General features: G+C 70.5%; 39 protein-coding genes, 1 tRNA gene and 10 pseudogenes (2 of these 50 only partly in view). 29 read left to right on the plus strand and 21 right to left on the minus strand.

The window, feature by feature from the left end; all coding sequences use genetic code 11:
- Both BIV23_RS34725 and BIV23_RS34730 read left to right on the plus strand, forming a co-directional pair.
- Nucleotides 1-721 carry the end of a 2-oxo acid dehydrogenase subunit E2 gene (locus BIV23_RS34725; RefSeq protein WP_071384967.1) on the plus strand. Its footprint begins 767 nt before the window's first position, so the window shows 721 of its 1,488 coding nt (coding positions 768-1,488); its start codon lies off the left edge, out of view; the stop codon is at nucleotides 719-721.
- A 5-nt stretch (nucleotides 722-726) separates the two neighbouring features.
- Nucleotides 727-990, plus strand: coding sequence for an acyl carrier protein (locus BIV23_RS34730; protein ID WP_071384968.1), 264 nt, complete (start codon nucleotides 727-729; stop codon nucleotides 988-990).
- Here the strand turns inward: BIV23_RS34730 and BIV23_RS34735 are convergent.
- The 3 genes from BIV23_RS34735 to BIV23_RS34745 form a co-directional block, all read right to left on the minus strand.
- Entirely contained in the window at nucleotides 985-2,019 is a 1,035-nt protein-coding gene (locus BIV23_RS34735; RefSeq protein WP_071384969.1) for an alcohol dehydrogenase catalytic domain-containing protein, read from the minus strand. The genes BIV23_RS34730 and BIV23_RS34735 overlap by 6 nt on opposite strands.
- Before the next feature lie 77 nt (nucleotides 2,020-2,096).
- Nucleotides 2,097-3,665 carry a bifunctional aminoglycoside phosphotransferase/ATP-binding protein gene (locus BIV23_RS34740; protein WP_079173597.1) on the minus strand — a complete coding sequence of 523 codons (1,569 nt, stop codon included), beginning with the start codon at nucleotides 3,663-3,665 and terminating at the stop codon, nucleotides 2,097-2,099.
- Nucleotides 3,658-4,527, minus strand: a complete 870-nt coding sequence (locus tag BIV23_RS34745) for a universal stress protein (RefSeq protein WP_071384970.1) — start codon at nucleotides 4,525-4,527, stop codon at nucleotides 3,658-3,660. Before BIV23_RS34745 ends, BIV23_RS34740 begins: the two co-directional genes overlap by 8 nt.
- Nucleotides 4,528-4,728: 201 nt before the next feature.
- Here BIV23_RS34745 and BIV23_RS34750 point away from each other — a divergent pair, with 201 nt between their 5' ends.
- Together BIV23_RS34750 and BIV23_RS34755 are read left to right on the plus strand one after the other, a co-directional pair.
- The gene (locus BIV23_RS34750; RefSeq protein ID WP_071384971.1) at nucleotides 4,729-5,547 is read left to right on the plus strand and encodes a universal stress protein; all 819 of its coding nucleotides are present in this window, start codon (nucleotides 4,729-4,731) and stop codon (nucleotides 5,545-5,547) included.
- Between the two features lie 111 nt (nucleotides 5,548-5,658).
- Nucleotides 5,659-5,946: a DUF1876 domain-containing protein gene (locus tag BIV23_RS34755; RefSeq protein WP_071384972.1), complete on the plus strand. Its 288-nt coding sequence runs from the start codon at nucleotides 5,659-5,661 to the stop codon at nucleotides 5,944-5,946.
- Between the two features lie 12 nt (nucleotides 5,947-5,958).
- On the opposite strand, the gene BIV23_RS34760 is transcribed toward BIV23_RS34755, so the two are convergent.
- Nucleotides 5,959-6,630: a CBS domain-containing protein gene (locus BIV23_RS34760; protein ID WP_071384973.1), complete on the minus strand. Its 672-nt coding sequence runs from the start codon at nucleotides 6,628-6,630 to the stop codon at nucleotides 5,959-5,961.
- A 116-nt stretch (nucleotides 6,631-6,746) separates the two neighbouring features.
- On the opposite strand from BIV23_RS34760, the gene BIV23_RS34765 reads away from it, so the two are divergent.
- A complete protein-coding gene (locus tag BIV23_RS34765) occupies nucleotides 6,747-7,667 on the plus strand; it encodes a pyridoxamine 5'-phosphate oxidase family protein (RefSeq protein ID WP_071384974.1) in 921 nt (306 codons plus the stop codon).
- A gap of 4 nt (nucleotides 7,668-7,671) precedes the next feature.
- On the opposite strand, the gene BIV23_RS34770 is transcribed toward BIV23_RS34765, so the two are convergent.
- Entirely contained in the window at nucleotides 7,672-8,352 is a 681-nt protein-coding gene (locus tag BIV23_RS34770; RefSeq protein WP_245790795.1) for a CBS domain-containing protein, read from the minus strand.
- Between the two features lie 194 nt (nucleotides 8,353-8,546).
- Here BIV23_RS34770 and BIV23_RS34775 point away from each other — a divergent pair, with 194 nt between their 5' ends.
- Together BIV23_RS34775 and BIV23_RS34780 are read left to right on the plus strand one after the other, a co-directional pair.
- A complete protein-coding gene (locus BIV23_RS34775) occupies nucleotides 8,547-9,422 on the plus strand; it encodes a universal stress protein (protein ID WP_071384975.1) in 876 nt (291 codons plus the stop codon).
- Between the two features lie 57 nt (nucleotides 9,423-9,479).
- Nucleotides 9,480-11,882, plus strand: coding sequence for a glycoside hydrolase family 65 protein (locus tag BIV23_RS34780; protein ID WP_071384976.1), 2,403 nt, complete (start codon nucleotides 9,480-9,482; stop codon nucleotides 11,880-11,882).
- Nucleotides 11,883-11,945: 63 nt separating this feature from the next.
- Here BIV23_RS34780 and BIV23_RS34785 read toward each other — a convergent pair whose 3' ends face one another.
- Nucleotides 11,946-12,947, minus strand: a complete 1,002-nt coding sequence (locus BIV23_RS34785; RefSeq protein ID WP_071384977.1) for a lysylphosphatidylglycerol synthase transmembrane domain-containing protein — start codon at nucleotides 12,945-12,947, stop codon at nucleotides 11,946-11,948.
- A gap of 1,108 nt (nucleotides 12,948-14,055) precedes the next feature.
- Between BIV23_RS34785 and BIV23_RS34790 the strand changes: the two genes are divergently transcribed.
- The gene (locus BIV23_RS34790) at nucleotides 14,056-15,072 is read left to right on the plus strand and encodes an FAD-dependent oxidoreductase (RefSeq protein ID WP_079173599.1); all 1,017 of its coding nucleotides are present in this window, start codon (nucleotides 14,056-14,058) and stop codon (nucleotides 15,070-15,072) included.
- A gap of 84 nt (nucleotides 15,073-15,156) precedes the next feature.
- On the opposite strand, the gene BIV23_RS34795 is transcribed toward BIV23_RS34790, so the two are convergent.
- Nucleotides 15,157-16,446, minus strand: a complete 1,290-nt coding sequence (locus BIV23_RS34795; RefSeq protein WP_071384978.1) for an APC family permease — start codon at nucleotides 16,444-16,446, stop codon at nucleotides 15,157-15,159.
- A 685-nt stretch (nucleotides 16,447-17,131) separates the two neighbouring features.
- Between BIV23_RS34795 and BIV23_RS34800 the strand changes: the two genes are divergently transcribed.
- On the plus strand, nucleotides 17,132-18,409 hold the full coding sequence (locus tag BIV23_RS34800; RefSeq protein WP_079173600.1) for a vanadium-dependent haloperoxidase: 1,278 nt from the start codon (nucleotides 17,132-17,134) through the stop codon (nucleotides 18,407-18,409).
- Nucleotides 18,410-18,564: 155 nt separating this feature from the next.
- Entirely contained in the window at nucleotides 18,565-20,046 is a 1,482-nt protein-coding gene (locus tag BIV23_RS34805; RefSeq protein WP_071384980.1) for a multicopper oxidase family protein, read from the plus strand.
- A gap of 396 nt (nucleotides 20,047-20,442) precedes the next feature.
- Here BIV23_RS34805 and BIV23_RS34810 read toward each other — a convergent pair whose 3' ends face one another.
- Both BIV23_RS34810 and BIV23_RS34815 read right to left on the minus strand, forming a co-directional pair.
- Nucleotides 20,443-21,054 carry a sulfocyanin-like copper-binding protein gene (locus BIV23_RS34810; RefSeq protein ID WP_071384981.1) on the minus strand — a complete coding sequence of 204 codons (612 nt, stop codon included), beginning with the start codon at nucleotides 21,052-21,054 and terminating at the stop codon, nucleotides 20,443-20,445.
- The gene (locus BIV23_RS34815) at nucleotides 21,051-21,326 is read right to left on the minus strand and encodes an SHOCT domain-containing protein (protein ID WP_071385013.1); all 276 of its coding nucleotides are present in this window, start codon (nucleotides 21,324-21,326) and stop codon (nucleotides 21,051-21,053) included. The genes BIV23_RS34810 and BIV23_RS34815 overlap by 4 nt, the downstream gene beginning before the upstream one ends.
- 869 nt (nucleotides 21,327-22,195) lie before the next feature.
- Here BIV23_RS34815 and BIV23_RS49855 point away from each other — a divergent pair.
- The 10 genes and pseudogenes from BIV23_RS49855 (at nucleotide 22,196) to BIV23_RS34855 (ending at nucleotide 41,575) form a co-directional block, all read left to right on the plus strand.
- Nucleotides 22,196-22,618: a hypothetical protein gene (locus tag BIV23_RS49855; RefSeq protein WP_143079170.1), complete on the plus strand. Its 423-nt coding sequence runs from the start codon at nucleotides 22,196-22,198 to the stop codon at nucleotides 22,616-22,618.
- A gap of 97 nt (nucleotides 22,619-22,715) precedes the next feature.
- Nucleotides 22,716-22,807, plus strand: a tRNA-OTHER gene (locus BIV23_RS50750).
- Nucleotides 22,808-23,285: 478 nt separating this feature from the next.
- Nucleotides 23,286-23,423 (plus strand): annotated as a pseudogene (locus BIV23_RS52540) (3-oxoacyl-ACP synthase); the annotation flags it as partial.
- Nucleotides 23,424-23,650: 227 nt separating this feature from the next.
- On the plus strand, nucleotides 23,651-23,932 hold the full coding sequence (locus tag BIV23_RS52545) for a 3-oxoacyl-[acyl-carrier-protein] synthase III C-terminal domain-containing protein (protein ID WP_245790800.1): 282 nt from the start codon (nucleotides 23,651-23,653) through the stop codon (nucleotides 23,930-23,932).
- Between the two features lie 58 nt (nucleotides 23,933-23,990).
- A complete protein-coding gene (locus BIV23_RS34835) occupies nucleotides 23,991-24,269 on the plus strand; it encodes an acyl carrier protein (protein WP_177240141.1) in 279 nt (92 codons plus the stop codon).
- A 112-nt stretch (nucleotides 24,270-24,381) separates the two neighbouring features.
- Nucleotides 24,382-32,919 (plus strand): annotated as a pseudogene (locus BIV23_RS52550) (SDR family NAD(P)-dependent oxidoreductase); the annotation flags it as partial.
- Between the two features lie 50 nt (nucleotides 32,920-32,969).
- A pseudogene (locus BIV23_RS34845) lies at nucleotides 32,970-39,089 on the plus strand (type I polyketide synthase); the annotation flags it as partial.
- Nucleotides 39,090-39,376: 287 nt separating this feature from the next.
- Nucleotides 39,377-39,523, plus strand: coding sequence for a hypothetical protein (locus tag BIV23_RS49155; protein WP_245790796.1), 147 nt, complete (start codon nucleotides 39,377-39,379; stop codon nucleotides 39,521-39,523).
- 140 nt (nucleotides 39,524-39,663) lie between these two features.
- The gene (locus BIV23_RS34850; RefSeq protein WP_245790797.1) at nucleotides 39,664-40,179 is read left to right on the plus strand and encodes an acyl-CoA dehydrogenase family protein; all 516 of its coding nucleotides are present in this window, start codon (nucleotides 39,664-39,666) and stop codon (nucleotides 40,177-40,179) included.
- A gap of 388 nt (nucleotides 40,180-40,567) precedes the next feature.
- Complete coding sequence (locus BIV23_RS34855; RefSeq protein ID WP_071384986.1) at nucleotides 40,568-41,575, plus strand: glycosyltransferase family 2 protein; 1,008 nt, start codon at nucleotides 40,568-40,570, stop codon at nucleotides 41,573-41,575.
- 62 nt (nucleotides 41,576-41,637) lie between these two features.
- On the opposite strand, the pseudogene BIV23_RS53655 reads toward BIV23_RS34855, so the two are convergent.
- A pseudogene (locus tag BIV23_RS53655) lies at nucleotides 41,638-41,751 on the minus strand (transposase); the annotation flags it as partial.
- Nucleotides 41,752-42,083: 332 nt separating this feature from the next.
- Between BIV23_RS53655 and BIV23_RS34860 the strand changes: the two are divergent.
- Nucleotides 42,084-42,850 (plus strand): annotated as a pseudogene (locus BIV23_RS34860) (SAM-dependent methyltransferase); the annotation flags it as partial.
- Nucleotides 42,851-43,277: 427 nt separating this feature from the next.
- Here BIV23_RS34860 and BIV23_RS34865 read toward each other — a convergent pair.
- From BIV23_RS34865 to BIV23_RS34875, 5 genes and pseudogenes are all read right to left on the minus strand, one after another.
- Entirely contained in the window at nucleotides 43,278-43,712 is a 435-nt protein-coding gene (locus BIV23_RS34865; RefSeq protein WP_071384987.1) for a Type 1 glutamine amidotransferase-like domain-containing protein, read from the minus strand.
- A 111-nt stretch (nucleotides 43,713-43,823) separates the two neighbouring features.
- Nucleotides 43,824-44,253, minus strand: a pseudogene (locus BIV23_RS47325) (IS5 family transposase); the annotation flags it as partial.
- Nucleotides 44,254-44,382: 129 nt separating this feature from the next.
- Complete coding sequence (locus BIV23_RS52560) at nucleotides 44,383-44,712, minus strand: zinc-binding dehydrogenase (protein ID WP_342746398.1); 330 nt, start codon at nucleotides 44,710-44,712, stop codon at nucleotides 44,383-44,385.
- Nucleotides 44,713-44,800: 88 nt separating this feature from the next.
- A pseudogene (locus BIV23_RS53660) lies at nucleotides 44,801-45,721 on the minus strand (alcohol dehydrogenase catalytic domain-containing protein); the annotation flags it as partial.
- A 49-nt stretch (nucleotides 45,722-45,770) separates the two neighbouring features.
- The gene (locus BIV23_RS34875) at nucleotides 45,771-46,607 is read right to left on the minus strand and encodes an enoyl-CoA hydratase/isomerase family protein (protein ID WP_079173602.1); all 837 of its coding nucleotides are present in this window, start codon (nucleotides 46,605-46,607) and stop codon (nucleotides 45,771-45,773) included.
- 107 nt (nucleotides 46,608-46,714) lie between these two features.
- Between BIV23_RS34875 and BIV23_RS34880 the strand changes: the two genes are divergently transcribed.
- The 3 genes and pseudogenes from BIV23_RS34880 to BIV23_RS34885 all read left to right on the plus strand — a co-directional run bounded on the left by BIV23_RS34880 (nucleotide 46,715) and on the right by BIV23_RS34885 (nucleotide 48,834).
- A complete protein-coding gene (locus tag BIV23_RS34880) occupies nucleotides 46,715-47,107 on the plus strand; it encodes a winged helix-turn-helix transcriptional regulator (RefSeq protein WP_071384988.1) in 393 nt (130 codons plus the stop codon).
- Between the two features lie 35 nt (nucleotides 47,108-47,142).
- Nucleotides 47,143-47,951: pseudogene (locus BIV23_RS49165) on the plus strand (IS5 family transposase).
- Between the two features lie 55 nt (nucleotides 47,952-48,006).
- On the plus strand, nucleotides 48,007-48,834 hold the full coding sequence (locus tag BIV23_RS34885) for a class I SAM-dependent methyltransferase (RefSeq protein WP_071384989.1): 828 nt from the start codon (nucleotides 48,007-48,009) through the stop codon (nucleotides 48,832-48,834).
- 21 nt (nucleotides 48,835-48,855) lie between these two features.
- Here the strand turns inward: BIV23_RS34885 and BIV23_RS47340 are convergent, their stop codons facing one another.
- The gene (locus tag BIV23_RS47340; RefSeq protein ID WP_218161902.1) at nucleotides 48,856-49,344 is read right to left on the minus strand and encodes an integrase; all 489 of its coding nucleotides are present in this window, start codon (nucleotides 49,342-49,344) and stop codon (nucleotides 48,856-48,858) included.
- A gap of 776 nt (nucleotides 49,345-50,120) precedes the next feature.
- The gene (locus BIV23_RS47345) at nucleotides 50,121-50,282 is read right to left on the minus strand and encodes an ATP-binding protein (RefSeq protein ID WP_281250187.1); all 162 of its coding nucleotides are present in this window, start codon (nucleotides 50,280-50,282) and stop codon (nucleotides 50,121-50,123) included.
- 265 nt (nucleotides 50,283-50,547) lie between these two features.
- Between BIV23_RS47345 and BIV23_RS34900 the strand changes: the two genes are divergently transcribed.
- On the plus strand, nucleotides 50,548-51,387 hold the full coding sequence (locus BIV23_RS34900) for a tyrosine-type recombinase/integrase (RefSeq protein WP_245790798.1): 840 nt from the start codon (nucleotides 50,548-50,550) through the stop codon (nucleotides 51,385-51,387).
- A 1-nt stretch (nucleotide 51,388) separates the two neighbouring features.
- Here BIV23_RS34900 and BIV23_RS34905 read toward each other — a convergent pair whose 3' ends face one another.
- Entirely contained in the window at nucleotides 51,389-52,363 is a 975-nt protein-coding gene (locus tag BIV23_RS34905) for a zinc-binding dehydrogenase (protein ID WP_071384991.1), read from the minus strand.
- 98 nt (nucleotides 52,364-52,461) lie between these two features.
- Between BIV23_RS34905 and BIV23_RS34910 the strand changes: the two genes are divergently transcribed.
- On the plus strand, nucleotides 52,462-53,097 hold the full coding sequence (locus BIV23_RS34910; protein WP_071384992.1) for a TetR/AcrR family transcriptional regulator: 636 nt from the start codon (nucleotides 52,462-52,464) through the stop codon (nucleotides 53,095-53,097).
- Nucleotides 53,098-53,104: 7 nt separating this feature from the next.
- Here the strand turns inward: BIV23_RS34910 and BIV23_RS34915 are convergent, their stop codons facing one another.
- Both BIV23_RS34915 and BIV23_RS34920 read right to left on the minus strand, forming a co-directional pair.
- Complete coding sequence (locus BIV23_RS34915; protein WP_071384993.1) at nucleotides 53,105-53,506, minus strand: nuclear transport factor 2 family protein; 402 nt, start codon at nucleotides 53,504-53,506, stop codon at nucleotides 53,105-53,107.
- Nucleotides 53,503-53,938: pseudogene (locus BIV23_RS34920) on the minus strand (zinc-binding dehydrogenase); the annotation flags it as partial. The pseudogene BIV23_RS34920 and the gene BIV23_RS34915, both read right to left, overlap by 4 nt.
- A gap of 65 nt (nucleotides 53,939-54,003) precedes the next feature.
- On the opposite strand from BIV23_RS34920, the pseudogene BIV23_RS47350 reads away from it, so the two are divergent.
- Together BIV23_RS47350 and BIV23_RS34930 are read left to right on the plus strand one after the other, a co-directional pair.
- Nucleotides 54,004-54,138, plus strand: a pseudogene (locus BIV23_RS47350) (transposase); the annotation flags it as partial.
- Nucleotides 54,139-54,617: 479 nt separating this feature from the next.
- Nucleotides 54,618-55,940, plus strand: a complete 1,323-nt coding sequence (locus BIV23_RS34930; protein WP_245790799.1) for a S1 family peptidase — start codon at nucleotides 54,618-54,620, stop codon at nucleotides 55,938-55,940.
- 276 nt (nucleotides 55,941-56,216) lie between these two features.
- Here BIV23_RS34930 and BIV23_RS34935 read toward each other — a convergent pair whose 3' ends face one another.
- Nucleotides 56,217-57,179, minus strand: coding sequence for a helix-turn-helix domain-containing protein (locus BIV23_RS34935; protein ID WP_071384996.1), 963 nt, complete (start codon nucleotides 57,177-57,179; stop codon nucleotides 56,217-56,219).
- 355 nt (nucleotides 57,180-57,534) lie between these two features.
- Between BIV23_RS34935 and BIV23_RS34940 the strand changes: the two genes are divergently transcribed.
- Nucleotides 57,535-57,671, plus strand: the start of a protein-coding gene (locus BIV23_RS34940) for a chymotrypsin family serine protease (RefSeq protein ID WP_071384997.1). 1,078 nt of this gene lie beyond the right edge of the window; the window shows 137 of its 1,215 coding nt (coding positions 1-137); it begins with the start codon at nucleotides 57,535-57,537; its stop codon lies off the right edge, out of view.

Raw genomic sequence — 57,671 nt, forward strand, 5'->3', positions numbered from 1 at the left:
GATGGGCGACGAGCGTCCGGACGCCGCCGTACGAAGAGACAGCCGCCCGGAGGACCGTACAGACACCATGCGCCGTGCCATCGCCGACCTCATGAGCCGCTCCAAGCGGGAGATCCCGCACTACTACCTGTCCACCACCATCGACCTGACGGCGGCCGAGGACTGGATCCGCCGGATCAACCGCGCTCGTACGCCCACCGGCCGACTCATACCGGCGGCCCTGCTCCTGAAAGCCGCCGCCGTAGCGGCACGCGAGGTGCCGGCGCTCAACGGCTACTGGCAGAACGGCGGATTCTCCCCCGCATCCGAGATCAACCTGGGCCTCGCGGTCTCACTCCGGCAGGGCGGACTGCTCGCCCCGGTGATCCACAACGCCGACACGCTGCCGCCCGACGCTCTCATGACCCGTCTGAAGGAGTTGGTACAGCGAGCCCGCCGAGGGCGGCTGCGCGGAAGCGAGATGACCGGCGCCACCCTGACCGTCACCAGCCTGGGCGACCAGGGCGTGGAGGCCGTGTTCGGGGTGATCCACCCGCCCCAGGTCGCCCTGGTGGGCTTCGGTGCGGTCGTCGAGCGGCCCTGGGCCGCCGGCGGCATGCTCGGAGTGCGTCCGGTGGTGACCGCGACCCTGGCCGCCGATCACCGGGCCACGGACGGCGCCGTGGGGGCGCGCTATCTCACGGCGGTCGACCGACTTCTGCAGAGACCGGAGGAGTTGTGAGTCAGATGAAGCCACTGAACAACGCGGAGGCCCTGTCGCTGATCAAGGAGTCGATCACGCAGATCATCCCCGATGCCGACTTCACTCTGGTCCGACCGGACGACAAGTTCCGCGATGTGCTCGAACTGGATTCGCTCGATTTCCTCAGCCTGGTCGAGCTGCTGTCCGAGCGTGCGGGCGTCCGTATCGACGAAGAGGACTACCTGGACCTGACCACGCTGTCCGACGCGACGCGGTTCCTGGTCGAAAGGACCGGCCGGGGGTCATGACGACTCCCGGTGCAGCATGACCTTCAGGGCGCCTGTGCTGGTGCCGCGCGCAAACGCCTCATAGGCGTCTTCCATCCGGTCGAGGCCGAACGTGTGGGTGACCAACGGGGAGACGGGCAGATGGCCGAACCTCAACAGCTCCAGCAGCCACGGCGTAGAGGACGTGTCGACCTGGCCCGTGCTGATCGTCACGTTCTTGCGCCAGAGGGACTCCAGATGCAGTGACACCGGTTTGCCGTGCGTGCCGATGTTGGCGATGTGCCCTCCCGTACGGACGGCACGCGTACAGAGCACGAAACCGTCCGGGTCGCCGGACGCCTCGATGACCACGTCGGCCCCCGGCCCCTCGGACAGCTCGGCGATCATGGTTCCTGGCGATTCGGCGGCATCCGCCCCCACACGCTTGGCGTTCTCCAGCCGAGCGCCGGCCAGGTCGACGACGATGATCCTGCGGGGCGAGTAGAGCCGCGCAAGGACCACCGTGGCGAGACCGACGGGGCCGGCGCCCACCACGACGACCGTGTCTCCCGGGCCGACGTGTCCGTTGCGGACCCCGACCTCGTAGGCGGTGGGAAGGAGTTCGGCGAGCAAGACCGCGTCAGCGAGCGGGAGGTCGGGGGGCCGTCGGGTGGTGGAGTGATCGGCGAACGGCACACGCACCAGCTCGGCCTGGGTGCCGTTGACCAGACTGCCCAGGATCCATCCGCCACCGCCACGGCACTGTCCGTACCTGCCGTCGCGGCACTCCGCGCAATCACCGCAGGCCGAGACGGACGACACGATCACCTGATCGCCGGGGCGCAGGTGGTGGACCTGCTCACCGACGTCGACGACCTCGCCGACGGCCTCGTGGCCGAGGACCGTCCCCGGCTTCACCTCCGGGAAGTCGCCCCGCCGGATGTGCAGATCAGTGCCGCAGACGGTGGTGGCGTCGACCCGGACGACCGCGTCGGTCGCCTCCTCGATCACCGGGTCGGGAACGGTCTCCCAGGAGGTGTGTGCCGGGCCGTGGTAGACGAGCGCTCGCACCGCATTCACTCCCTCGCTCCCCCACCTCCACGGTCACCCCCGCACTGCACCCGGGCAACACGGCCACTCGCAGCGCCTCAGTCCGGCTCCATGTACGGGCGGCGGAAGACCGGTGCCTGACCGCTGCCCCACGGGCGTACGGCCGCCAGTGCCCGAGCGACGGCGGATTCCAGCGCTCCACTGGTGTCGACCGGGACGGCTTCGGGCCACGGCGGCTCCTTGGCAGCCATGGCGGTGGCGATGTCCGGGCCGGCGTCGGAGATGCCGGGGGCGCGCGTGCTGAGGCGGGCCGCAGACAGTTCGCCCGGCACCTGACAGTGGAGGGCCACCAGCTCGGCGCTGGTTCGATCGGCCAGGCGCAGAGCGGCTTCGCGCTGTGCGGCGTCGGACCAGGTGGCGTCGAGCACCACCGATTCACCGGAGGACAGCAGTGCGGCTGCGCGCTCGAGCAGGGCGGCGTAGGTCCTGGCCGTCCACTCGGGCGTGTACAGCCCTTCGCCGTAGCCCGCCGCTGCGGACTGCTCCGCCGGGATGCCCGCCAGCTCCTTGCGCATGCGGTCACTACTGAGCAGGGTGACCCCCAGCCGGTCGGCCAGGGCTCCGGAGAGGGTGGACTTCCCGCTGCCCGGCAGTCCGCCGACGAGGGTGAGGCCGACGGCGGAGGTGCGCAGGTGGCGCAGTGCCATGGAGGCGAGCCGCCGCGACGCCGCTTCGGCGCCGGGCGCGCCCTGCCGGGCCTGGATCACCGAGACCTTGGCGCGGACGAAGGCGCGGTAGGCGACGTAGTGGTGCCACAGGGACGGGGGCGCGGGATCCCCGGAGTATTCGCCGTACCGGGCGAGGAAGTACGCCGCGGCCTCCGGGGCTCCGAGCTGTTCCAGGTCCATGGCGAGGAAGGCGGCGTCGTCCAGGCCGTCGACATAGCGGAGGCGGTCGTCGAACTCCAGGCAGTCCAGGACGCGGGGGCCGTCGTCGAGGCAGAAGACGTCCTCGGCGAGCAGGTCGCCGTGGCCGTCGACGACCCGTCCCTGCTCGATGCGGGTGTCGAACAGCCGCTTGCGACCGGCGAGGTAGCGGCGCACCAGCCCCTCGATCTCCGTCAGGCAGTCGGGCACGGCGCCGTCCGCGGCCAGTGCCTGGACCTGCGCGAAGCTCGCCTCCCACCGTGCCGACAGCGCGTCCCGCGTGCCCTGCTCGTCCACGTCGCGGCCACGGGGTGCGTGCGCGTGCCATGCCGCCAGTTGCCGGGCGACGGTGCGAAGGACGTCGTCCACGGCAGCCCCCGCCCTGACGAGATGGGAGAGGCGGCGCTCCTCCGGCATGCGACGCATCACCACGAGTGGTTCAGGTGACTGCCCATCGGGACTGCGGAACTCACCGAGCCCCACGTAGACGTCGGGGGCGAACCGGCGGTTGAGGGCTATTTCCCTCTCGCACCCAGCTCGGCGCGCAGCGACCGTGGTGTAGTCCAGGAACCCCAGATCGACCGGCTTCTTGAGCTTGTATGCTCGGTCACCGACGAAGAACAGCGTCGCGGTGTGGGTCTCGCAGACCGCAGCGCGCGACAGCGGCTCCCCGTCGTTCGGGACACTCGACCGCAGAGCGGACACGTCGGCACGCGGCTCGCGGAGACCGGGCTCAGTCATCAGGAACCACGGCGACCGGGCAGCGTCCATGATGGACGGCGGCCTGCGCCACCGGACCGAGGTGGGGCGCCAGGCCGGCACGGTGCCGGCGGCGGCCCACGACCAGCAGTGAGGCGCCCTCCGCTGCGTGCACGACGGCCTTGGCGGGGCTTTCGAGACGGATGCTGTCGTCCACGTCCACCTGCGGGTACTTCTCCCGCCACTGCTGCAGCGCTTTGCTCACCTGCTCGTGCGCGACCCGGGTCGTCTCCTCGCTGAAGCCGTGGTCCACTCCCCAGGGCGTACGTGCGCGAAGCGGCACGCTGCGGCCGTGGACGGCGAGGACGGGAACGTCTCTGGCCGCAGCGGTATGAAAGACGAAATCCAGTAGGTCGTCCGGCGATCCGTGCAGTTTCAGTGCCACAACGACACGGCTCGCGGCCGTGGCCGGTCTCCTCTCGTCCCGGGGTTCGGCGCGCACCAGCACCACGGGCCGTTCGGCCCGTGCCACGACGGGCATGCTGACGTCCCCCAGGAAGTAGCTCTCGACGGACTCGAGTCCTCGGGAGCCCAGGACGACCATCTCCGACTCGGAGGCCGCTTGGAGCAGGGCGTGCTGGGCATCGTCGGCGACCAGGGTCTTTTCGATGGCCAGGTCCGGGTGCCGGGTCCGGAGTTCCGCCTGCGCTGTGTCGACGAGACGCTTCGCCCAATAGTTCTGATCGACTTCCGCCGGGAGACGAGCCGGTTCCGGGGCAAGCGTCGGCCACGCGTGCAGCAGCCGGAGAGCGAGCTTTCGCCTCCCGGCCTCTTCGGCGGCCCAGCGGGCGGCGGCCAGACTCTCAGGCGAGCCGTCGAGGCCCACAGTGATGACGGGTTGCATGGCGGCGGTCTCCGTCTCGTAAGAGGCTGGAGGGGACGGCGAACGAGTCCGATCGCGTGGACGGTCCGGACATCGCCTGCATACCGGGAGCGGCACGTTTCTCTCCTTCGAGGATCTCCCGCTCCTCGCCACGGCGCATGTGGACCCCGGGGGCGGGCGCGAAAGCGGGGCGTGCGGCAGGAGGGAGAGGAGACAAACGCGGTGACGATTCCCCTTGTGGTGGGTGTCGACGGATCCGAGGCGGGCCTCGAGGCCGTGGACTGGGCCGCCGACGAGGCGGCCCGGCACGGGATCCCGCTGCATCTGCTGCACGCGGCGGCCGGTGAGCAGGAGGCGTCCGTCGTGATCAGCGCCGCCTCCGCGCGCGCCAGGGAGGGTGCTCCGGCGGTGCGGCTGTCCAGCGAGGTGTCGCACGAGGAGGCGGCTTCCGCCCTGGTCGGCAAGGGGCGGAATGCCTTCGCGCTGGTACTGGGCAACAGGGGACTCGGAGATCTTCCCGGCATGCTCCTCGGTTCGGTCAGCCTCGCCGTGGCCGCACGCGCCGACTGCCCGGTGGTCGTGGTCCGCGGCAGTTCGGAACACCGCGCTGCCCGCTTCGGAAGCGTCGTCGTGGGCGTCGAGGACGGGGAGGGCAGCGGCACAGCCGTGGACTTCGCGGTGCGCGAGGCTCAGGTGCGGCGCTGCCGACTCGAGGCCGTGCACGCCTGGAGTGCACCGTCCGGTGCGTGTACGACACCACAGGCACCCTCATGGCAGTTGGAGGCCCACCGGCGTCCGCCGGCGCAGGTGCTCGACGACGCTCTGCGCCAGCCTGTGGAAAGGTACGGCGACGCCACGGTGAGCCGGCGCTTGATCGAGAAACCGGCGCGCCAGGCGCTGTTGGAGGCCGCGTCGACCGCAGATCTGCTGGTCGTGGGAGCTCGGCGGCGACTTGGACATCCCGGGCTGCAACTCGGCCTGATCAACCACGCGCTGCTGCATCACGCACCGTGTCCCGTGGCCGTCGTACCCCAGATGTGACGGCCGCAGGACTGGCTTCCAGGGACGGTCGCCGGTAGACCGGGACCTTCGGCCCCGTGATCTACGACGGCCGTCGTCGGATCGTGGAGACGCGGAGGCAACGAGCGAACGATGTCGCACACAGGACAGTGGAAGGTACGTCTCGACCTCTTCGAGGACGACGACGGAACGACGAAGGCCCACTTGGTGCTGGACACCGGCACCACGGCGCTCACCGGCCACGGAACCGCGCACTGCCATCCGGCGGACACGAACGTGCCGGAGATCGGCGACAAGCTGGCGGCAGGCAGGGCGCTGGTCGATCTGGCTCATCAGCTGCTGGAGACCGCCGAACGCGACATCCAGGGCATGTCCGCCCCACGGCCCGGCACCCGTCAGACCGCCGGACAAGCCCTGTGAATCCCAGTCGCTTCACGGGGCCCCGGTGTCCCGAGCGTCATCCGTCCGGAACGCGATCTGCGCGGTGACCGAGACCACGCCGTCGACGCCGCGGCACAACTGCTCGATGACCGGGATCAGACTCCTGTGCTCCACCGTGCCCGCAAGGGCAACCCGACCATCACGCACCTCCGCGGTCACGTCCCTCGGATCGAGCCCCAAGGTGCGCCGCAGAACGTCTCCGGTGATCTCCTCGCGGATGGCGTCGTCACGGCGAAGGAAGACCCGCAGCAGATCACCACGACTGACGATGCCGAGCAGCCGATCGGCATCGTCGACCACGGGCAGGCGTTTGACATTCTGCGATTCCATGAGGCGGGCAGCCTCGACCACGGTCCACTCGGGCCGGGCGCACACCGCGGGAGCGGACATCAGTTCCTCGGCCCGGGATCCCTCCGCCTTGGCACGTTCCCAGGCCTCCAGATGCGGAATGGGGGTCCTGCCGGTCGGGTCGGCCTGGTCGGCGCTCTTGCGCAGCAGGTCGGCCTCGGACACCACGCCCATCGGACGGTCGAGCTCGTCCACCACGGGTACGGCGGTGACGTCGTTCTCTTCCAGCAGCCTGACGAGCTCCTTGAACGGCGTGGCGGGCCGTGCCCGGACGACGTCCCGGGACATGAGCTCCTCGACTGTTCGGTGGTGCATGGTGCCTCCCGGGTGCGGGACACCCACCGCGCGGATACGAGGCCGCCGCCCCGTGCGGCGGTGCGGCCCGCGTGGCAGGTTGGATACAGCACCATTCTGAGGAGAGGGCGGCGACCATGCGAGCTCACCTCGGCGACCAACTCGTCATCGAGAGTCCGGCGACCGGCGTAGCCAGGCGCGACGGCGAGATCGTCGGACTCCACCACGACGACGGAACACCCCCCTACGACGTGCGCTGGTCGGACACGGACGATGTGACGCTCGTGTTTCCCGGCCCGGACGCCCACATACGCCATCTCGAGCACGAGCAGCCCCCGGGGGTGGGCGAGGCGCCGCCGACAACCGGCGAGGCGGCGGCCGCGTCCACGGTGACCAGACCGGCCGGGACGGGCAATCCCGGCGACATCGGCCGGCGGGTGGCCGTCGAACGCCGAAGGAGCGGACTGAGCCGAGAGGAGACAGCCGGCCGCGCGCGAATGTCGCCCTACTATCTGGCCTATCTGGAGGAAAAGCCCGCCGATCCGACCTTGGCGACGCTCATCAGGCTGGCCGACGCGCTGGGCACCTCGGTCGCCGCACTGCGTGGCGGAGGCATCGATCTCCCGCCCGGTCAGGGCCACGCACTGCTCCACCCCCAGCTTCGGGACCTCAGCCCGCAGGAGTGCCGCACCCTGCTCTCCACGCACGGGGTGGGGCGGGTCGCGGTGGCGACGGCCGACGGCCGCCCGGCGGTCGTCCCGGTCAACTACGAAGTCGTCGATGACGCCATCGTCTTCCGGACCGCGCCCGACTCTGTGACGGCGGCGGCAGCGGAGACGGAGGTCGCCTTCGAGGTCGACCACGTGGACGACACCCTGAGTCAGGGCTGGAGCGTGCTGGCCGTCGGACCGGCACGTGTGGTGACGGACCCCGAGGCTGTACGCAGGCTCGCCCAACGCGCGCACACCACGCCGTGGGCGGGCGGCGCGCGCGAGATGTGGGTGTCGATCGAGCCCACCAACCTCACGGGCCGCCGGATCACCCCTGCCGATCAGTAGACGGTCATGGCTCGGACGCAGGGCTGTCCGATCCGGAACCCTCGCCGCTCAGTCGGGTCTCGACGCCCACGACGCCCTCCAGCCCGCTCACGAGGCGCTCGGCGACCCAGATGAGCGAGGTGTCGTGGACGGGCCCGCGGAGCATGACGACGCCGTCCCGTACAGACACGTGAAAGGCGTGGGCGTGCAGGGGGAACAGGTAGGACACCACCGTACGGCGGACCTCCTCCTCGATCTCCTCGTCCGACCGCAGGAAGACCCTCAGCAAGTCGCCACGGCTGACGATGCCGCGCAATCCGTCCTCGGCATCGACGACGGGGAGCCGTTTGACGTGGTGCACGGCCATGAGGCGTGCTGCCCGGGCCAGGGTGTCGTCGGGGCGGACCGTGACAGCGGGCGTGCTCATCACCTCCTCAGCACTCACACCTGCCGCCTTGGCCAGGTCGGACCGCAGTCTGATCCGCTCGGAGCGGGTGGGCCGGCGATGCCGGAACTCCTCCTTGGGCAGCAGGTCGGCCTCGGACACCACGCCGACGATCCGCCCTTCGCCGCTCACGACCGGCAGGGCACTCACGTGGCGCTCGTCCATGACCCGCACGATCTCCTTGAACGGCGCGTCGCGCCCGACGGCGACCGCGGGTGTGGTCATCACATCGCTCACGATGTGCGCAACGGTGACGGGCATGTCTCGGTCCTCGAAAGGCGGCCGGGGAACCCGGCTCGGCCGATGCCTCAAGCATCACCATGACCTGGCAGGTCGCAAACGGGCCGGAGAGCCACCCTGGCCCGGGACCCGGTGGCGTGTCGCGGCGCCGGGCAGGCAGTGCGACGGTATTCACAGGAGGACCTCGGCAGCCGGGCGAGAAGGCGGTGACGGCTATGGCACTCCCACTGGTCGTGGGCGTCGACGGATCGGACTCCAGTCTGGCAGCGGTCGACTGGGCCGTGGACGAGGCGGCACGGCACGGTCTGCCCCTCCATCTCGTCCATGCCTCCCTCTGGGAGCTGTACGAGGGAGCCCAACCGTCCTTCAGCACTGACCGTCCGGCCGAGGAGGTCATGGCCGAGCACATCGTCGCGTCGTGCGTGGAACGGGCCCGGCGACGCAATCCCGAGGTCAAGGTGTCCGGCAAGGCACTGCCGGAGGACGCCGTGTCCGCGCTGCTGCGGACGGCGCCCGAGGCGTTCGCCCTGGTGACGGGGTCACGTGGGCGCGGCGAGATCGCAGGGATGCTGCTGGGATCCGTCAGCCTCGCGGTCGCGGCCCGCGCCGTCTGCCCGGTCGTCGTCATTCGGGGCGCGGAAGCCAATCGCCGGGGAGCCTACGGCCGCGTGGTGGTGGGGGTCGGTGACGCGTCCGGTGGTGCGGGGGCCGTACGGTTCGCCGTCCGGGAAGCCGAGGTGCGCGGCTGTGCCCTGACAGCCGTACGGGCCTGGCGCAATCCGTCACAGGAACCCGTGGACCACATGCTGGTCGCTGACGACGCCGCCAGGCTGCGCGAGGAGCGGGTGTCGACCAGTCTCGAAGATGCCCTGCGCGATGCGGTACGAGAGCACCCTCAGGTCGATGTCCGTCGCAAGCCGGTCGAGGGCACCGCCCACAAGGTCCTCCTGCAGGAATCGGCCGAAGCGGACCTGATCGTCGTCGGCGCTCAGCGCCGGCACGGCCACTTCGGTCTGCAACTCGGCCGGGTCGGTCACACCCTGCTGCACCACTCGGACTGCCCGGTCGCCGTCGTCCCTCAGCCGGTCTGAGGCCCGCCGCAGGCACCTGGGCCCGCACAGCCTGCGAAGGAGAGGGAAGGGTGGCGGATGTCGGAGTGGACTTGGGAGTGGACGGGCTACGACCCTGCCGCCGAGCAACTGCGTGAGTCCCTCTGCACACTGGGCAACGGCTACTTCGCCACACGTGGCGCACTGCCGGAACGCCGGGCCGGCCTGGTGCACTATCCAGGCACCTACGCAGCGGGGTGCTACAACCGCCTGGAGTCGACCGTGGCGGGGCGGCAGGTCGTGAACGAAGACGTGGTCAACCTCCCCAACTGGCTCTTTCTCCGGTTCCGGGCGCGCCGCACGGACGGGACGTGGAGCCCGTGGTTCTCCCCCGGCACGCACACCCTCCTGGACCACCGGCACACCCTGGATCTGCGCCGAGGCACACTCGCACGGTCCTCCCGCCAGCGGAACGACGGGCTCGGTGTGCTCAGCGTCGAGCAGACCCGCCTGGTGCACATGGAGGACCCGCACCTGGCCGCACTGCGGACGGTACTCACGGCCGAGGACTGGACCGGGCAGATCGAGATCGAAAGCTCTCTCGACGGTGACGTGATCAACGGCAATGTGCACCGCTACCGCGCACTCGACCGCCACCACATGAACCACGTGCGAACCGGTGCGCAGGAACCCCACACCACCTGGTTGTGCTGCCGCACCAGCACATCGGACATCACCGTCGCCCTGGCCGCCCGGACGACGGTCCGCGCGGACGAAGCTCCGGTCTCATCAGTGCTTCGGTCCGCCCGCCACCGCGCGGTCCACCGTCTGGTCGTCCCGATCACTCACGGCAGGCCCGTCACCGTGGACAAGACGGTGGCACTGCACACCTCGCGGGACACAGCGATCAGCGATCCCCTCGGCGAGGCCGCCGAGCGGGTGTCCGTGGCGGCGGACTTTCCGGCCTTGCTCGACTCCCATGCCGCGGCCTGGGAGCGGCTGTGGCGACGCACGGACGTGCAGGTGCCCGGAGAGGCCGGCCGCATCCTGCGCTTCCATCTCTTCCACGTCCTGCAGACGCTGTCACCGCACACGGCGGAGCTGGATGCAGGCGTCCCGGCCCGGGGTCTGCACGGCGAGGCGTACCGGGGTCATGTGTTCTGGGACGAGCTCTTCGTCCTCCCCTATCTCAACCTGCACCTTCCGGAGGTGTCCCGGGCGCTGCTGAACTACCGCCACCGACGCCTCCCCCGGGCCTGCGCGGCGGCGCGCGCGGCCGGCAGGGACGGGGCGATGTATCCGTGGCAGAGCGGCAGCAACGGGCGTGAGGAGTCCCAGGAATGGCATCTCAACCCGGCCTCGGGCCGCTGGCTGCCGGACCACTCGCGCCTCGAGCACCACGTGGGTTCGGCGATCGCCTACAACGTCTGGCAGTACTGCGAGGCCACCGGTGACACGGAGTACCTGCACACCAAAGGCGCGGAGATGCTACTGCAGATCGCCCGCTTCTGGGGGGACCTGGCGGTCTTCGACCGTGGCACACGCCGCTACCGAATCCGCAGTGTCGTCGGCCCCGACGAGTACCACGACAGCTATCCCGGCGCGACGAGGCCCGGGCTGGACGACAACGCGTACACCAACGTCATGGCCACCTGGGTCCTCACCCGCGCTCTGGAGCTCGTGCGGCGCCTTCCCGCATGGCGACGCGAGGAATTGTTCCAACGGATCCGGCTGAACACCGACGCGCTGCCGGAGTGGGAAGAGGTCTCCAGACGCCTGCGGGTGCCCTTCCACCAAGGCGTCATCAGCCAGTTCGAGGGCTACGACGACCTCGCCGAACTCGACTGGGACGCCTACCGCGCCCGCTACGGCACCATCCGGCGGCTGGACCGCGTTCTCGAGGCCGAGGGTGACACGGTCAACCGCTACAAGGCGTCCAAACAGGCCGATGTCCTCATGCTCGGCTACCTGTTCTCGCCCACAGAACTGCGTGGTCTGTTCCGGCGTCTCGGTTACCACCTGGACGACGAGATCTGGCGCAGCACCGTCGACTACTACCTCCAGCGCACCAGCCACGGCTCGACGCTCAGCGAACTCGTCCACGGCCTGGTCCTCGCAAGAGCCAGACGTGCCGACGCATGGCAGTACGTCCACGAAGCCCTGGAGGCAGACATCGCCGACATCCAGGGCGGCACCACGGGCGAAGGCATCCACCTCGGCGCCATGGCCGGAACCCTCGACCTGATCCAGCGCGGCCTGACCGGACTGGAGACCCGCGAGGACGCCCTCTGGCTGGACCCGGTCCCACTTCCGGCGCTCTCCGAATACGGCTTCACACTGCACTATCGCGGTCATTGGGGCATCGCCATGCGGCGCCGGAGCGGGCAGCTGGAGATCGCCGTACCCGACTCGGAGGAATCGCCGATCCGCGTAGTGCTGGCTGACCGCGCGGTGACCATCGCCCCAGGGGAGACGTGCACGCTCCTTCTGCCGAAGGACTGACGCTGCGGCGGTCGCTGGGTCGGCCACCATTTGGATCTCCACTCGCAGTTCGTTCTCCGGTGGCTACGGGCCGGGGCTGCCGCGTCGTTCCGAGTGGCGTGGCGGGGAGCCCGACGTACCGGTATGGAGGGTGATCGCGAGCCAGCACGCCCAACCGACGGGTTGCAGGGCCCAATAGCTGACGGCGCGGTACAGGAGCGTCGCGGCGATCGCCGGGCCGGGCCGGAGACCGTACAGCACGAGCAGTGCGGACAGGCTCGTCTCCACGATGCCGAGGCTGCCCGGGGTCAGGCGCAGGCTGCCGGGGATCTGGGTGAGGACGTAGGCGAGCAGCAGGCTGTGCCAGGGCACACCGATGCCGAGCGCCCACAGGCTGGCAGCCAGACAAGCGACGTCGAAGACCCAGTTCAGCAGCGCGAACGCGAACGGTCGAAGCCAGGGTCGCAGGCCGGGTTGCAGACCGCGGGCCTGTGCGACCAGCCGGGCGAGTGCCTTCTGACCTTGCTGGATGCGGCGTGAGCGCGTCCCGGCACTCGTCCAGGCTCGTCCCGCCGCGTGACGGAAGCCCGAGAAGCGGGATGCCCCGACGACGGCCAAGGCGATCCCCAGGACCAGCAGCGCACCGGCCGCGGGAAGCAGAACGGTCCGCAGCCCCGCCGGTCCCGCCGCCACCACGCCGGCGACGAGCAGGACGGCCAGACCCAGTACCGCCAGCGCACCGGCCACCACCAGCACGGCGGCCGCGAGTACCTGCTCCACGCCCCTGCGGCGCAGTTGCCGGAAGACCCAGGCGGCCGAGAACGCCGCCCCTCCGGGCAAGGCACCCGCCACGGCGTTGGCGGCCACCACGATCGCCGTCGTGCGCCGCAGGCTCCAGCGGGTCCCGCCCGCCCCGAGCAGCCAGCGGTACATGGCGGCGAAACACACGATCGACAGCACCTGGCACACCACGGCGCCCGCCATCGGCAGCGGGTGTACTCCCACGATGAGGTGGTAGGCCTGCGCCAGTTCACGCCGCCGCAGGACTGCGACGAGGACCACCGCCGCCGCGAGGACAACGGCCACCGACCACCACAGCGGGCCTGGTCGCGCGGGGCGTCCCCCCGCCCACCGAGCACCGCCCGCCGCTTCGGGCTCCTGCCGCCCGGACATCGGCCATCACTCCCGCCAGGCAGCGTGAGGGTTCGGATGCCGAAGGTACGCGACGACTTGGGCCGGCACAGCGCGCCTCGCCGCGGTCACCCGGCACCGCAGTCCCGGTCCCCCGGGCTCTTCCCTGACGTACCCGATGGATCACAGACGCATCCTCAACATCGCAACACTGATCATCAGGCGCCGAACACCCACCACATCCATACGGTGCCGACGGCCCCAGCGGTCGATCGCGTGGCAGATGGGAGCGCACAGCACTCCGTCGGAGACATCCAGTCCGCTGTCACCGCCATTCCGTGCGCGGTTCGCCGCCCTAGCCGGGAACGACGAAATCCGCGTGGAGCACCAATGGAAGAAGTTGCCTCGCCGAAACCCTGATCCACGCACGGAGCTCTCCTGCCGGCTTCCTCGCCACAATCGGCCGGCACCGGCTCCCCTGCCCACCGGTGTCTCGAGGTCCGACATTCCGATCTCCAGGTGATCGCCTGGCTCAGGATCTGGACACCACGGCTGCACGGGTGAGTGGTCGCGCCGCTCTCCGCATCTACTAGGCACGGTCGTGGATCACAATCCGCCACCTGTGCCCGGAACTCCGGCTTCATTCCCGAAGTCGCTAGGCCCCGTGGCAGGCGCACGGCGTCCGCCTTGCCGTCAACCAGTGCCCGGCCTGGCCATGCGCCTCCAGCATCACGTGTGACTCCTCCCGTGAAGACAACCTGCGCCTACCTGCCGTGCGGGGCAGGCAAGTCCGAACTCGCGCTGATGCTGTGCATGGTGAAGGAGCGCGATTCTGTCAATCGCCCCCTCTGGGTCAATGTGGTCGATATCGTCGACCGATACCGGCCTATACGTCACACTGAGCGGCGGAGGGGGGAAGGGCGCGGCGGCGGTGCGGCGGCGTGCCATCCCGAAGTACGCGCTGCCTTGGTGAAGGCGGTGTCGGGGATCAGCAGGGCGATGCGCGGACGCGACCGACCTCTCCGCGCCGGAGCCCGGTGGGCGCCTCGCGGACTTCCGCCGGATGCACGCTGAGCCGGAGCTGACCGAGCTGACGCCGATCCCGTGCGACGTGTTCGTGCGGTACGGGATGTGGTTCCAGAAGCGGTACGTCGGCGAGGTGGACCCGGGCCGGGTCGTGACCGTCGAACGGGCCCCGGCAGGTGGAGGGTGGTTCCTCGTCCGGCTGGATGACGGACAGGAACTGTCGGCCGCCGCCGTCGTGGTGGCGACCGGCCTGAACGGGCTCGCCGAGATCCCCGAGGCACTGCGGGATCTCGCCCCCGAGGGACCTGGTCCGGCTGCCCTGGTCTCGCACACCAGCCACCACACCGACCTGTCTCCTTATGCCGGTCAGCGCGTCGCCGTGGTCGGCGGTGGCCAGTCCGCCCTGGAGAGCGCCGCGTTGCTGCACGAGGCTGGCGCCGAGGTACAGGTGCTGGTACGGGAACCGCGCGTGCTGTGGGGGACGAAGCCGGGTCTGGCCCGGCCCTGGACACAGCGGGTGGCCAGGCCGGCTTCGCCCCTGGGTACGGGATGGGTCCTGGCCGCCGTCTGCAAAACCCCGGGAGGAGTACGCAGGTTTCCTGCGGCCGCGCGCATGCTGCTCTTCCGCCGCGCGCTGGGGCCGTCGGGCGGATGGTGGCTGCGGGACCGGGTCGAGAACATCATGCCGGTCCGTACATCCACCCGCGTCACCCACGCGGAAGCGGAGGGGCCCGGAGCACACCTGGAACTCGCCGGGCAGGGCGGGGCGCAGACGACGCTCACCGTGGATCACGTGCTCGCGGCCACTGGCTACCGCCTCGACCTGGACGCGGTCCCGTTCCTGTCGCCCGCGGTGCTCGCCACCCTGACCTGCGTCCGTGGCTCGAAGGCACCCCAGCTGTCCGCATCGCTCGAGTCGTCGGTGCCGGGCCTGTATTTCACCGGTTCGCTCGCCGCCCCGGTGTTCGGCCCGATGATGCGGTTCGTGGCAGGGACGGAGTTCGCCGCCAGGCGCATCACCCGGCACGCCTCCCGGCTCTCTGTACCCCGCTGATCCGACGGCCACGGGAGCGAGACACGCCGTACCGTTGGGTCAGCGAAGGGCGGGACTCCTCGCGCAGCATTCATGAGCGGGGCGTCACGACGCCTGTCGTGCCGTGAGGCGCCGACGCACGCCGTAGGCCGCCACTCCGAGGGCGAGCACCGCCGCTCCCCACGCCACCGACGTCGCGGGCAGAGTGAAGGCCAGGACCAGGCAGCCGGCCAGCCCGACCGCAGGGATGATGCGCGGCGGCCGGTTCTCCTCCTGAGTCAGGGTCCAGGCGGAGGCGTTCGCCACGGCGTAGTAGGCAAGCACGCCGAACGACGAGAAGCCGATCGCGCCGCGCACGTCCGTGGTGGCGGCCAGGATCACCACCACGGCGCCCACCAGCAGCTCCGCTCGATAGGGCACCTTGAACCGTGGATGCACGGCGGACAGAGCATGAGGCAGGTGACGGTCCCGGGACATGGCCAGCGTGGTCCGCGAGACGCCCAGGATCAGCGCGAGCAACGACCCGAGTGCCGCCACCGCCGCCCCGACCCGAACCACCGGGACCAGCCCCGGCACCCCAGCCTGCCGTACTGCCTCGGCCAGCGGCGCGCTCTCCCGTGCCAGCCCGTCCGGGCCGAGGACGGCCAGCACGGACGCGGCGACCGCCGCGTACACGATCAGCGTGATCCCCAGGGCCAGTGGAATGGCCCGGGGAATCGTGCGGGCCGGGTGCTTCACCTCTTCGCCCAGGGTCGCGATCCGCGCGTACCCGGCGAAGGCGAAGAACAGAAGCCCGGCCGCCTGCAACACGCCGGTGACGGAGGCGTCCGACCCGATGTCCAGCCGAACGGCCTGAGCATCAGTGGAGGTCAGGCAGGCCACCACCACGGCTGCCAGCACGGCCAGGACCACGGCGACGATCGCCCGCGTCAGCCACGCGGCCTTCTGCACACCCACGTAGTTGACGGCGGTCAGCGCCACCACCGCAGCCACGGCGACGGCGTGCGCCTGGGCCGGCCACACGTACGACCCCACGGTGAGTGCCATCGCCGCGCACGAGGCGGTCTTGCCGACCACGAAGCCCCAACCGGCGAGGTAGCCCCAGAACTCGCCCAGCCGCTCACGGCCGTACACGTACGTCCCCCCGGACTGCGGATAGCGTGCCGCCAGCCGGGCCGAGGAGGTGGCGTTGCAGTACGCCACCACGGCGGCGACGGCCAGCCCCACGAGCAGTCCCGAGCCCGCCGCCCGCGCGGCCGGCGCCAGGGCGGCGAAGACCCCCGCACCAATCATCGAGCCAAGCCCGATGACGACGGCATCGAAAGCGCCCAGCCTCCGCTCCAGCACAGCGGCTCCACCGCCCTGCGACGCCAGACCCACTCCACACACCACCATCTGTCGACATCCGGGACCGCGAGACGATACCTGTCGGGGATGAACAGCAGGTCGCGCGCGTCGTGCTCTTCAACCTCCGAAGATCCGATCGGAGTTGTCCTCGCTCCCGGGGACGGTCACGAACCGGACACGAGTCGGCCGGGCATGGTGCTTGACCTGTCTGCTCTTGCTGACGGTGGCAGCGCTGCATGTACCTGCCGGCTTTCCGCTTCCAGTCCCCGGCCGGTGTTACTGCAGTTCCGCGTGCGCTACCGCCATATGCGACCCGGGTCTGTGACCGCGATGCCTGAGTTGCGGCACGGATCGGGTCCCGGCAGGCTGTAGCTGGCGATCGACCTTGATGACGTGAGCAGGTGATCGGGTTGCAGAATTATGCGCGCCCGTTCAGCCCTCCAAAAAGTCGGTGTGGGTGACGTGTGCCGCCTTAATGGCCGGTGTCCCGGTGAGTCCGGTCGTGATTCTGCAACGACCGGTCCAGCCCAGGTATCAACCGGACGAGACCCGGCTTCGCAACCCCCGTCCCGCCCCGGAGCGGATGCGCGGAGTGCTTCTTTGTGACGTGCGCTGGGGACTCACCGTTCGATACGTGGTGTCCGCTGACCAGGTGGTCGGCCGTGACCCAGATGGGTGACGTGTACGGCAACGGTCGCCACGACCTGCCGCCGGCGACAAGGAGCAGCAGAGCATGGGTGGAAGGCAAAAGACACTCGTCATGCTGGCCGGAATCGCGCTGGCAGCCGGACTCATCAGCCCCGCTTTCGGGTTCGGCGCCGCTCGCTCGCCGGCCCCGGCCTCCGCGGCCACGAGGTCAGGGACCTCGGTCGTGGAATGGAACCGCGAGCTCATCACCATCCTGGGCGATCCGAAGGCGCAGCCGGCCACCGTCCAGCCCACGCGCAGCTTCGCGCTCCTTCAGGCTGCCGAGTACGACGCGGTGGTGTCGATCACCCGGTCCGGCCCCGCCTACAAGTTCTCGGTGCCGGCGCCGCGAGGCGCTCGTCCCGATGCCGCGGCGGAGCAGGCAGCCCACGATGTGCTGGTCGCCCTGTACCCGGCCGAACGCGCAGGCGTGGACCAGCGGCTGAGCAGCCAGTTGTCCGCGATTCCGGACGGCCCGGACAAGCAGGCGGGCATGACGGTGGGAGCCACGGTCGCCCGCCGGCTGATCAGCCTGCGGTCCCACGACGGGTCCTCGGCGAAGTCGCCTCGCTTCCGCCCCGGCGACAAGGCCGGTGACTACCGGCCCACCCCTCCGGACTTCCCGACACCGGTGTTCCCCAACTGGGGGTCGGTCAAGCCGTTCGTGCTGACGAGCGGACGCCAGTTCCGCCCGGCGCCGCCACCGGCCGTGAGCAGCGCCGAATACGCCACCGCCCTGAACGAGGTCAAGAACCTGGGGAGCAAGACCAGTAGCACCCGCACCCCCGATCAGACGGCAGCCGCGAAGTTCTGGGCGGCGGCGCCCGTCTGGAACGTCTGGAATCAGATCGCGCAGAACCTCGTCACTTCCCAGATCGCGAGCCTGGACCGGGCGGTGAAGGTCTTCGCCCGGCTCGACCTGTCCCTCGCCGACACCACGATCGCGATGTACGACGCCAAGTACGCCTACCACGTATGGCGGCCCGTCACCGCCATCCGACTCGCCGCTACGCACTACAACCCGCACATCGTCGGCGATCCCCACTGGACCCCCTTGGTGACGACCGCCCCGGACCCGTCGTATCCCAGCGCCCACGCCGCCCTCAGCCAAGCGGCGGCAACCACGCTCACCGGGTTCTACGGCGCGCGGCATCATCTCGCGGTGACATCGCGAGGCACCACCCGAACCTATGCCAGCTTTCAGGAGGCAGCCACCGAAGCGTGGCTCAGCCGGACCTGGTCCGGCCAGCACACCTCAATCGACAACCGCGCGGGCCGACAACTCGGCTTCCACGTGGCCGACTTCGTGGCAGGTCACCTCTGACCGTCCGCGCCGGGCGACATCGATGCGCAGCACGGCGGCGGCCGGAGGCCGGCGGCAGCGGGAGCTCCGGCACCACTGGCAGGGCCACGCTGCACATGGGAACCCCTGTCCGGTCCGAATGAGTCAGGGCGGGACGCGGAGAAGGGAGCGCAGCCGTGGCCATCTCTCGTCGCGACGTCCTCAGACTGTGTGGCGTGTCCGCGCTGGCCGGAGTCGGTACCGGCGGGGTCGCCGACCGCTACTCGCGGGCAGCGACGAGTGCTGGCGTTCCTCCGGATAAGGCGGACTACACGCTGCGGATCGCGACCGGACGTGTCGAGCTCGCGCCGGGCACCGTCGTGTCGACCACGACGTACAACGGCCAGTTCCCGGGTCCGCTGCTGCGGTTCACCGAAGGCCGCCCGGTCGTGGTCGACGTGCACAACGACACGGCCACCCCCGAGCTGCTGCACTGGCACGGCCAGCGGGTTCCGGCCGACGTGGACGGGGCCGCCGAGGAGGGCACCCCGTACATCCCCGCGCACGGGATGCGGCGCCTGTCGTTCACCCCCGGGCCGGCCGGTTTCCGCTTCTACCACACTCATGTGGCCGCACTCGGCGACCTGACCCGCGGCACGTACTCCGGACAGGCCGGCCCGGTCTACATCGAGCCGAAGGCCAACCCCGGCTCCTACGATCAGGAAGTGTTCCTGACGCTGAAGGAGTTCGAGCCCTCCCTCAGCCATGGCGGGGACATCCCGCAGACCTTCCTGGCCGGCTCCCCGGTGCCGGGCTTGCGACGGAGGGGCGAGCAGGCCATGGCCGACTCCCTGGCTCGGGGCATGCCGCGCGGGTACGAGGTCGGCTACCGCGCCTTCGCCGTCAACGGCCGCAAACTCGGGCACGGCCCTCCGGTCAGGGTCAGGATCGGACAGCGCGTGCTGTTGCACGTCCTCAACGCCAGCGCCACCGAGATCCGCAGCCTCGCCCTGCCCGGCCACACCTTCAAGGTCGTCGCGCTCGACGGCAACCCGGTACCCCGCCAGGCCGACGTACCAGTGCTGTGGATCGGCACCGCCGAACGCGTCTCGGCCGTCGTGGAAATGAACCACCCGGGTGTCTGGGTGCTCGGAGACACGTCGGACGACGACCGGAACGCCGGCATGGGCACGGTCGTGGAGTACGCCGGCCGCAGCGGCACTCCTCGATGGAACGCGCCACCCTCATTCACTTGGGACTACCGCGCTTTCGCCGACGCCGGCTCCACGAATCAGCGGCCCGACCACACGATCGACCTGCTGGTGGAGAAGCGCAACGCCGCCGAGAAGGGATTCAACATCTGGCCCCTCAACGGCGTCCCCTTCTCCCTGGACACCGACAGGCCGGTGCTGGACGTCGAGCGCGGCAGGCGGTACCGGATGCGGCTGCGCAACGCCTCCGACGACATCCACCCGCTCCACCTGCACCGCCACACCTTCGAGGTCACCCACATCGCCGGCACCCCCACCCGCGGCCTGCGCAAGGACGTCGTCATGCTCGGCGGCTACCAGACCGTTGCCCTTGACTTCACCGCCGACCAGCCGGGACTGTCCCTGTTCCACTGCCACCAGCAGCTCCACATGGACTACGGCTTCATGATCCTGCTGCGCTGCTCCTGACCATGCCAGGCCGCTGGCCACCTGCCAGAGAGTCAAGGTGCGCACCGGCACGCCGAGTGCTCCGGCCACCGGATCGAGGACGGCGTGCACGACCGGCATGAACGGTCGGAGCAGGACCACCGGGGCGTACCCGTAACGGTCCAGCCGTACTTCCGCTTGGCCCGCCGCAGCCCGAAGGCGATGGTTGCGCACTCCGGGGAGAGCGACGCGGCGGAGCGCACGACGACCCGGCTGGCACCAGCAAGGTGTCGCCGGGCAGTAAAAAGCCGCCGCTTGGGCCGCCGTTACGGGCCCGCACCGCCCTGCTCTCGACCGGACCCGGATAGCGACTTCCCGCTGAATCCGGCGACGATCGGGAACCCTCTACGGCAGACCCCTACCGCTGGTAAAGGCCACTCACCGAGCGACGTCCAGTTCCGCGTACATCCCAGCCGCGTAGTGACCCGGGACATTGCACAGCAGTTCGTAGCGACCCGGTCGCAGCGTGACCGTGGTCCAGGCAACCGCACCAGAGGCGATGCCGTCTCCAGCGCCACTGCCACAGGTGCGGGACGCCTCGCCGAGGCTGCCGACTTCCGATACCCGGCCGTCGGAGCCGATGGCACGTTGTCCTGCGGCCTGCCCCGCCGGCAGCGGCAACACGATCGCCTCGTGTGTGAGGGCCCCCGCGTTGATGACGCGCACTGTGACCTTTCCTGCCGGAACGGTCGAGGGGTGGGCTACCAGGCGCATCATGCTCATGCCGTACCAACCTGGGTGGCCGTTGTTCGGCGTGGGCCAGTTCGGGCCCCGCATCATGCGTCCCGTGTCCCACACGGTCACGTCGACCGCACTGCCTGTCGCGGCCGGCGCGGCGCATCGGGCGCCCTGCGCTCGCCAGGGCGCCGGTCCCGCCATGTGAAAGGCGCCGGACGCAGCCATCAGACTTGTCGTGGCGAGACCCAGCACCAGGGCCGCCGCGGCGATGGCGATCGCCGCCCAAACCTCTCGGCGGCTATGCGGGTTCATCGGTGCTCCCGAAGCAGCGCGAGCCGGCGTTTGTAGTCGTCCTCGTCGATCTCCCCGCGCGCAAATCGCTCGGCGAGGAGGCTCTCGGCCCGTCGCTCCTGCCAGTCGCCAGCGCCAGGCGGTGGGGGCGAGCCCGGCTGCTGATGACGGGCACCGGCGAGGTAGCGGACGAGTGCGACGAGGCCAACGATCAGGACGGCCCAGAACAGCACCATGAACACTGTCATGATGATCCAGCCGCCCCAGCCCCATCCGTCGCCGTACCACATCATGCCGATCACTTCCCTCGGCTGATTGCTCCAGCGCTACCAGGATGGATCAGTGAGACCTCAGTCGACCTGGGCCACAGTTCCCAGGTATAGGGCCGGTGGGCCCAACGCCTGATCCGGACCGGTGAAGCCACGTGGCGCTGATCAGGCGAAACAGCACTACTGAGCAGAACCAGTCACCGCCCGCCGAGGATTCGACTTCCCTCCTCACGCGGGTGTTCAGATCCCGCCGCAGGCACAGCGAGAAGGGCCGGCTCAGGAGCGATTCTTCTCGCCGGGGTGACCCTTTGGCGTTTCAGGTGCCGTCCAGTGCACGTGCCGACACGCCTGCTGGGCTCCTGCAAGGAGGGGGCACAGGACCGGACCGGTCCCCCACGGCTCCGGATCAAGGCACCGAGCCGGGCTCGAGGAAGATGCGAGTGACCGCCGTGCCGCGCGCTCACATGCCGTTCCTGTCCGTGGCCGGTTCGTCGTTCGTGGAGATGTTCGTCGGCGTCGGTGTCTCTTAGGTGCGCGACCTGGTCGGCGAAGCCCGCATGCCCCCATCGATCATCCTCATCTTCATCGACGAGATCGACGCGCTCGGACCACGGCGCGCCGCCACCAACCGGCCCGACGGCTCGCCGGCCACGGCATCAGCCCCTGGCGCGCCGACCACACCCACGCCCTCGCCTGGCTCAACCACCACTGCGGCGCCGTCCGTTCCACCAGCCGGTACTTCAACGCCCTGCACACCTTCTGCATCTGGGCACACGGCGAGGGCCTCGTCCTCCACAACCCCTTCGACCGGCGCCTGCGCCCCGACATACGCGACCAGCCCGGCCTGCCCGTCCTCCAGGCCACCGAGATGACCGCCCTGATGCAGGCCGCCGATGGCCCCTACCGCCCCGTCACCACCCGCAAGCGGACGCTCATTTACGCCATGCTCGCCGGCATCCATCATCCGCCTCGACACCGACGGCCTCGGCCCCTACGGCAGCGACACCGTCGCCAAGATCTGGCAGAAGGGCGGCGGCACCCGCCTGATGACCCTGCCCCCGCTGTTCGTCCTCGCCATCGACGCCTTCCTCCCCCACCGCCTCGACGCCATCCCCGGCCCCCTGTTCACCACCCGCTCCAGCCGCCGCCTGACGTCAACGTCACCCCCCGCACCGTCCTGCGCCAGCCCGCGGCCCACCACCCCCTCCTGGCCCATCTCGCTGCCCACCCTCGTCCCCGACGCCATCGCCACCAGCGCCCGCCACCACGGCACCTCCCCCGGCACCATCACCGACGTGCCCCCGCCCGGCCGCTGAAAGCGCCTCAGCAAGACGTCAGCGGCCGGTCAGCGGGTACCCGCATCATTGTCACAGCGAAAGAAACAAGGCCCGCAAAACCGGGGCTGAAAAGCCAGGAGAGGTGCCCGGAGCGGCTGATCGGGGACCAAAGCACTGCCGAGGTCGGACTCTTCGCAGTCCACGCAGGTTCGAATCCTGCCCTCTCCGCGCCCGACCGGAGACAGCGATCCGGTCCACCTGGGACGACCGCCCCGGCCGGGGCCCGCGAAGCATCGCCCAGAGCCCGCCGACAGCGCCTTCGCACCATGACGAGGGGAAGACCGTGGACGCAGCAGTCCTCGCCGGGTCCGGAGGTCATCTGCCCGGCGGTGTGATCGCGAACGCCGATATCGCCGAGGGGTTGGCCACCACCGAGGAGTGGATCCGCACCCGCACCGGCATCCATCGGCTCCACCGGGCCGCGCCGGGTACCGGCACCGGCACCGGCGAACTCGCCCCGGCGGCCGGGCAGGCCGCTCTCGTCTCGGCCCAGGAAACCTCCGCCGATCTCCTGATCATGGTCACCTTCACCCCGGACCAGCCCTGCCCGGCCGACGCCCCGTGGATCGCCTCAAGCCCGGGCCTGGGCGGCATTCCGGCCTTCGTCCTCAACGCGGTCTGCTCGGGGTTCCTCTACGCTCTGGCCATGGCGCGTGCCGCGATCCTGTCGGACCAGGCGGACAAGGTCCTGGTCATCGGGGCGGACACGGTCTCCTCCGTGCTCGATCCGCAGGACCGCGACACGGCCGTCATCTTCGGTGACGGCGCGAGGGCGGCCCTGCTGCGCCGTGGCCGGGCGGACGGGCCGGGCGCGCTGGCCGCCGTGGAGCTGGGCAGCGACGGCGAGAACGCGCACCTTGTCCGCATCAGCGCCGGCGGTTCCCGGCTTCCCGACCCCGGCCGTCAACTGCCTCGCGAGCAGCACACGGTCCGGATGGACGGACGGGCGACGTTCGCGCACGCGGTCCGGCGGATGGCCGCCTCCTGTGAGTCGGTGCTCTCCCGCACCGGGTGGACGACCGATTCGCTGGGCGCGTTCGTCAGCCATCAGGCCAATCAGCGCATCCTCGACTCCCTGGCGTCCCGGCCGAGCGCTGCCACGGCAATATCCGCACCGCCGGCAACACCGCATCCGCCTCCGTGCCCCTGGCCATGGTGGACGCCTCCTTCGACAACGGCATCTCGCCCGGCAGCCGGGCCCTGCTCACCGCCTTCGGGGGCGGCCTCACCTGGGGCTCGGCGACGCTGACCTGGCCTGACTGCAAGGTCGCCGACCCCCGCACCACGGGCTGACCGGCCTTCCCCGGCCACGTCTTCTCGTCCATCACCTCTCCTCGTCAAAGGAGTCCCCGTGCACGAAACGCTGTACGAAACCATCAAGGTGTTCTTCGCCGGGCAGCTCGCCATCCCCGAGGAGGAGTTGACGCCCGATGCCCACCTCACCGACATAGGCATCGACTCCCTCGCCCTGGTGGAACTGGCGCTCGTCCTGGAAGCGGATTACGGAATCCCGGTCGACGACGACGGCCTCAAGGCCGCCCGGACCCTGAGCGAACTCGCCGCGGTCGCCCAGAAGCTCACCGCCCGGCAGCCCGTGGAAGCCGCGACCGCCGGAATCAACGCGGGCTGACAGCCCGGAAGCCGACAGCACCGCCGCTGCGAGGAGAGACGCCATGCCGTGCACCGAAACCGGCGGGACGGGCCTGCCGGAGGACGCCCGCACCCCAGGCGGTGAGTCAGTCGCCATTGTGTCGATGGGCAGCCGGTTCCCCGGCGCCGCCGACTCCCCCGAGGCGCTGTGGGAGCTGCTCGTCGAAGGCAGGGACGCCACCACGGACATGCCGACCGACCGCGGCTGGGATCTGGAGGCGCTCTACGACCCGTCACCCCGACGGGCGGGCAAGAGCTACACCATGCGCGGCGGCTTCCTGCACGGGGCCGGGGACTTCGACGCGGAGTTCTTCGGGATCTCGCCCCGGGAGGCGCTGGCCATGGACCCTCAGCAGCGCCTGCTGCTGGAGGTCTGCTGGGAGGCGCTGGAGCGGGCCCGTATCCGGCCCGGGGCGCTGCGCGGATCGCGTACCGGGGTGTTCGTCGGCGCCGGCGCGACGGGTTACGGCCCCGCCTGGCACCAGGCGCCGGACGCGGTCAAGGGATACGCGCTGACGGGCACCACGGCCGGCGTCGCCTCGGGCCGGATCGCCTATACCTTCGGTCTGCGGGGTCCGGCCCTCACCGTTGACACCGCCTGTTCCTCCTCGCTGGTGGCGATCCATCTGGCGGTGCAGTCGCTGCGCCGCGGCGAGACCTCGCTGGCGCTGGCCGGCGGCGCCATGGTGCATGGTTCGCCGGGGATGTTCGTGGAGTTCAGCCAGCAGCGGGGGCTGGCCCCCGACGGCCGGTGCAAGCCGCTGTCGGCCGCCGCCGACGGGACCGCCTGGGGTGAGGGCGCCGGCATCCTGCTGCTGGAACGGCTCTCGGACGCCCGCCGCAACGGCCACCCGGTGCTCGCCGTGATCCGTGGCAGCGCCGTCAACTCCGACGGGGCGAGCGCCCGGCTGACCGCACCCAGCCGGGCGGCGCAGGCGGAGGTGATCCGCCAGGCCCTCGCCGATTCCGGTGTCGGCGCCCATGAGGTCGATCTGCTGGAGGCGCACAGCACCGGCACCCTGGTCGGCGACCCGGTCGAGGTGAACGCGGTCCTGGACACCTACGGCCGCGCCCGGTCGGCCGAGCGCCCGCTGTGGATCGGCTCCATCAAGTCCAACATCGGCCATACCGCGATGGCGGCCGGAGTGGCCGGTGTGATCAAGGCCGTGCTCGCCCTGCGGCACGGCCTGTTGCCCAAGTCCCTGCACTCCGAAGAGGTCTCGACCCGGGTGGACTGGTCCGCGGGGACGGTGCGGGTGCTGAGCGAGTCCCTCCCCTGGCCCGAGGGCCCCGGCCCGCGCAGGGCCGCGGTGTCCTCCTTCGGCGTCTCCGGCACCAACGCACATCTGATCGTCGAGCAGGTCCCGCAGCCCGCCCCCGCCGCCCCTTCCGGCACCCCCGCCCGGCTGCCCTGGCTGATCTCCGCCCGTAGCGAGGCGGCCCTGCGTGCCCAGGCACTGCGCCTGCGGAGTCATCTGACGGACCATCCCGAGCTGGGCCACGACGAGGTCGGCCAGGCGCTGCTGACCACCCGGACCGCCTTCGAGCACCGCGCGGTACTCCTCGCCTCCCACCCCAATGAGGTGCGCGGCGCGCTGGACGCCCTCGCCCGCGGCGAGCAGCACCCGGCGCTGGTCCAGGGCGTGGCCGGACCGTCGGGCCACCGCCCGGTGTTCGTCTTCCCTGGCCAGGGCGCGCAGTGGCCGGGCATGGGCAGCCAACTCCTGTGCACCAGCCGCGAGTTCGCCGCCGTCATCGACGAGTGTGCGGCCGCGCTCGAAGGGCGGGTGGCCTGGTCGCTGCACGAGGTCCTGCGGGACGGTGGGCAGGCGGCGAGTCTGGAGGACGACGCCGTGGTCCAGCCGGCCCTGTTCGCCGTCATGGTGGCGATCGCCCGGCTGTGGCAGCACCACGGGGTACGGCCGGCCGCCGTCCTGGGCCACTCCCAGGGCGAGGTGGCCGCGGCCCATATCGCCGGCGCGCTGAGCCTGCCGGAGGCGATGCGCATCGTGGTGGCCCGTACCAAGGCCATCGCCCGGGTGCGGGGAGCGGGCGCCATGGTCTCCGTGGCCATGCCGGCCGGCCGCGTGGAAGAGCTTGTCCGGCGGTACGCGGGTCGGGTGTCCCTCGCCGCGGTCAACGGGCCGGACTCAGTGGTGGTCTCGGGCGAGGCGGCCCTGCTGGAGAGGGTGTGCGCCGAGTGGAAGGCCCAGGGGATCCAGGCCCGCCGGCTGCCCGTCGGATACGCCTCGCACAGCCCCCGGATGGAGACGGTCCGCGAGCTGCTCCTCGAGGAGCTGGGCGAGGTCCGGGCCGTATCGGCGCCGGTGCCGTTCTACTCCACGGTGACCGGCGGGCTCATCGACACCGGCGAACTGACCGCCGAGTACTGGTATCGCAACCTGCGCCGGACGGTGCTGCTGGAGGCGGCCACGCGGGCCGTACTGGCCACCGGCGACGCGGTGTTCATCGAGACCGGCCCGCATCCGGTGCTGGCCGCCGCCATGGAGCGGACCTTCGAGGAGAGCACCGCCGAGGCCGCCGCCATCGGCAGCCTTCGCCGCGACCAGGGCGGCCTGGACCGCTTCCGCCGCTCGCTGGCCGAAGCGCAGGCACGGGGCGTGGCGGTGGACTGGGGCACTGCGGCTCCGGAGCGGCAGGGTGCTCTCGACCTGCCTACTTACCCCTTCGACCGGCGGCACTACTGGTGGACGCCCGCCGAGAGCGACACCAATGAGGCAGCGCCGCCGGCCGCTTGGGACAGCTGGCGCTACCGGGTGGGCTGGCAGCGGGTGACCGACGCCCCGGCCGCCGCACTGTCCGGCCTATGGGTGGTGGTGGCACCGCCGCAGGAGAACGCCGGAAGGCTGGCGGACGCGATCGCGGCGGCGGTGACCGCGCACGGGGCCCAGGCGGTGTCGGTGACGGTGGACCCGTCCTCGGCCGGCCGCGCGGAGCTGGCACGGCACCTTAGCGCGGCGCTGCCCCAGGGCACGGCCGTCAACGGCCTGCTGTCTCTGCTCGCCCTGGACCGCCGCGACCACCCGCAACAGCCCTCGGTGGCCTCGGGGTTGGCCGGGACCCTGCACCTGCTGCGGGCGCTGGAGGACGCGGCGCCCGGCGCCCGCCTGTGGTGCCTGACCCAGGGGGCGGTCTCCGCCAGGCCCTCGGACCCGGCCCCGGACCCGGTGCAGGCGCAGGTGTGGGGGCTGGGCCGGGTGGCCGCGCTGGAACAGCCCCGCGCCTGGGGCGGCCTGCTGGACCTGCCCGCCGAGACGGACCAGGAGGCGCTGCGCCGGCTGTGCGCCGTACTGGCGGGGCCGGACGGCGAGGACCAGCTGGCGGTGCGCTCCGGTGACCTGCTCGCCCGGCGGCTGCGCAGCGCCCGTCGCCCGCAGACTCCCGACGGGGCGATGGGCCTGCCGACCCATGGAACGGTCCTGATCACCGGCGGCACCGGTGCGCTGGGAGCCCATGTCGCGCGCCGGCTCGCCGGGCGCGGCGCCGAACACCTGCTGCTGATCAGCCGCAGCGGTGCACGGGCCGAGGGCGCCGGGGAACTGGCCGCGGAGCTGCGTGCGCTGGGCGCCGAGGTCACCATCGCAGCCTGTGACGCGGCCGACCGCGAAGCCCTCGGCGCGCTGCTCGCCGCGCTGCCCCCCGAGCGGCCGCTGACCTCGGTGGTGCACACGGCCGGCGTCCTGGACGACGCGACGCTGGGCACGCTGGAGGTGGACCGGCTGGCCGCCGTCCTGGAGAGCAAGGCCGTCGCCGCCCGCAACCTCGATGAACTCACCCGGCAGAGCGAGCTGTCGGCGTTCGTTCTGTTCTCCTCGGCCAGCGGCGTCCTGGGCCAGCCCGGTCAGGCCGGTTACGGGGCCGCCAACACCTTCCTGGACACCCTCGCCGAACAGCGCCGGGCCCAGGGGCTGCCCGCCACCTCCATCGCCTGGGGCAGCTGGGCCGGCGCCGGGCTGGCCGCCGGTGAGGCCGCCACCAGCGGACTGCGGCGCAGCGGCTTTGTGAAGATGGACCCGCAACTGGCGCTGGACGCACTGGATTCTGCGCTGGCCGGCGCGGAGACCTGCCTGACCGTCGCCGACCTGGACTGGTCTGCCTTTGTACCCGCCTTCACCCGCGGGCGCCCCAGCCGGCTCATCGAGGAGGTGCCCCAGGCGCGGCAAGCCGCCCACGACACGGCCGGTGAGCGTCAACCCGCCTCGTTCGGGGCCGAGTTGGCGGCAATGCCGCCGGCGGAGCAGGCGCGGGTGGTCCTTGAGCTGGTGCGCACCTGCACCGCCCATGTCCTGCGGCAGACGTCGGCGGAGGCGGTACGGCCGTCCAGGCCGTTCAAGGACGCCGGCTTCGACTCGGTCTGCGCGGTGGAGCTGCGCAACCGACTCGGTGCGCTGACCGGCCTGCGGCTGCCCAGCACCCTGGTGTACGAACACCCGACCCCCGCGGTGCTGGCGGCCCATCTGCACACCCAGTTGGCACCCGCCACGGCCGCCCAAGAGGCCGAGGCGGCGCCCGTACAGAGCACCGTCGAAGCGAGCGACCCGGTCGCCATCGTCGCCATGGCCTGCCGATATCCCGGCGGCGCGAGCACCCCGGAGGCCCTGTGGGAGCTGCTTGCCGAGGGCGCCGATGTCATCGGCCCCTTGCCCGCCCGGCGCGGCTGGGACACCGAGGCGCTCTACGACCCCGAGCTGACCAGGCCCGCCACCAGCCGCACCCGCCACGGCGGATTCCTCTATGACGCCGACGAATTCGACGCCGCGTTCTTCGGCATCGCACCCCGCGAAGCGCTGACCATGGACCCCCAGCAGCGCCTGGCCCTGGAGACGGCCTGGGAGGCCGTCGAACGCGCGGGCATCGACCCGGCGTCCTTGCGCACCACCGCGACGGGCACCTTCCTCGGCTGCACCATGACCGACTACGGCACCAGCCTGGGGCAGGTGCCCGAGGACCTGGAAGGGCATCTGCTGACCGGCACCTTCTCCAGCGTCCTGTCCGGCCGGATCGCCTACACCCTCGGCCTGTCGGGCCCCGCGATCACCGTGGACACCGCCTGCTCCTCCTCGCTGACCGCCATCCACCTGGCCGCACGGGCGCTGCGCGCGGGCGACTGCTCGTTGGCGCTGGCCGGCGGTGTGACGGTGATGTCCACCCCGGTGGCGTTCACCGGTATGAGCCGGCAGGGCGCCCTGGCCCCCGACGGCCGGTCCAAGGCTTTCTCGGCGGAGGCCGACGGCATGGGCATGGCCGAGGGCGTGGGCGTGCTGCTGCTGGAGCGGCTCTCCGACGCGCGGCGGCTGGGCCACCCCGTCGTGGCCGTACTGCGCGGCTCCGCCATCAACTCCGACGGCGCCAGCAATGGGCTCACCGCGCCCAGCGGGCCGGCCCAGCAGCGGGTCATCCGCCAGGCGCTGGCCGATGGATCGCTGACCGGCCCGGAGGTGGACGCGGTCGAGGCGCATGGCACCGGGACCGTGCTGGGCGACCCGATCGAGGCCCGGGCGCTGCAGGCGGTCTACGGCCAGGACCGGCCGCAGGACCGGCCGCTGTGGCTGGGTTCGGTCAAGTCCAACATCGGTCACTCCGCCGCCGCCGCGGGCGTCGCGGGCGTCATCAAGATGGTGCTGGCGATGCACCACGGGGTACTGCCCCGGACCTTGCACGCCCAGCGGCCGTCGGCCGAGGTGGACTGGTCCGCCGGCGCCGTACGGCTGCTGACCGAGCCGGTGCCCTGGCCTCGGACCGGGCGCCCACGGCGGGCGGGCATCTCCTCGTTCGGCATCAGCGGCACCAACGCCCATCTGATCGTGGAACAGGCCCCGCCGCAGCCGCCCGAGCCGACGGCCGGCGAAGAGCCCAGCGGTGAGCTGCTCGCCTGGGTGCTGTCGGGGCGTGGCGAACGCCCGTTGAGGGCACAGGCCCACCGGCTGCTCGGCCACCTTGAGGCGCACCCGTCGATACGGCTCGACGACCTCGCCCACGCCCTGGCGACCACCCGTACGCCCTTTGAGCACCGGGCGGTGGTGCTCGGACGCACCCGGGACGAACTGGGCCGGGGGCTGAGCGCGCTGGCCGACGGCGAAGAGGCCGGCAACCTGGTCACGGGACCTGCCCTCGCCCCGGGCGCCGGTGCGGTCTTCGTCTTCCCCGGGCAGGGCGCCCAGTGGGAGGGCATGGCCCGCGGCCTGCTGGAGAACTCGCCGGCATTCGCCCGGACCGTCGATCGCTGCGCCGCCGCGCTGCGGCCGCACGTCAACTGGTCGCTGACGGACGTGCTGTACGGCCGGGCGCCGGAGGTCTCCCTGGAGCGGGCGGATGTCGTACAGCCCGTGCTGTGGGCGGTCATGGTCGCGCTGGCCGAGCTGTGGCGGCAGGCGGGCATCCACCCGCAGGCGGTGGTCGGCCATTCCCAGGGGGAGGTCGCCGCGGCGTATGTGGCCGGCGCCCTGAGCCTCGAGGATGCGGCCCGGGTGGTCGCCCTGCGCAGCCTGGCGGTGTCCTCGCTGGCCGGCAGCGGCGCCATGGCCTCGGTCTGGCTGCCCGTCACCGAGACCACCGAACGCATCGGCCGCCATGGCGCCGGCCGACTTTCCGTCGCCGCCGTCAACGGCCCCGCCACCACCGTGGTGTGCGGAGATTCCGCCGCCCTGGAGGCGTTCCTCGCCGACTGCGAGGGCGAAGGTGTGCACGCCCGCCGGATCGCGGTGGACTACGCCTCGCACTGCGACCGGGTCGAGCCGCTGCGCGAGAGCTTGACCGCGGACCTTGCCGCGCTGCGGCCGCTCCGCGCCCAACTGCCCTTCTACTCCACGGTCACCGGCGCCGCCCTCGACGCCCAGGAGCTCGACGCGGGCTACTGGTACCGCAACCTGCGCCGTCCGGTCGCCTTCGAACCGGCCGTACGCGCCCTGCTGGGCGCCGGGTACCGGCACTTCATCGAGGTCAGCCCGCACCCGGTGCTGTCCGCCGGGATCGAGGACACCCTGGCCGACGCGGGTGTGGACGGCGCGGTGGTGGCGACCCTGCGCCGGGGCGAGGGCGGCCCGGACCGGGTGACCACCGCGCTGGCCACGGCGCATGCGGCGGGGCTGCGGCCCGACTGGGCGACGGTGCTGAAGACCGGCGGCGGCCGGCATGTCCCGCTGCCCACCTATCCCTTCGAGCGGGAGCGCTACTGGCTGCAGGCGAGCGCCACGGCGCAACCCGTCCAACTGCCGGGCGGTCACCGGCTGTTGACCACTCGGCTGCCCGACACGGACGACGGCCGCACCGTGCTGACCGGCCGGCTGTCGGCCGCTCAGCAGCCCTGGGCCGCCGAGCATGTGGTGGACGGTGTGCCGGTGCTGCCGGCCGCGGCACTGCTGGAGCTGGCCCACCATGGGGCCGCCGTCCTTGGCGGACACCTGGTGGAGGAGCTGATCCTGCACGCCCCCCTGGCGGTGGACGACGAGAGCGGCGTACGGCTGCGACTGACGCTCGACCAGGCCGATGGGCAGGGCCGCAGGGCGGTGACGATCTCCTCGCTGCCGGACAACGCCGATAGCGACGGCGCCCAGTGGAGCGTGCACGGCACCGGGTTCCTGGCGCCGCTGCCCGGCACCGCCCCCACCGCCGACCCCGGGCCATGGCCGCCGCAGGAGGCCGTGCCCGCCGACCTCGACAAGCACCACAAGCTGCTGGCCGAGGCGGGCGTGCGCTATGGGCCCGCCCTCCAGGGGCTGCGCCGGGCCTGGACCCACGGGGACGAGGTCTATGCCGAGGCGGTGCTGCCGCCCTGCCATGGCCCGGGCGAGACCGAGGGGTTCGCGGTGCATCCCGCCCTGCTGGACGCCGGGTTCCAGGCGCTCGCCGTGGCCCTGCCGCAGGACGAGGACCGTTGTGTCCCCTTCGCCTTCACCGATGTCGAGCTGTATGCGACCGGCGCCCGTGAACTCCGTATCCGCCTTCGGCGCACCGGCCCGGACAGCGTGGCCGTGGAGGCCCGCGACGCCCTGGGGACCCTGGTGTTCGGCATCGGCACCCTGACCCTGCGCCCCGCCGGCCAGGCGGTCACCGCTCCCCCCGCTCCCCCTGCGAGGCGGCCCGCCGCCGGGACGGCGGACCGTACGCGGCTGCGTCTGGCCGACCTGGACGCCCGCGCCCGCGAGGACGCCGTACTCGACCTGGTACGCGCCCAGGCCGCGGCCGTCCTGCGGCACCCCAACGCCCAGGCGGTACCGGCCGACCGGCCCTTCAAGGAGATCGGATTCGACTCGGTGATGGCCGTGGACCTGCGCAACCGGCTGCACAAGGCGACCGGGGTACGGCTGCCGGCCACCGCCGTCTTCGACCACCCCACCGCCGTGGAGCTCGCCGGGCAGCTGTGCACGCGGCTACCGGAGGCCAACCCCGCCGCCGCCCGACCGATCGGCCACCTCCTCAAGGAGCTGGAATCCGCGCTGGCCGGCGCCGAGGCCGCCACCCGGGCCCAGATCACCGACCGGCTGCGCACCCTTCTCCCGCCCCTGGCGGACCCGTCCGACGGCCCCGCCCCGCTCACCGAGCAGGACCCGAGCACAGCCACCGACGACGAACTGCTCGCCCTGATCGACAGGGAGTTCGGCACCACCTGACCCGCCCCGCCGCCCACCGACTCATACCCGAGGGCACCTGAGGACCTGTCATGGCCAACAACGAACAAATGCGCGACTACCTCAACCGGATGGTGGTGAACCTGCGGCAGGCCCAGCAGCGGATCGCCGATCTGGAGACCGAACGGCACGCCCCGATCGCGATCGTGGCACTCGGCTGCCGCTACCCCGGCGGCATCCGCTCACCCGAGGATCTGTGGCGGGTGGTGAGCGAGGGCACCGATGTCATCGGCGACCTCCCGGACGACCGTGACTGGGACGTCGAACGGCTCTACCACCCCGATCCCGGCCACACCGGCACCACCCATGTGCGCCAGGGCGGATTTGTCGAGGACGCCGCCGGATTCGACGCCCAGTTCTTCGGGATCTCACCGCGCGAGGCGCTGGCGATGGACCCGCAGCAGCGCCTGCTGCTGGAAACCGCCTGGGAGACCGTGGAGCGGGCCCGTCTGGACCCCCAGAAGCTGCGCGGCAGCCGCACCGGCGTCTTCGTCGGCTGCAACAACGTCGACTACGCGGCCCGGCTGCCCCGGATACCCGACGCCTGTGAGGGTCATATCGGCACCGGCAACGTCGGCAGCGTCCTGTCCGGCCGGCTGGCCTACACCCTGGGCCTGCGGGGTCCGGCGCTGACCGTGGACACCGCCTGCTCCTCGTCACTGGTCGCCATCCACCTGGCGGTGCAGGCGCTGCGCCGCGGCGAGTGCTCGATGGCGCTGGCCGGCGGGGTGACCATCATGTCCTCGCCGCTGCCCTTCATCGAGTTCAGCCGCCAGCAAGTGCTGGCCGGCGACGGCCGCTGCAAGCCCTTCGCCGAGGGCGCCGACGGGATGTCCCTGTCCGAGGGGGCGGGGCTGCTGCTGCTGGAGCGGCTGTCCGACGCGCGGCGCAACGGGCATCGCGTCCTGGCCGTGATCCAGGGCAGCGCGGTCAACTCCGACGGCGCCAGCAACGGCCTGAGCGCGCCCAATGGGCCGGCCCAGCAGGAAGTGATCCGACAGGCCCTGGCCGACGCCCGGCTGACCGCCGATCAGGTGGACGCGGTCGAGGCCCATGGCACCGGCACCGCGCTGGGCGACCCGATCGAGGCCCAGGCGCTGCAGGCGGTCTACGGCCAGGACCGGCCGCGGGACCGGCCGCTGTGGCTGGGCTCGGTCAAGGCCAACCTCGGCCACACCCAGGCCGCCGCCGCAGTGGCCGGCCTGGCCAAGATGGTCATGGCCCTGCACCGCGGCGTACTACCGCGCACCCTGCACGCCGATTCGCCCTCGACACACATCGACTGGTCCACCGGGACGGTGCGGCTGCTGGCCGAGGAGGTGCCCTGGGAACGCGGCGAGCGCCCGCGCCGGGCCGCCGTCTCCTCGTTCGGCATCAGCGGCACCAACGCCCATCTGATCGTCGAGGAACCCCCGGCGCCCGACGAGGCCGAGGCCGGCGAGGAGCGCGAGGCCGTCTCCGGCACACCCCTGGCCTGGCCGCTGTCGGCCGCCAGCGAGCCCGCCCTGCGCGCCCAGGCCGCCCGGCTTTGCGCCCACCTCGCCGAACGCCCCGCCCTCGACCCGGCCGATGTGGCCCACTCGCTGACCGCCACCCGCGCCGCGCTGCCCCACCGCGCCGTAGTGACCGGCGGCGACCGCGCCTCGCTGCTGGACGGTCTCCGGGCGCTGGCGGACGGCGCCCAGGCACCCCAGCTGGTCCGTGGCACCGCCCGTTCCGGCGCCAAGCTGGCCTTTATGTTCGCCGGGCAGGGCGCCCAGTGGCCGGGCATGGCCGTGGAACTGCTCGACTCCTCCCCGGTCTTCCGCGACTCGATCCTCGCCTGCGAACAGGCGCTCAATCCCTATGTCGACTGGTCGCTCACCGACGTGCTGCGCGGCCGGCCGGGCCCCTCGCTGGAGGCCACCGCCGTCATCCAGCCAGTGATGTTCTCCATGGCGGTGTCGCTGAGCGCGCTGTGGGAGTCCCTGGGCGTGCGCCCGCACGCCGTGGTGGGCTCCAGCCAGGGCGAGGTCGCCGCGGCCTGTGTGGCGGGTGTCTTCTCCCTGGAGGACGCCGCCAAGCTGATCGCCCTGCGCAGCCAGTCGGTGCCGGACGGGGAGGCCAACAGCCACCCCATGATCTCGGTGATCCTGCCGCGCGAGGAGCTGGAGGCCCGGCTGGCCCGCTGGGGCGACCGGCTGTGCATCGGGGCCTTCAACGGGCCCACCTCGATGGTGGTCTCCGGGGACCCCGTGGCCGCGGCGGAGTTCCAGGCCACCTGCGCTGCCGATGGCATCATCCACCGGCCGGTGGCCTCGCGGTACGCCTCCCACTCCCGCTATGTCGAGAGCACCCGCGAACGGATCCTCGCCGACCTCGCCGGGCTGCGGCCCCGTCAGGCCCGTATCCCCTTCTGCTCCACGGTCACCGGGGACCTGATCGACACCACCGTCATGGACGCGGAGTACTGGTACGAGAACCTGCGCCGGCCGGTGGAGTTCGTCCAGGCCACCCACAATCTGCTGGCGACCGGCCACAGTTGCTTTGTGGAGATCACCCCGCACCCCGTCCTGTCCTTCGGGGTGCGCGAGACGATCGAGCAGAGCGCGGAGGCCACCGCCACCGTCATCCCCTCGCTGGTGCGCGGCCAGGGGGGCCTGGCCCACTTCCTCACCGCGGCCGCCGCCGTCTACGCCAACGGCGGCCCGGTGGACTGGGAGCGGGCCCCCGGCCACCCGGGCGCCACCGTCGACCTGCCCACCTATGCCTTCCAGCCGACGCGGTACTGGATGACGGCCCCCGAACCGGCCCCCGAGCCGGCCGCCGAACAGGCCCCCGTACAGGCGGCCGACACCGCCGAGGCCGCCTTCTGGCAGAGCGTGACCGACCAGGACCCCGCCTCACTGGCCGCCACCCTGGGCGCGGACAGCCCCGCCCAGCGTTCCGCGCTGGACACCCTGCTGCCGCTGCTGGCCGCCTGGCGGCGCGGCCGGACGATGGTGGCCGACTGGAGGTACACCGTCCAGTGGGAGCCGGCGCCCGAGGCCGAAGACGCCCCGCCGCTGCGCGGCAACTGGCTGGTGCTGGTCCCGGCCACCGGCGAACGGACCTGGCCGGACACGGTCTTCGCCGCTCTCGCCGGGCGCGGGGCCAACGCGGTACGCATCCCGGTCGACGAGACCATCGACACGGACGGCCTGACCGCCGCACTGCGCCAGGCCCTCGACGGAGGCAGCGCACCGGCCGGGGTGGTGTCCCTGCTCGCCCTGGCCCCCGGCAACCACCCGCAGCACCCGGCCGTCCCCCAGGGCCTGGCCGCCAATCTGACCCTGCTGCAGGCACTGACGGCGCTCGGCAGCACCGCCCCCGTGCACCTGCTCACCCAGGGCGCGGTCGCCATCACCGCCGACGAGGCCCTGCCCCACCCCGAACAGGCCATGGTGTGGGGCCTGGGCATGGTCGCCGCACTCGAACTCCCCACCTCCTGGGGCGGGTTGATCGACCTGCCGGACGAGCCCGACAGCCGTACCCTCACCGCACTGTGCGACACCCTGGCCGCCGGCGGGGACGAGGACCAGCTCGCACTGCGCCCCTCCGGCCGCCATGTACGCCGCCTGGTACGCACCCCGCAGCCGGCCGGCGAACGCGAGCCATGGCAGCCCCGTGGCACCGTGCTGGTCACCGGGGCCACGGGCACCCTGGGACCCCATATCGCGCGCTGGCTGACGGAGTTGGGCGCAAAGCACCTGGTCCTGGTCAGCCGTCGGGGCCCCGACGCACCGGGGATGGCCGAGCTGAGCACCGAGCTCGGCGCCGCCGGCACCCGGGTCGATCTGGAAGCCTGTGACATCTCCGAGCGGGCCGCCCTGGCCGCGCTGCTGGACCGGCTGGAGCGGGACGGCACACCGGTACGGGCCGTGGTGCACGCGGCCACGGTCATCGAACTCGCCCCGCTGCCCCGAACCAGCACGGCGGACCTGGCCCGTTCCCTGGCCGCCAAGGCGGCGGGCGCCGCCCACCTAGACGAACTGCTGGACGGCCGGCGGCTGGACGCCTTCATCCTGTTCTCGTCGGTCGCCAGCACCTGGGGTAGCGGCAACCATGCCGCCTACTCGGCGGCCAACGCCTACCTGGACGCCCTGGCCCAGCGGCGCCGGGCCCGTGGCGACCGCGCCACCTCGGTGGGCTGGGGGGTATGGCCGCTGCAGGATCCGTACCGGCCCAAGGACGTGGACGCCCACGAACTGTGGCTGCGCGGACTGCCCATCATGGACCCCGAAGGCGCCTTCACCGCCCTCAAGCAAGCAGTCGACCATGGTGAAACCTGTGTGACCATCGCGCCGGTCGACTGGGAGCGCTTCGTCCCGGTCTTCGTCTCGGCACGGCCCCGCCCCCTGCTGACCGGGGTCCCCGAAGCACAACAGCTGATCAACGCACAGCCGCTGCCGACCGCCGAAGAGCCGCCCCGCGACGGCAATCCGCCCCCGCTCGAGCTGGTGCGCGGCGTGGTCGCCGAACTTCTCGGCCACACCGACGCCGAAGCGGTGGACGAGGACCTCCGCTTCACCGAGATGGGCGTGGACTCGCTGATAGCCGTCCAGATACGCGACCGGCTGGGCGGCCTGACGGGACGCCAGCTGCCGGTCACCCTGATCTACAACCATCCGACCGTGGCCGCCGTGGCCCGCTACCTGCACGACATACAGCCGACCGACCCGCAGCCCCAGGAACCGAAGGCCCAGGAACCGCAGGCCCCGGAGGTTGTCGCAGAGCCCTCCCCGTCCATCCCCGCCCCCACCGACGAACCCATCGCCATCGTGGCGATGGGCTGCCGCTACCCGGGCGAGGTGCGCTCCCCCGACGACCTGTGGGAACTGCTGCTCTCCGGCCAGGACGCCATCACCGGGTTCCCCAAGGACCGGGGCTGGGACCTGCCCACCGCCGGCCCGGTCCAGGCCGGGGGATTTCTCACCGACATCGCCGACTTCGCCCCCGAACTCTTCGGCATCCCGCCGCACGAAGCACTGGCGATGGACCCACAGCACCGGCTGCTGCTCCAGGTCTGCCGGGAGGCGATCGGCCGGGCCGGCATCGAGCCCCGCTCCCTCCGGGGCAGCGACACCGCGGTCTTCACCGGCGTACCGGCCAGTGACTACGCGGCACGGTTCCTCCACGACTGGTCCCGGGCGGACGCCCTCCCCCAGGATGTCCGGGCCCTGCTCGCCCGGGGGAACGTGGCCTCGCTGGCCTCGGGCCGCCTGGCCTATGTCTTCGGGTTCGAGGGCCAGGCCGTCTCCCTGGACACCGGCTGCTCCTCCGCCCTGCTGGCCATCCATCTGGCCGCCAACGCACTGCGCCGGGGCGAGTGCGGCCTGGCGCTGGCCGGCGGGGTGACCGTGATGTCCACTCCGGCGACGTTCAGCAGCGCCGCCGAGCATCTGGGCCTGGCACCCGACGGCCGCAGCAAGTCCTTCACCGACGTCGCCGACGGCATGGGGCTGTCCGAAGGCGCCGGAATACTGCTGCTGGAACGTCTCTCGGACGCCCGGCGCGCCGGCCACCCCGTCCTGGCGGTGATCCGGGGCAGCGCGGTCAACCACAGCGGCGCGGGCAACGGCCTTACGGTGCCAAGCGGTTCGGCCCAGCTACGCGTGATGCGCCGGGCACTCGCCGACTCGGGGCTCACCGGCGCGGAAGTCGACATGGTGGAAGGCCATGGCTCGGGGACCGCCCTGGGAGACGCCCTGGAAGCCGAAGCGGTGATCGCGGCCTATGCCCAACAAAGGCCCGACGGCCGCCCGTTGTGGCTGCGCTCGGCCAAGTCCCACCTGGGCAACGCCCAGAACGCCTCGGGGACAGCCAGCGTGATCAGCGCGGTACAGGCCATCCGGCAGGGCACCATCCCGCCCACCCTGCACGCCGAGAAACCGGCCCGGAACACCCCCTGGTCACCCAAGGGCGTACAGCTGCCCACCGAGCCCATCCCCTGGCCCACCGCCCCCCGCCGGGCCGGCGTCTCCTCCTTCGGCGTCAGCGGCACCAACGTCCACCTCATCATCGAACAGTCACCGCTGCCCGATCCGTCACCGGCCACGGCCCGCCCGGAGCGACCTGACGCCCCCTCACCCAGCAACAGATACTGGCTGGACGACATCATCAACCACTGCTGACCGCTGCGCTTTTGGGCCCGGCCACTCACGTCCCGGGCCCAAAAGCCGACTTGCTGTCCATCGCCCGGGCGGCGTTCCGGAGGATGTCCCCGTGTGCGACATCCCTTGAGTTCCTCTGAGCCCCGCTGAGTCCCCGGCCCTGTGGCCAGAGGGTTCTTCTTCCTTGGCATGCCCTTCGGCCTTGTGAAGGAACTTCAGATTTCTTGAATTACTCTCATCTCGTCCGACCAATCCGCAGTCTGGTCGAAGGTGAGGGGGCTCGGTTGACGCCGGCAGTCGTAGGGGACTTGCGTGAGCACTGGGCGCCGGCGTCGGCGGAGGAGCTGGAGCGGTTCGAGACCGATGTGCTGTCGGGGTTCGTGCTCGCGCGGGCCTCGGCGGGCCTGGCGGACGGCACGATCCGCGGAGACGTCGGGCACCTGGAGCACGGGTGACTGAGACGGACAGCCAGATGGTTCATGTAGACCGAGACTGGCTCGCCCTCAGAGAGACAGGACACCTGCTCGTGGAACGCGGCTTCGCGGGTGGCCGGCGCCGTGCGGCGCTGGGGCGGGCGCGAAGACGAACAGCACCGGTGCCCCTGTACCGCGCGGCGTTCGTCCCCACGCTCGCCCTGTCGCTCGCCGGCCCGCTGCTGGGACTGGCCCGCGGCGCGAAGGAGCTGGTGCTGGCCTCCCTCGCGACGGACCGGGGCATTTCGCATACGCACTACGCACAGGCACGCGAGGCACCCTCCACCCAGATGCAGCTCGCCGAGGCGGCATCGCTGATCGACACTGCCACCCTGCACCTGATGCGTGCCGCGGACGATGTCGACAGCTGCGCGGCGAGCGGCCAGTGCATGCCCCTGGTCAACCGGACCCGGGCGCGCATGGACATCGGCACGCTCGCCCGCTGCTCACGAGATGCACTGGACCTGCTGCCGAGCATCCAGGGGGCCCGGAGTTTCGCCGACGACAGTCCGCTGCAGCGCATCTGGCGGGATCTGGAGACCGGTACGCGGCATGCCATGGTCAACCCCGCCATCGCCACCGAGATGAACGGCCGGACCCTGCTCGGCATCGAGGACCAGATCACCCCGCTGATCTGAACGGGCAGCGCCCGACGACGCCAACGCACCCGGGGTCTCCTCCCAGGACAGGACGGCGGGGCAGCAGGAAACGGCGGCCCGCAAGCCACACAGGGCGACGCGGCGTCAGCACAGCGACGCACCATCCGACCGGAACCGGCCATGGCAGCACGCGTTACTACAGCAGCAGGAGATCGAGCACAAGCTTGGCGATCTTGTAACGATGGGCCGCCACCTGTGACACGCAGGACGTGGGACGCGCTGAACACAGTGACCCCGTCGGGGTCACGCCGCCTGCTCTCCGGGCGGAGGTACGCGGGCGGCATCAAGACAGGGGCGGGCCCGTTTACCCCCCGTGGCGGGCCCGCCCCCTGTTCATCTCGCAGCGTTTCGAGTGGAGTTCACGCCGATGATCAGTGTCATAGTCGCCGCGTACGACCTTCAGGGACAGCTGGGGGTCTGCCTGAATTCGATACTGAACCAATCCTTCCGGGACGTGGAGGTTGTCGCGGTCCTGGACCAGTCTGCTGAATGCCCTGCGGGCTTGGTGGAAGACTATGCTCGGCGGGATGGGCGGGTCTCGGTGGTGCGGCTGACGGGCGCCGCCGGCATCGGCCGGATACGCAACGCGGGGGCGGAGCGCGCCGCCGGTGACTACCTGCTGTTCCTGGACAGCGATCACATCATCGGGGGTGAAACGCTTCAGGCGATGGTCGATCGGCTGCAATCGGCAGACGAGCCGGATGTTCTTCTCTTCGGGCACACTCGCCTCCATCGCGGCCGCTCATGGCCCGGTGCCGCCGCCGACCTGCTCGGCCGGCAAGGACGTGAGCCCTTCGCCTCGATGGACCAGCCCGAGTTGTTCGGTGCTCCCGCCTACTCATGGGACCGCTTGATCCGCCGCGACCTGTGGACCCGGCAGGAACTCGCGTTCCCCGACGGCCTCCACGAGGAGGTCACAGTCGTCCACCGCGCCATGCTCGCAGCCGACCGGGTCGCCGTCCTGAAATGGAACTGCGTCCAGATCCGCCGCCGGCACACTCAGCACCCCGCAGGCTCACCGGACGGCACCCACTTCGACGTCTTCGACCGGTACGAAGAGAGCTTCGACTTGCTCGAGGCGCGCGACGCCCTGGACGTCGTGGCTCCCTTTCTCTTCACTCGTATGATCCGTCACTACCTCTTCCTCCTCAATCTCGAGGGATGTCTCTCCCGTTCCGAGCGCCCGCAGTTCTTCCAGCGCGCCAGCGAGCACTACCGGCGGTTCCTCCCCGACGGCTACGAGCACCCCGAAGGTCGGGAGGGTGTCAAGTTCCAACTCGTGGCGAGCGGGAGATACACTGCGCTGGAGGCCGCCAGTCTCCCTCAGCGCGCGCGGAGTTTCGTCTCCCAGGGCGCCGCCGTCCGCGGACGGTAGCCCCGGGCTGGGTGACTTCGACCGTTACTGCCGCCGACAGAGCGGCGCCGCATGTACCGCACCCTGCACCGCCGGGTCAGCGCGTCCACCCAGATGAACGCATACGGTCCGGCGTCCAGCAGCCGGTTGCGAAACGCGGTGGCCTGCTTGTCCAGGTGCCGGGCCATGGCCGAGACGGAGTGCGGCTCGTGACGACCGCGCCTCACCGCACAAGCAGGGCGTGCCCACACCACAAGGCACGGCCCGCCGAGCGACGTGACATCAGCCCGTACTACCTGGCGCAAGCCGCCTGATTCCTCGGTCGTGAGACAGTCGTCATTCCGGGCCGGCTACAAGCGCCTCGCAGGCTGGGAATACGGGTGCAAGGCGGATGGATCGGCTGGTAGCGTCCCGCCGTCTACAGCCGGGCGCATCGCCCCCGCCCCCGAGCAGGTGCATTGTTTGAAGGTCCGACCGAGCTCCTACGCATCCCGTCCCTTCCTCAAGGACTCAAGGAGCCCGTTCACCGATGTCCGACATCACATCGACGACTTCACACGGCGACCTCGCTAACCTCCTGAACCACCCTCGCCACCCGCGCAGCAACCGCTACGACGTCCGCTGGACCATCGAGAACCAGATGGGCCCGCACGCCCTGTGGCTCCTGGAATGGCTGTCCCCCGCGCTCGGCCTCGAGGAACTGCGCCCCGGCGCCCGCGTCCTCGACCGCGGCTGCGGCTGCGGCCGCGCCATGACGTCCGTCTTCCTTGCCCGGGAGCACGGCTTCCGGGTCGTCGCCGCCGACCTGTGGGCCAAGCCCGACGAGAATGCGACGCGCATCGCCGAGGCGGGCGTCGCCCAGCGCGTCCTGCCCGTTTCCGCCGAAGCCCACGACCTGCCTTTCGCGCAGGGCCACTTCGACGCGATCGTGAGCATCGACGCCTACCAGTACTTCGGCACGAACGACCTCTACCTGCCCACCCTCACCCGACTGCTGAAGCCCGGCGGGCGGATAGGCGTCGTCGTACCCGCACTCCGGGAGAAACCGGAAGGCACCGAGCCTCCCGAGCACCTGAAGCCGTACTGGGAGCCGGACTTCTGGGTGTTCCATTCCCCCGCCTGATGGCGGCGCAACTGGACGCGCAGCGGAGCCGTGGAGGTAGAGGCCGCCGACTGGCACCCGACGGCTGGCGCGACTGGCTGCTGTGGAGCGAAGTGTGCGCCGAGGAGAGCCCGTACGAATCGATGACGCGCATGGCCCGCGAATCCGTGGAACTGCTACGCGCCGGTGAAGGCCACCTCTTCCTGCCCCCGCGCTGGGCCGTCATCGGCATGGCAGCCGCCTACGCAGCGTCCTACGCCGGCGGCCTGCTCGTCACCGGGCTCAAGCTGCGCCACCGTTTGGAAGGCCGCCTGGACGGCAAACGGCTCGTGCGTACGTACGGGAAACTCACGGCCGCGGCGGGGGCCGCCGGCGCAGTCGGCTGGGCGGTGGCCCGCATCTGCTCCGGTGCCGTCCCTGCTCCCGTCGTCGGCTCTGTGCTGGCGCTGGCTGCCGGCGGTGTCACGATGCTGGTGCTGTTCGTGCTGCTGGCCCGCCTGCTCCGCGTCTCGGAATTGCGGAGTCTGCCCGGTCTGGGCTGACCAGTAGCCGCAGGGGCGCCGGGCGTATCGACAGATCTTTCTCGCACCGACGCCGCGACCTTGCCGCCCCGGTCCTTAGCTAGAACAACTTCCAGTGGCCCTCGGAGACCACTTCGACGGCGCCGCCGGCCACCTTGATGGCCGTCTGCTCGTCAATCGCATACGCCGGCCCCGTGATCCGGGCCGCCCATCGTTCTGCGGCGGCCATGGTGTTGTCCGGGCACGCCGGATGATCCAGGTGCGGGAAGATCGAGACATCGACGACGCCCAGCGCACGGTCGCCGCCGGCGGGCGGCTTCCAGCCCACGAACTCCTCCCCGACACGGGGGGTCATCACCACGCTCCCGGCGCTGAGTCCCACGTAGACCATGTCGGGCAGCGACGGCAGGAGTTCAGCCAGCCCGGACTCCCGCATCCAAGCGCTGGACTCGGCGATCGGCTTACCCAGGAGATCGACCAGCACATCCTGGATGCTCGCGTTCTTGATACCGGAGTCGGTGAGGAGAAGCTTCATCATGTCCTTTCCAAGGTGCTGGCCGCGCGCGTCAACAACCAGCCGTTCGCCAACGCGTCGCAGCCGCCACCACGTCACGGCTGCAGCAGGAGCAGGCACTAAAAGGTCATCTCATTTGGCAAGCCGGCGGTAGCAGACGAGGGTGCGAGCAATGCTGGTGAAGGCCAAAAGTGCTCGGCTTTGCGCTCGTGGCGACGGTGCAGTCGGCGGCATCCGGCGAGCCAGGCCATGGTCCGCTCGGTCACCCAACGGTGACGGCCCAGCCACCTGGAGGACTCCATGCCCTTGCGGGCGATGCGGTGCTGGATGCCGCGCTCGCGGAGCCGTTTCCGCAGATGAGCGTGATCATAACCCTTGTCGCCGTGGAGCTTGCCCGGCTTACGCCGACGCGGATCGGGGCGGGAGCAGACGGCAGGATGCCGCGCACGAGCGGCTCCAGGGCCTGGCTGCCGTGGAGGTTGGCACCGGAGATCCCCACGGACAGGGGCAGTCCGGTCCGCTCGATGATCAAGTGGATCTTCGACCCCTTCTTGCCCCGATCCACGAGTCGGATCAGCCTGCTCCTCGGCCGGCTCGATGGATGCGACGAGCCGCAGCTACGAATTCGTCCTGAACTCTGGCGGCAGGCAGGGAGTAGTTGCTCATTCTCGTGCTGTTCGCGATGGCCTGGTCAGCGCAGGTCGAGTACAGCCTTCCCGATGAGGCCGTTCTCGACGGCCTCGTGTGCGAGCGCCACGTCGTCGAGGCTGAAGGAGTGCACTGGCAGTGGCGTGAGACCGTCCTCGCGCAGGGCTGCGGTGATCTCTGTGGCGACGCGCAGCAGCGCGTCCTGCGGTTCGGTGAGGAACAGCGCGAACCGCAGCACCAGGTTGGACCGCATGAGCCGGAAGACCGGCAGGGTCGGGTCGTCGGGCTGTGCTGCGTAGGTCACGATGGTTGCTCCCGGGCCGGTGACAGCCAGGTCCAGTTCGAGGTTGTCGGTCAGCGAGACCTCGATGATCCGATCGACAGGCCCCGGCCCCCTCGAGGATCAGCTGGGCGGCGTCGGCGTCGCGGTAGTTCACGACGAGGTCTGCACCCGCGGCCCTGGCCAACGCGGCCTTTTCCGGACCGCTGACCGTCGTCACGATCCGAGCGCCCGCAATCCGGCCGAGTTCGATCGCGTAGTGCCCGACGGCGCCCGCACCGGCCGCGACGAGTACGGTGCGGTCGCGGGGCGAACCGTCGGCATGCAGGCACCAGTGCGCGGTCATCGCTGGGATGCCGAGGCAGGCGCCGAGCTCCTCGGAGATCCCGTCCGGCAGCGCAATGGCCTGTTCGGACGGTACTACGGTCCACTCCGCCGCGGTCCCCCACGGATGGCCTGCGCCGGCCATCCAGATCCACACGCGTTCACCGGTCCGGCTCGGGTCGACGCCCGCGCCGATCGCGTCGATCATGCCGGTGCCGTCCTGGTGCGGAATGCGGCCGGTGTGTTCGCCGACACGCTGGAAGTCCTGCGGGGTGGAGTTCAGCCGCATGAAGATGTCGCCCGGGTTGATCGCGGAGAGTGCGATACGAACGCGGACCTGGCCAGGGCCGGGCCCGGGGCGTTCGATGTCAAGCACCCGCAGCACGCTCTTCGCAGGACCGGGTGTGTCGTAGAAGGCTGCCCTCATCGGTTCATCTCTCCGCTTGGGTGTGGCCGATCCACGGCACTGGCCGGGGAACGCGCACGTCACCACGGTGGGGTCCTTCCCCACGTCGTGGCGTGATTCCTTGGCGGCGAGATTCCCGCCTTTCGAACGGTCGGTTGAGACGGATCGAACGTGCCGCGGATCATCGGCGGGTTCCACCACGCCGGTCCGCGCTGTGGCCGACAGCTGGACCTTGTGCCCCTTTGTGCGTGGGCGAGTTGTTCCCAGACGTGGGTTAACATCGTTGGCCGCGGGCTGACTGGGACGAAAGCGGGTGACGCCGGTCGAGTCGGGGCAGACGAAACGTGCCTCCGTCATGTCGCTCGGTGACATCGGCGCGGACGGGTTCAGTCCGCAGCCTTCCGGGCCCGTGACTCTCGCTCTACAGGCCGGCTGCGACGCTTCGCATGACCGATTCCAGATCGCGCTCGCCCGCAGGGGTCTGCGCACCGTGCTCCAGGGCCCCTGCCATGAGTCGTGCCGGCAGATCCCCGCTCACCAACTCCGCCCATGCATCGTTCTCCGCTCGCAGGCCGTCGGTCAGGTCCGCCGGAGGGACCAATCGCTTGGCGGCGGCGATGAGCGCCGGGGAAAGCGCGGCGATCTTTTCCGCCACCCCGTCGACGAACGTGTCCAGCTCGGCCGCGGGTACCGCACGGTTGATCCACCCGTAGGCGGCTGCGGTGTCCGCATCTACCAGATCGCCGGTGAGCAGCAGCTCCAGCGCCCGGTTGCGCCCGGCCCGCTCGCGCAGGTACTGCGTTCCTCCACCGCCCGGCACGATGCCCATCAGCACCTCGCTCTGCCCGATACCCGCGGTCTCCCGCGCGGCGAAGGTCATGTCGGCCGCCGCGACGAACTCGGCGCCGCCGGCTCGCGCCTTGCCCGCCAGTTTGATGATCGTCACCTGCGGCTGATGGCGTAGCAGCTCGCCGACCCCCTGGAAGAGATTGGCGTCCGGGTTGCGGTCCGCGATCCCCTGCAGCTCGTCCATCTCGTTGAGGATGTGGATGTCTACGTGGGCGATGAAGAGCTCGGGGTTGGCGCTGGAGAACACGATGACGCGGACCGAGCGATCGTCCCGCAGCGTCCCGAGGGCGTCGTGCAGTTCGCGGATCAGGGTTCCACTGAGCACGTTGACAGGGGGGTTGTCCAGGGTGATCCAGGCGACTCCGGCATCGATGGAGACGCGGAGAGTCGTGTACTGGTCCAGGTTCATGAGTGTTCCCAGGTTTGCGGTGAGCCAGTAGGTTTGCAACGCATACCTACCCTGGGCTCCGCGCCGAGGACGGTCAATAACGCACTTTTCAACAACCAAGGATCACCATGGATACCAGCTCCACGTCCCTGCCGCCCCGCAGCATGCCGCGGTTCAGTGCCGAGTGCCCGAGCCGGCCCATCCTCGATCAGATCGCCGACAAGTGGTCCATGATGGTCCTGGCGGTCCTGGAGCAACCGACGCGGTTCAACGAGATCAAGCGACAGTTGGAGGGCGTCACACAGCGGGTACTGACCCAGACACTGCGCAGACTCGAACGCAACGGAATGATCCAGCGCCGGGTGCTCGAGACCTCCCCCCTCGGTGTGGAGTACTCCCTCACACACCTCGGCGAGTCTTTCCGTGAGCCCTTCACCCGTCTGTACGACTGGACGGTCGAGCACAGCGACGAGGTCCTGACGGCGCAGCACGAATACGACGTGCGGTCATTGGGACAGTGAGATGTCATCTCATTTGACTCAGTAAGTTTCCAGTCGTGGCAAGGATCGTTGAGCGGCTGGTGCCGGATGAGTTGTGGGAGCTGCTCCAACGGGTGGTTCCGGAGGCGCCGTCACGGCCCCAGGGTGGTGGCCGGCGTCGGCATGGTGACCGCGAAGTGCCGGCCGCAATCGTCTTCATCGCAACCTCGGGCTGCACATGGCAGCAATTGCCCGCCGTGTCGTTCGGGCCGTCCGGCGCGACGGCTCACCGACGCTTCACCGAGTGGACCAAGGCCAGAGTGTGAGCCAAACTCCACCGCCTGGTCCTCGACCAACTCGGATCCCGCGGCGAACTGGACTGGTCCCGATGAGCGATCGACTCGGTCAACATGCGGGCGATGAAAAGGGGGATCTGACAGGTCCGAATCCTGTGGATCGCGGCAAGTACGGGTCGAAGATCCACTTGATCACCGAGCACACCGGTCTGCCACTGCCAGTCGGTATCTCGGGCGCGAACACGCACGACAGTCAGGGCCTGCAGCCGCTCGTGCGCGGCATCCCGCCGATCCGCTCGCGACGCGGGCCGCGCCGCCGAAAGCCCGGCAAGCTGCACGGTGACAAGGGGTACGACTACCGCCGCCTTCGGCAATGGCTCCGTGCTCGAGGCATCACCCACCGTCTAGCCCGACGCGGTGTTGAAGCCTCCACCCGCCTGGGCCGTCACCGCTGGGTCGTAGAGCGGTCCGTGGCCTGGCTCGCCGGCTGCCGCAGACTCCACCGCCGCTACGAACGCAAAGCCGAACACTTCCTCGCCTTCGCCGCCATTGCCTGCACCCTCATCTGCTACCGCCGACTTACCAAATGAGATGACTTCTAAACGAGTGGCGTCTTCGTGGACAAGCCGAATAGCTTGTGCGCTCGTGACCGATGATCCGAAGAGGCCCCCGAATCGCCACGACCTCGGCCGAGTGTTCAACGAGGTGCCGGAGCTCTACGACCGGGTTCGGCCGGGATATCCCGGCGAACTGTTCGCGGACCTTGTCGGCGTCACCGGCTTGGACGAAGGGTCGTCGGTGCTGGAGGTGGGCTGCGGTACTGGTCAGGCGACGCGTTCGCTGGCAGCGCTCGGATGCTCAGTGACCGCCGTCGAGCCGGGCGCGGACATGGCCGCACTCGCTCGCCAGCGGCTCGCCTCCTTCCGCAACGTCGACGTCGAGAGGTCGACGTTTGAGGAGTGGGACGACCGCGGTCGACGCTTCGATGTTCTCGTGGCTGCGTCATCGTGGCACTGGGTCGACCCGTCGACCGGCTGGCAGCGAGCGCACGACGTGCTTTCTCCCGGAGGTTGGATGGCGCTGCTCGGCCACGTCGTTGTCCGCCGGTCGGGAGAGCCGGAGGTGTACGCAGAGACCGCCGATCTGCACGAGCGGTTCTGCCCCGGGAACCCGGGCTGGGGTCATCCACCGCTGGAGGACGAGGTGCGCACCACCAACGAGGGTTGGGGCCTGGTCGACGATCCCGGAGGATTGTTCGGCCCGACGATCGTGCGATGGTATCCAACCGTTCAGTGGTTCAACGGAGACGGCTTCGCCGATCACCTTCGCTCATTGTCGCTGTATCGCAGGCTCGACCGGGATGTCCGTGAGCCTCTGCTCGACGCCATCGCCGAGCGCATCCGCACGCGAATGGGCGACCAAGCGCCACGCCGTTATCTGAGCGTCCTGCGTGTCGGACAGCGTGCCAAGTGAGGCCAGTGCCCCTTCTCTGCACTACGAGATGCGGCCCGCGATCTCGCGGAAGGTCGGGATCCCGAGGTTGATGGTCGTAGCCCGATGCCGGCGGTAGTCGAGCTGAGAGAGTTCGTTCTCGGTGGCGGCAAGGCTGACGCGCAGCCCCTCGGCCTCGCCGAGCCAGCCTTCGCGTTCGGCCTCCGCGACCCGCTCGCGCAGGTTGCTCCGGATCTCCTCCAGACGGAGCCGCTGAGCAGGGTCGACGCGGAGAACAGGGCAGCGGACGCACCTGTGTTCAGGCTGACAACTGGTGCCGTAGGCGCGACCGCAGTCACCCAGAGCGACCTTCCTCCGCTCGAGTTGGCCAAGGAACTCCTCCCACTCTGCATCGGTTAGGGTGCGGTATTCCTCACTGGGACGCAGTGCCCGGCGGCGGGCGATGAAGGCCCGGTGACCGTTGATCGCTTCCTCGGGATAGACCGCTAATGGTGCACTCGGGTATTGGAACTCTCGGAATGCCTCAGCCACGGGTGCCCGCAACGCCAGTCACAGGTAGTCGAAGAAGCGGGTCCACCACGTCGGGGGTTGCTCAGGCGGGTAGTAGGAGATGAGGTCGCTGGTCCAGAGCGGGTGCTCTGAGATGGACACGTAACGAGTGCTTCGAGCTCGTCATCGATTCTGTTCCGGTCCGTGGCCTGGAAGAGTTCGCGTTCTTCGTCTTCGTCGTAGCTTCCGGGGTTGCCGAGCGTGACCGCTGCCAGGCTCCCGAAGTTACTGACGGTCACCATGATGTGTTCCGCGCTGTCAGTTGCGTTCTGCGGGATCACGATCATCCCGTGGTGGCTTGCGTCCTGGACGTTCCGATCAACGGTGCATGTGCAGTGGAACCGCTCGTCCAAACGGGAAGCGAGCTGCTCAAACCGTGCTCGGGCGGCCGCATGGTCGTAGCTGTGGGGGAACTCCATGTGGTCTGGGTCGTCGAGTTGCCTGAGCAGTGCCCAAGTGCGCTGGTCGTCAAGGGGCATGTACGTCTTCTCCTTACTGGTGGCGGGTGTCTCGTTGGCTGATCTCGGCCGCGTAGGCGGCCCAGTCTCCGGCGGCGGCTCGCTGCCATTTGACGGCGACGGTGATATCGATGCCGAGGGTGCGGGCGAGGACTGCGGCGGGTAGCTGGGCGGCGAGCTGGAACAGGGCAGTCGAGCGGGCTTCTGCGAGCCGGATGCCGCGTTTGTGTCGGTGAACTTCGAAAGGTGACCCAGTCCTGGTCTCCGAAGTCGGACCCCCGGTCCGTTAGTTGATGTTGTTCATTCCCCGGGGTTGGCCGGTGGAATCCGTCCGATGTCGCGTCCGCGCATGCGGTAGGAGTCGCCCTTCATGGAGATCACTTCGGCGTGGTGAACGAGGCGGTCGATCATGGCGGCGGTGTCGTCGCCGAAGACCTCTCCCCAGCGATCTGGGGCTGGCACTTGTTCCCTCACAAGAGTTGTAGCTGCCACCTGGCCGTATCCCGCTCCTGAGGTCCTCGTTGGTTCTCGCGGTAGCAACCTAGTTTTCAAGGTGCTGCCTTGACCGTTCAGGTGCGAGGAAGGTGTGCCGGTGGCCGAGGCCAGACTCCAGGTCATCGCGGGCGGGGCCGTCCCGCAGGAACCGCTGGCGACGGACCCGTGGCAGTTCCAGAGCACATGCGTCGACGCGTTCGTCGCCTCCTGGCGGGCCCGCGGGTTCAGCCCCGTGACCATCGACAACGACATCGGCCTGCTGGAGCGAACCCTCGCGGCTGTGGGCCGACCCGCGTGGGATGTGACGCCGGAGGACATCGACCGTGTGGTCGGCGACCTCGCGGTGAAGGGCCGGGCGACGTCGACCCGGCGCGAGTATGTGCGGATCTTCAAGGGGTACCACCGGTTCCTGCAGGCCCGCAAGGCCGCCGAGATCGAGGCAGCGTTCGGTGTCCGGCTGGTCTGCCCGGTCGACGAGTTCAACGCCTCCCGGCATGTCGGCGACGACACCCCGGCCCTGGTGCCGCCGCCGACACCGGAACTGGTAGCGGAGTTCTTCGGCTTCATGAAACAGCGGATCGCGACCGCGAGGAAGTACGGGCCCGAAGTCCGCGACTATGCGATGTTCCGGACCCTGTATCACGCCGGCCTCCGCTCGGAGACGGCATCACTGTTGGACAAGCCGGATGTGTACTTCAGCTGCGGCCCGTTCGGCAAGCTCCACGTCCGCTTCGGCAAAGGGGCTCACACCTCTGGACCGCGGCCCCGCTGGGTGCCCATGCTCGACGGCCTGGATCTGGTGCTGCGATGGTTCCTGGACGACGTGCGCCCCAAGTTGCCCGATTCGCCAGTGCTGTTCGCCGACGAGTCCGGCGGAGCCCTGCATCGCGGAACGATCCGCAACCGGCTGCGCTATCTCATGGAACTCGAAGGGCGGCCCGCCTCGGAGCGGTTCAGCCCGCATGCCCTGCGGAGGGCCTGCGCGACCCACAACCACGAACGCGGCGTCGACCTGGTGGCCATCCAGCAGATGCTCGATCACTGGACGGTCAGCTCGACCGGGCCGCAGTAGGTCACGGTGTCAGGACGATACGCCCGAAGACCTCGCCGGCATCCATCCGCCGGTGGGCGTCTGCTGCGGCTTCGAGCGGGAGGACGGCGTGGACGACGGCGCTGAGGTCGCCCCGCGCCGCGGTCTCGAACTGGTCGGCGCGTACCCGGGCCAGGTCAGCTCGCGGCACCGTGTCCAGACTGAAGGTCGCGACTGACACCGACTGCCGGAACCGGCCCAGCAGCGCCGACCCAAAGTCCGCCGGAGGAGGCCCGGCGACGAGGCCGACCAGCACTAGTCGACCATTGGGTGCGAGCCGCGCGAGGAACGAGGGCAGCGCTGGCCCGGCGACGATGTCGACGATCACATCGAAGTCGCCTGGCTCGGGAGCGCGCGTACTGTTCCCGTCACGGTCGAGCACGTGTGTCGCGCCGTACTCCATCAGCCGCTCGCCCCGCTCGGCTGACGACGTAGTCACCGCGACTGCACGTGCGCCGGCTCGGGCTGCGCTCTCGACGGCTGCGATGCCGATGCTGCCGGCCGCGCCACGGACCAGCACGGTCTCGTCCTTGGCGAAGTGCGCCCGCTGCAGGGCGAAGTGCGCCACCGGGGCCGCGCTGCCGAGTGTCACCGCGTCGACGGGCGTCAGGCCGGCGGGAAGTGCCGTGACGTTCTCGATTCTCGCGACCGCCTGCTCGGCGTAGCCGCCAGAGACGCCGGTGAACGCCCAGACGCGTCGGTTGAGCCACGACGCCTCGACGCCCGCTCCCACGGCCGTGATCGTCCCAGCCACCTCGCTTCCCGGCACCAGACCGTCGCGAGACATGGCCGGGCCGAGTGCGCCCAGCGTGCCGCGCCGGATCACCGCGTCGACTCCGCCGACCCCGATCGCCGCGGTCCGGATGACGACCTCGCCTGCGCTTGGGCTGGGGACCGGGACATCGACGACCTCCATGCCGTCCGGGCTGCCGAAGGTACCGATTGAGACTGCTCGCATGCATCGCTCCTGGCTGGTTCGAGCCGGTTGGCTCCCGTACGATCGAACGTAACGGACGCGTGCGTCCACTTGCTGTTGTGAGAGAGATCGCCTGAAAGATGACTCACCTGCTCCGTGTCGACGCGAGGGAGAATCGCGACCGTGTCCTCGCCGCGGCCCGGGAGCTCTTCGCGGCATCAGGGCTGGAGGTGACGATGCGACAGATCGCCCGGCGTGCGGACGTCGGGCCCGCGACCCTGTACCGCCGGTTCCCGACGAAGCAGGACCTGGTGCTCGAGGCGTTTGAGGAAGAGCTCGCCGAGTGCAGCTCAATCGTCTACGACGGCACCGCCGACCCGGATCCGTGGCGCGGGTTCTGCGACGTCGTCGAGCGCATCCTGCTCCTCAACGCGCGCAACCAGGGCTTCACGGACGCCTTCATGTCGGCGCACCCCGACGTCGTCGACCTCGCGGCACACCGCGAGGAGCTGGGCCGCGTCGTCTCGACCATCATCCGCCGCGCGCAGGCTGCAGGTCGACTACGTCCGGACTTCGTGTTCGATGACTTCGTCGTCATCCTCCTCGCCGGCCGCGGACTCACCGCCGCACCCGCCTCCGCGCGCGACGCAGCAGCACGCCGTTTCGCGGCTTTCGTGATCGACGGCCTCCGCGTCGCCGGCACTGAGGCAGGCACCCGGGCCAGTAGCGCGGAGGGAGAAGGAAGGTCCAGACCGCGACCACACCCTCGATCGTGAAGAGCCCCTATAGGGCGTTGTCCAGCGTCAGGGTGAGCTCGGCGATCTGCCACCTGCCGTCGGACCGTCGCAGGCTGAACGTGTAGATCCCGGTTGAGATTATCTGGGTGCTCTCGCCGGTGTTCCTCGTCTGCAGCAGATGGGCCCGCACCTCGGCGGTGGCGGCGTTCGTCGTCGTGACCACGACGTTACCAAGGTGGTGCCGCACCCTTCCGGTCTGGGCCGTGTGCCCGTCACGGATGAAGTCGAGCACCGCGGCGCGTCCGGCGACCGGGCCGAGCATCCCCTGTCCGGGCATCGTGAAGGTCCAGGTGGTGCCTTCGGTCAGGACCGTTTCCAGCTCGGGCACATTCAGCTCGTCCAGGGCGTGGGCGTAGTTCGCCACCGCCTGCTGGAGTTCGGCGATCACGAGGCCACCGTCAGCACGATCTTGCCTTGGATGTGGCCCTGCGCGGCTCGCGTGTGTGCGCTGACCGCTTCGGACAGCGGGTAGGTGCTGTCCACCCCGACCTTGAGTTTGCCCTCGTCGAACAGGCGCCCGATCTCGGCGAGCTGGGGGCCGTTGGAACGTACCTGAATGTTCGAGACGGTGATGTCCAGACGCGCCGTCTCTTCCGGGTCGTACTGAGCGAAGAACACCGGAAGCATGGTGCCTCCGCGCTTGAGCACGGTCAGGAAGCGTGAGCTGTCCGGGCCGCCGACGGTGTCGATCACCAGGTCGGCACCGCTGACCACGTCCGTACTGCGTCATGCTGTAGTCGATGAACTCATCGGCGCCGACCTTGCGCAGGAACTGCTCGTGCCGACTTGAAGCCACCGCGATGACGTGTGCCCCCTTCCACGTCCGTTGTGCTGGGTGGGAAGTTGGCCGCGGTCCGGTGTGATCTGGAGGACTTCGCGGCGGAGATGTTCGAGCCGTTCGCGCGGGCGGATCAGCGTCGCTGGGGCGAGGTGTATGTGCGGGGGCTGCTGCTCGATGGGCGGCGCAAGTCGGTGGAACCGATGGCCGCCTGTCTGGGAGAGGACGGCAACCGGCAGGCCCGCCGCAGTATTCGCCGGCACACCCACCCGCCGGGCCGACGCCCGCAAGGTCCTCGGCCTTCTCCTTCGACGAGGTACGCGGTCGACACACCAACAGGCCACAGCAGTGATCCGCAGCCGGCACTTGGCGGTCGGGTCCTCCCAGGTCGAGACGTACGAGGCCGCCAGGAACGGCATGCTGGCCTCCACAACGTCAGGTTGCCCGTCGCGAACATCCGCCGGCGGCCGAATCTCCGCCGACGACACGGCAGGCCCCATCCAGGTCGAGGTCGTTGGGGAACTATTCGGGCAGCCGGCCGGAGAGCAACAGACGCCGTGTGCCTCAGCCCTGCGGCTGCCGATCGGGAACCTTCCCTCGCCCACCTGATCACAATTTTGTCTCACGAGCCTGCCGTAGGAGCATGTCCGCGTCACAATGGCTCCAGCAGAAAGTCAGCGGCCATATGAAACACGCTGCACGTCACAGATGGGTGGCATTCGTGCTGCCGACCGCGGCCCTGGCCGCCGCAGTCCCGTTTGTCATCCCCTCACTCGCGGGCGCCTCTCCTACGCCGGCCACACAGGCAGCCACGCGGATCGACGAACGCCAGCAGGTCCTCGACGCCATTGCCGGCCGGATCACCGAAGGGCTCTCCGAGTCCGGCCGGGCGCGCATACCCGGCTTCGCCGAGGTGGAGGTCGACCCCGACCATAACCACCTGCGCCTGTACTGGAAAGGCGCACCGCCCCAGCGGGTCAAGAGTATCCTCGCCCACCTCCCCCACGGAGTGACCGCCGAGGTCGACCCTGCCCGCTATTCCAGGGCCGAACTTCACGCGGCCCGCGTGAAGTTGCTGAACAGCCTGGCCTCCATGAAGCTGCGAGTCGAGGGGACGGCGGACCCTGTCCGCGTCACCAGCATCGCACCGGCGGTGGACGGCAGCGGCCTGGAGGTCGGCTACGACAACGCCGCCCGCACGGCGAGCAGTCTCCTGACGAGCGGACACGGCAAGACGTTGCAGCAGGTCGCCACGGCAGCCGGCCGCCTGTCGGGAGTGCACGTCGCCGCGATCCACCGGCTGCAGAGCGTGGATCTGTCCTCCCGGCAGCAGGACAGCTCCCCCTGGACCGGAGCCTCGGCGCTGAAAAACCCACTCGGCGGCATCTGCTCCGGCTCTTACGGCGTGAAGAACGCCCAAGGCCAGTACATGCTGACGTCGGCCTACCACTGCGGCCCCGGCCCTGAAGGCCAGTGGACCACCTGGTGGGGCGGCGACCTCATCGGCACCACCGACGCCACCCAGCGCTCCCCGCAAGACGACGTGGTCGGCATCAAGCTGCCCTCACAGCGCGTCAGCGGCCGGCTCTACGACGGCCCCGCAAGCCGCACCGACGGCTACGCCAAGCCCGTCATAGGCTGGGGGCACAACAACGTCGGCGACTACGTGTGCACCGACGGCGCCAACGGCGGCGTGCACTGCGGTGTGCGCATTGCCCAGACCGACATCGGCGTCACCGGGCCCAACGGCATCTACCGCCCCGACGTCGACCTCGCCTACGCCACCTCCGCCACGCCTGGCGGCGTCGCAGCCGTCAACGGCGACAGCGGCGGCCCGGTCTTCGCCAGCGTCCGCAACCACACAGCCGATGAGGCACGCGGAATCATCACCGCCCTCGACCGGACCATCACCTGCCCGCCTGCGTACAACCCCGGCACCGTCCTCGACGGTCAGCGCAGGACGCCCTGGTGCCTGGCCGGCGTCTACTACGTACCCATCGGAAAGACCCTCAACGACATGCACTGGACCCTCGTCACCGGGTGACCCTTCACAGGCCCAGAGCCGCAGCGGGGCCGAAAACGAGACAGCCGACACCGACCGCAGCGGCCGGCTGTCCGTCCCGGCCCGAGCACCGCTGAAGTCCAGCACCCCACGCGACCCGGCCGCCTCGGCCGCCTTCATCAGCGTGGCCTCCACCCCGAGCCGAACACCGGCGGCCCGGTGTGGAGGCCGCCCTCATCGAGGCGGGAAGCCGAGGGAGGGCGGGAAGGCGAGTTCGCAATCCGTCAAGCGAAGAGGTCGGCTCGGCCATCCGTCTGGTCAGGTCCGGTGCGGCGGCACCCACACGGTGACGTCGAACAAGATCTCGCGTGGCGCGCCGGACGCCGTACGCAGCACGGCTTTCACCCGGAGCTCGGCCACGCGACGGGCGGCTGTGAGCGCGCACACGACCTGTCCGGGACGGATGCCTTTACCGGCGAGCGTCACTCCGTAGTCCTGCTCGCGTGCGCACGGCCAGAAGCCGTCGGGACGACCCGGCGGGAGCACGGCGATGTCGTTGTCCGCCACGCCGTGCAGGGCGTGGTCCTGGGCGCCGAACCAGATGTCTGCCGTGGCGGGTCCCGGCTCGGGCCGTACATCCCAGTCCGCGGCCATCGAGTCAAGGTCGGCCACCTGCCCGGGCCTCAGGGTCAGCGTGTCGCGCCGGCGCACGGGGGCAGGCGCACCCTCTGGCAGGGCGGCGGCCGCGTGCGGCGACGCCGATCCGGCGGACACCGTTGGCCGAGCGCCGGACGCCCCGCTCAGCCCCGCCAGCAGCGCGGCGAGCAGCACTGCGGCGGCTACCGCCCAGGCCAGTCGGCCGGCCCGCGCCACCCGTCGCCAGAGCGCCGTCAGCGGACGGCGGCCAACGGCGGGCCGATCGGAGACACCGGTTACGGGGACGGGTTTCGGCTCCCGGGCGGCTTCCGACGCCGGGGTGGCCTCCCACGGCGAGGTCGGCGGCGCAGCCGGAGGCAGTATGGCGGGTGGTTCCCCGTCGGTTGCGGGCCGGAGCTGCTCCCACCGCCGGCGCCACAGCTCCAACTCCCCGCCGCACGCGGTCACATAGCCGGAGACCACCTGCCAGCTCGGCCAACGCCTGCCCCGAGCGGCCTCCGACAGCGCGCTCGCCGAAACGTAGGCCAGGCGGCTCATGTCCCGGTAAGCGGGCCTGCCGGCCTGCTCGCGCAGCTTGCGCAGTTCGATGGCGAACACCGCGACCGGACCCTCGTGTGCGCTCACCGGTAACTCGGGCCGCCCCCGTCTGCTATTGCCCGTTCCTTCCGTCAAACCCGCCTGCTCCCCTGTGAGTTCGGATGTGCGTTCTCAGGGTGCTCCTGAATTGACCACGGTCAAATCGTCGGAAGCGGGAGGCTGGTGGTCAAATGCGCCAGGCAGTGGAATCACCGGCGTCCCCCGTACACACAGCGGATGAACAGATTGGACGCGCATGCGCACTTCACCCCTGCCGTCACGCGCGCGACTGCCACGACCGTTCGTAAGCGCGGCAGCACTTTGCACCGCACTGGCCCTCGGAACCGCCGCCCCCGCTCCCGCCTCCGCGAGCGCCGACGGAACATCGGCGAGACCCCGTCCGATGGCCGAAGCCGCCGTGACGCAGCTGTCAGCGGAAGACCTCGGCGCGCGCCAGCAGCCCCTGCTCGACGCCATGCAGCGGATTCAGGATCTGGCCGGCCCGCAGACGAGGCTCGGCGAGGCCGGCTACTCCGGTGC

It is taken from the genome of Streptomyces monashensis, assembly GCF_001866665.1.
In the GTDB taxonomy this organism is placed as follows: domain Bacteria; phylum Actinomycetota; class Actinomycetes; order Streptomycetales; family Streptomycetaceae; genus Streptomyces; species Streptomyces monashensis.

What these genes read in the sequence shown, in the direction of transcription:
- BIV23_RS34730 (WP_071384968.1), top strand. Translation starts at nt 727, where the DNA reads ATGAAGCCACTGAACAACGCGGAGGCCCTGTCGCTGATCAAGGAGTCG.
- BIV23_RS34740 (WP_079173597.1), bottom strand. Translation starts at nt 3,665, where the DNA reads ATGACTGAGCCCGGTCTCCGCGAGCCGCGTGCCGACGTGTCCGCTCTG.
- BIV23_RS34745 (WP_071384970.1), bottom strand. Translation starts at nt 4,527, where the DNA reads ATGCAACCCGTCATCACTGTGGGCCTCGACGGCTCGCCTGAGAGTCTG.
- BIV23_RS34755 (WP_071384972.1), top strand. Translation starts at nt 5,659, where the DNA reads ATGTCGCACACAGGACAGTGGAAGGTACGTCTCGACCTCTTCGAGGAC.
- BIV23_RS34760 (WP_071384973.1), bottom strand. Translation starts at nt 6,630, where the DNA reads ATGCACCACCGAACAGTCGAGGAGCTCATGTCCCGGGACGTCGTCCGG.
- BIV23_RS34765 (WP_071384974.1), top strand. Translation starts at nt 6,747, where the DNA reads ATGCGAGCTCACCTCGGCGACCAACTCGTCATCGAGAGTCCGGCGACC.
- BIV23_RS34770 (WP_245790795.1), bottom strand. Translation starts at nt 8,352, where the DNA reads ATGCCCGTCACCGTTGCGCACATCGTGAGCGATGTGATGACCACACCC.
- BIV23_RS34775 (WP_071384975.1), top strand. Translation starts at nt 8,547, where the DNA reads ATGGCACTCCCACTGGTCGTGGGCGTCGACGGATCGGACTCCAGTCTG.
- BIV23_RS34780 (WP_071384976.1), top strand. Translation starts at nt 9,480, where the DNA reads ATGTCGGAGTGGACTTGGGAGTGGACGGGCTACGACCCTGCCGCCGAG.
- BIV23_RS34790 (WP_079173599.1), top strand. Translation starts at nt 14,056, where the DNA reads ATGCACGCTGAGCCGGAGCTGACCGAGCTGACGCCGATCCCGTGCGAC.
- BIV23_RS34795 (WP_071384978.1), bottom strand. Translation starts at nt 16,446, where the DNA reads ATGGTGGTGTGTGGAGTGGGTCTGGCGTCGCAGGGCGGTGGAGCCGCT.
- BIV23_RS34800 (WP_079173600.1), top strand. Translation starts at nt 17,132, where the DNA reads ATGGGTGGAAGGCAAAAGACACTCGTCATGCTGGCCGGAATCGCGCTG.
- BIV23_RS34810 (WP_071384981.1), bottom strand. Translation starts at nt 21,054, where the DNA reads ATGAACCCGCATAGCCGCCGAGAGGTTTGGGCGGCGATCGCCATCGCC.
- BIV23_RS34815 (WP_071385013.1), bottom strand. Translation starts at nt 21,326, where the DNA reads ATGATGTGGTACGGCGACGGATGGGGCTGGGGCGGCTGGATCATCATG.
- BIV23_RS49855 (WP_143079170.1), top strand. Translation starts at nt 22,196, where the DNA reads ATGGCCCCTACCGCCCCGTCACCACCCGCAAGCGGACGCTCATTTACG.
- BIV23_RS34855 (WP_071384986.1), top strand. Translation starts at nt 40,568, where the DNA reads ATGATCAGTGTCATAGTCGCCGCGTACGACCTTCAGGGACAGCTGGGG.
- BIV23_RS34865 (WP_071384987.1), bottom strand. Translation starts at nt 43,712, where the DNA reads ATGAAGCTTCTCCTCACCGACTCCGGTATCAAGAACGCGAGCATCCAG.
- BIV23_RS34875 (WP_079173602.1), bottom strand. Translation starts at nt 46,607, where the DNA reads ATGAACCTGGACCAGTACACGACTCTCCGCGTCTCCATCGATGCCGGA.
- BIV23_RS34880 (WP_071384988.1), top strand. Translation starts at nt 46,715, where the DNA reads ATGGATACCAGCTCCACGTCCCTGCCGCCCCGCAGCATGCCGCGGTTC.
- BIV23_RS34905 (WP_071384991.1), bottom strand. Translation starts at nt 52,363, where the DNA reads ATGCGAGCAGTCTCAATCGGTACCTTCGGCAGCCCGGACGGCATGGAG.
- BIV23_RS34910 (WP_071384992.1), top strand. Translation starts at nt 52,462, where the DNA reads ATGACTCACCTGCTCCGTGTCGACGCGAGGGAGAATCGCGACCGTGTC.